Origin of the sequence: Exiguobacterium sp. H66, assembly GCF_018618705.1 — a bacterium.
Lineage (GTDB): Bacteria > Bacillota > Bacilli > Exiguobacteriales > Exiguobacteriaceae > Exiguobacterium_A > Exiguobacterium_A oxidotolerans.
This window is the reverse complement of record NZ_JACSMQ010000008.1, coordinates 57672-115342: the sequence shown is the minus strand read 5'-3', so window position 1 is coordinate 115342 and position 57671 is coordinate 57672. Positions and strand designations below refer to the sequence as shown.

Sequence of the window (57671 nt, the reverse complement as noted above, 5' to 3'; positions counted from 1 at the left end):
TTACTCGTCATCGGTGATACGGACCGTTTTTATGAAACGTCGGCACTCGAACGGTGCCGGGCCAGTCACTTAACGGTCGAGCTGATTCCTGGAGCGAATCATTCGTTAGATATCGGTTTTCAAGTCGATCAGTCGCTTTCGACGGTTGCGCATGTGACGAAACGGATTGAAGAAACACTCTTTCCCGTGACGGTAATTCGTTGAACGGTGTTGTCTATCGTTTCTAGGCGAAGTGAGTGACTGACAAACGTGTCTTCCTTCTCGTGCTTTCCTCGGGCGAGGCGCAAGCCGTTGCTACCTGGTTCTAACGAACCAAGTAGCAGGGTCTTGCCTGCCTCTGACAGCGCAAAAATCGTGCGCTTTTCCCCGTAGGAGTCACGAAAAGTGAAACGTTTGTCCGAAAGTTACTTCATTACAGTCAAAAAAGAACGTCCTCGAAAAAACGAGAACGTTCTTTTTTCTGTTCAATACGGACGTAATAACGCACGGACCGGACTGCCGTCACCATCGACGAGCGGGAGCGGGACCGCGTTCAGGTGATAGTCCCCAGGTGCAATTTTATCGAGGACAAGTCCTTCTAAAATATGCACACCATGTGTCGCAAGTGCATGGTGGGCAGCCATTTCCTTACTGTCGATCGCATCGACGGACGGAAGATCGAGACCGATCAGCTCGACGCCAAGAGCACCGAGTCGCTCGGCGAGACTGGGCGTCAGGACGGGAATCGACTCAGGGAAAACCGATTTATCGACCCAGCCGTCCGTCTTGATGATGAGACGGCGGACATCGGTCAAATCGAATCCGTCGAGGTCACTTGCGACGAGTTCTGTCCGACCGGGTAAGTAGATAACCCGTGCATGACCAATATATAGATCGGGGTCGAGTTCGATGACTTTTTTGCCTGCATCGTCAAAGTGGAACGGCGCATCGATATGTGTGCCGGTATGTAAGCTCATCGTGACCTTACCGACGTTGACGGATCCTGTGTCAGCCTTACTCCAACTGATCGTATAGTCGAACTTCGTATCTCCCGGCCATGTCGTCACGGACGAGGACAGCGGTTGTGAAACATCAATCCAGCGGTTCATCAGGAATTCCCCCTCATAATTTTGTACGGACGGACCAGAGTTCCGGGAAGAACCGGTGGTCAAGGACACGCCGGAGATAACTGACGCCGGACGAGCCGCCCGTACCCGGTTTTTGTCCGATGATCCGTTCGACCGTACTCATGTGATTAAAGCGCCACATTTGTTGTTGGCTGCCGATATCGAGTAACTTCTCACCGAGTTCGTACAGGTCCCAGTATTGTGCGACGTCACGGTAAATTTCCCCCCAGGCTGCTTCGACACTTGCGTCAGCTTCCCAGTCCTGTGTGACATCGCGTTCAAGGATTGCAGAATCAATCGCGAGACCGCGTCGTGCCATCGCGCGGACGGTCTCATCGTAGATGCTGGGTGTTTTTAAATCAGTGTTCAGCTGGGCGAATAATTCTGTTTCATGTTCGTAAACACGCAGCATCTGCGCGTTTTTAAAGCCGAGTGCAAATTCGATTTGCCGGTTTTGATAGGACTGGAAACCGGACGAGTGCCCGAGGGAATCCCGGAACTCGAGGTACTCTGCCGGTGTCAACGTCGAGAGGACGGACCAGGACTGAATCAATTGTTGCTGAATCTTTGAGACACGGGCGAGCATCTTGAATGAACGTTCAAGCTGATCGTCCGCAATTGCCTTTGTCGCAGCCGTCATCTCATGCAAAATCAACTTCATCCAAAGCTCGCTTGTCTGGTGGATGATGATGAACAGCATTTCATCATGATGATCCGATAAGCGGTGTTGGCTGCTGAGTAGTGGATCAAGCTGTAAATAATCCCCGTACGACATGTCTTTCTTGAAATCCGTTTGAATCGTCGACTCGATTCCATTGTGACCGGTCTGTTCCATTCCAATCGATCCCCTTTACGTTAAAGTGATTGTGAACGTTTCTGTTGATCTGCTTGCGGTGGATGATTTCGTTTCCAAAACGCGTAGGCAATCGTCAAGAAAATCAACCATGGGATTCCGAACTTCAGGACAATCTGGAAGTCCGTGAACCATGTCGTGATGACGAGCGCGACTAACAAGATCGCGCCGAGCGCCGTCAAATACGGATACCCCATCATCCGGACAGGTAGTTTCCGCCCTCCGTCCCGTTCCCAGGCTTTGCGGAAGTAGAGGTGGGAAATGAAAATCATGAACCAGGTGAAAATCGCACCGAACATCGAAATCCCCATCATGAACGGGTAGGAGACGCTCGATTGGCTGCTGATGACGGCAGCAAGGAAAATACCGAGTGTCGAGATTCCGAGTGCGAACAGCGGAACACCTTTTGCGTTCAGACGACTGAAAATCCGCGGGGCGTAGGTCGCTTTCGAGAGCGAGTACATCATCCGCGTCGAGGCGTACAGTTGACTGTTCATCGCTGACAAGGCAGCTGTCAGGATGATGAAGTTCATGATGCCGCCTGCATACGGAATCGACAGGAGCTCCATCACTTTGACGAATGGACTTTGATCAATCCCACCGGCCTGTTGCCACGGGACGATCATCAACATGACGGCGATCGTCAGAACATAAAACGTCGAGAGACGGAAGACCGTCGCTTTTAATGCTTTCGGCACGGCAACGTCCGGGTCCTTTGCTTCACCCGCCGTGACCGCGATTAATTCTGTTCCGATAAAACTAAAGAGCGAGATAAAGACGGCGACCCACAGACCGGAAATTCCGAACGGCATGAATCCGCCATCATTCGTGAAGTTTTGCGGGCCGATTTCCGGTGCCGGACTACCGATGATCAAGTACGCACCAAGAACGATGAACATGAGAATGGCACTGATCTTGATGACGGAGAACCAGTATTCAAACGTCGCAAACGTATGGACCGTCGTAGCATTGATATAAATGAGTGCACCGGCAAACAATAAAATCCATAAGTACCCGGGAACGTCCGGGAACCAGTACTTCATATAAATTGCAATCGCACTGACCTCGACCCCGATGGCGAGAACGTTCGCGACCCAGTACGAATAGCGGACGAGAAAGCCGGCATAGGGACTGATATAGCGTTCGGCAATCGTTCCGAACGCACCGGAAGTCGGATGGGCGACCGTCATTTCGGCGAGGCAGCCCATCAGTAATAAGACGATGAAGGCGCCGATCGCATAACTGATCAGCACGCTCGGTCCGGCGAGACTGATTGCGAGACCACTTCCGAGAAATAGTCCCGTCCCGATGGCAGACCCCATCGCAATCATCGTCAGTTGACGCGTTTTTAAGTCACGTCGTAGTTCAGTAGGGTGTTCTTTCATGATGACCTCCTTACGCGACGACTTCGCGTTCATTTGCGAATTGCGCGTATTCCTTCTCTTCCATAATGGTCTTCAGTGTCGCAACGACGTCGTAGACATCGCTAAACGTATTGTACAATGCGACCGGTGCGAGGCGAACGATGTTCGGTGCACGGAAGTCGGGAATGATGTGATGGGCTTTTAACGCTTTACAGATCCGCGCCGCTTCCGGATGTTCGAGGCTCAAGTGTGCACCCCGCTGCTTGTGATCGCGAGGACTTCCGATGAAGAAGCCGTAAGGCGCAAGTTCTTCATCGACCAGGCGCATCATATAATCCGTCAAGGCGAGCGATTTTTCCCGGACGGCACCGATTCCGACTTCTGCGAACAGTTCGAGGGCACCGATTTGCGGCGCAAGACTTAAGACATGTGGTGTTCCGATCTGGAAGGCACCCGCATCTTCTGCCGGTGTCAATGTGTGATCCATGTCGAATTGTTTGTCCTTGCGCGAACCGAACCACCCGGTTAGACCGGGGAGTGTCCCGAAGTGCCGCTCATGGACGAATAGACCACCGACGGTTCCCGGTCCACCATTTAAATGTTTATAGTTGCACCAGTACGCAAAGTCGACGCCCCAGTCGTGAAACGCATGGGGGACGGCACCGACGGAGTGACAGCCGTCAAAACCGATCAGGATTCCCCGGTCATGGGCGGCCTTCGTCAAGCGCTCCATGTCGAGGACTTGCCCGCTCCGGTATAAAACGGTCGGGAGGACGATCAAGGCGATGTCATCTGTCATTGCAGCAATTAAATCCTCTTCGTCAAGGAAACGTCCGTCACGACTCTCGACTTGGACAAGGTGCTCGGCTGGGTCGAGTCCACGTAAGCGAAGCTGGCTTTGCAGTCCATAAATGTCTGACGGGAACGTCAGACTGTCCGCTAAAATTTTCGTCCGTTGTCCGCTCGGCGCAAAGAACGTCGAGACGAGTTGATGCAGGTTGACGGTCGTCGAGCCGGTCACCATGACTTCGTTTGCCCGCCCGCCGACGAGGGGGGCGTTTAAGGCAGCGAGTTTTTCCGACAATTCGAACCAAGGATGGCGTCCTTGCATCCAGCCGTCAATCCCGAGTTCGCGCCAATCGGCAAGCGACTCAAGCAATGTCTGTTCGGCACGTTTGGATAAGAGACCAAGCGAGTTGCCATCCATATAAATCGACCCTTCACGGAGATAAAATTCATTACGGTACGGTGCAAGTTGGTCTTGCTGATCCATGCGGACTGCATCTTCACGGTTTGCGGTAAGTGTCATCTCGGTTCCTCCTCGAACTGAATCCTCAATCAATTTTGACAAAAGCGTAGCAAACAAATTGACACTGTGTCAATATTATCGAATAACGAATCAAAAGGAGTGGTGTGAGAATGAAGGAACCAGGACAGGCGAAAGTCGACAAACGTCATCTACGGACGGTGCGAACACGTGAAAAGCTGCTAGTAGCAGCACGTGACGTCTTTTTATCGCAAGACTTTCAAACGGCAACCATCTCACAAATCATCAAACAAGCAGGTGTCGGTTACGGAACGGCATACGTTCATTTTGAAGGGAAGGATGAATTGTTGATCGTCCTGATGGAAGACGTCATGGACCGGTTTTACAAAATTGCCGAGCAAGTGTTTGAGCCGCGTTCGCGTGCGGACGCAAAACAGCAGATTTTGGAACAGGCGACGGCCTTTCTTCGATTAGCGGATGAGGAGCGGGCGATGCTTCGGATCGTCGAGCAAGCGATTGGCGTATCGTACGTCGTCCGGACGAAGTGGAAACAAATTCGGGAACGGTTCATTGAACAAATCAGCCAAGACATTTTATATGCCCAGCAGCAAGGGCTTGCCCGGATGGATCTTGATCCGAAACTCGTCGCACGCGGATGGTTTTTCGCAAATGAAATGTATTTGTTTGAAGTCGTCCGGTCAGAAACGACGGCGACGATCGATGAGATTGCGCGGACGCTGACGGAAGTGTATGCACATGGATTGTATCGAGAAGATTAAGTGAAGGCATGGCGGGGAATTGTCCTGTAATTAACTAAAGGGATGTGGGAACCGTGGCATTTGATTATGAGATCGATTTCGAGACGACGGACTTTCGGAAGGAACCGGAAAAATACCGCGTCGGACGGGGGGAGCAAGGTGTCCTGCTTGTCGAACCGTATAAAGGTGAAATCCTGCCGCACTGGCGGTTCAAGACACCGGAGATTGCAAAGGAGTCCTCTGAAAAAATCTATGAAATGTACTTAGCCTATAAAGCGGCGGGTGATTTCGTCGGGATGGATATGGCACGGAAGTTCATTCAGATGGGACACACGCGTGCCCGCCGTTATGCGAATTATCCGGGAGGGCGGAAATATAAGGATAAAGAAAAAGGCGAGTTGAACGAACGGGACATTGACCCGGAAAAAGCAAAATCCGCTGAAATCTTTCAAGAGAAGTGGGACTTGATCCGGGCCGATGAAGACTACCTGAAGTTAAAAAAAGCCCATCAAAAGGCATATGGATAAAGGAAAAGAGCGACGAAGTATCGAGAAGCATCTCATTAAAAATTCAAGTAGGCTGTCAGTCTTTTTAGATATCGTACGATAAACAAAGAGTAGGACGGTCTCCGCTGTATATCCGGAGTCGTCCTACTCTTTTTTAGTGGGTGAAACTTAAGACGTACGTTCGATTTTTTCAATCAACCGGGACTGGCGGCGTTGCCATACGACAGAGCCGACTAACGTCACGGCGAGGAAGACAAGTCCCAGCATGAATGGATATAAGATATTGACGTCATACAGCAGACCGGCGAGTGTTGGTCCGAGGACGTTTCCGATGCTCATATAGGCATTGTTCATCCCCATCGCAAAGCCTTGTTCGTTCCCGGCGAGTTTTGAAATCATCGTGTTCAAGACAGGTCGTAAAATCGACGTCGCGAGGAAGATGACCAGCGTGACGGCAAAGAAGCCGCCGTAACTCGAGGCGAAGAGTGAGACGAGAAACCCGAGTGTCGCAATCAATAAAAAGATATTTAATACTTTACCTTCACCAAGACTCCGTGTGATCTTGTCGACGATAAAGATTTGAGCAATGACACTGATGATACCGGTCGATGTCACCATGACGGCGATATCTTTCGGTGAAGCACCGAATTGGTTATCAATGAAGAGACCGAGGACGGATTCGTACGCCATCAGACCAAAACTCATGACCAGTGTAATGACGAGCGGGACGAAGTATGGTTTTTGGAACGACGCACCGATTTTACTGAGCATCGATCCTTCGTCCGGTGCCATCGCTGTTGCATCATGGACATCACTTTCTTTGAGCAACAAGATGCTGAACAAGACGGCGAGTCCCGAGACGAGAGCTGAGACGAGTAGCGGCAACTTTAAGTCATATTCGGCGAGGAACCCACCGATTCCCGGTCCGATGACGATTCCAAGCGACATCGCGGCCGAGACATAACTGTTTCCTTTCGCCCGTTGATCCATCGTCGTGATATCGGCGACGTAAGCAAAGATTGCCGGAATCAGTAAGGCAGCACCGATACCACCGATTGCACGGGACAGATAAAGAATTGCGACCGAGTTCGAGAAGTAAAAGACGAACATCGACAGTGTCAGACCAATCAGTCCATAGATGATCATCTTGCGACGGCCGTATTGATCGGCCCATTTTCCGGCAACTGGAGACATGATGAGCTGGGCGCCGGCAAAGATGGCAATCATCAGCCCGGCAGCCGTTCCACCTTGTCCGATGGAGGCAAGATAAGCAGGCAGAATCGGAATGATGATCCCGAAGCTCCCGACGGCGATGAACATGTTGATCATCAAGACCGTTAATTTTTTACGTTGATCCGCTTGCAAGGGGACCCCTTCTTTCTGCGCGCTTATGTAAGCGATTATTGTGTCATCCTTATCATCTTAGTTTCAAGAGAAAGACTGTGTCAATTTAGAGTGCTGAAAAGACCGGATTGATTTTGAAATGGATACGGAAAAAGGGATTGCCATCTGAAAATCAATGGACAATCCCTTCAGCGTGTAAACAAACTCTTGTGAAGCATGAATATGCGATATCGAGATGCAATCAGTTCGCGCTTCCCTGTCTCGCCTCGTCTTCAAAGCGGCTCGAGACGGATTGCACTCTAAAGCGTCTGCATGTCCGGCTTTCCGTCACGGTGTTACCTAAAAAGCGTCACGTTTCGTTGACTCCTAGGGGGAAAAGTACGTTTTCAACGCACTTTCAGAGGCAGGCAAGACCCTGCTCGTTGTCCGTTAGGACCAAGGAGCAACGGCTTGCGCCTCGCCCGAGGAAAGCAACGAAAAAAGACGCTTGACCTCCCGATAGCACGTTGTCTACAGTCTGAAGGGATTGCCATCTGAAAATCGATGGACAATCCCTTTTTGGATGTTTTAGATGAAGTCACCTGCTTCTACACGTATCAGGTAAAGCATCAGCTTGTTTTCTTGAACAACCAATTCACATTCGGCGATAACAACGGTCGCAAAATCCGGACGATCGGGCGACTCGACAGGACAAAGACAAGAACTGTCGCGAGCAAAAGTCCTAAGCCGATTAACAGGAACGGTGATTCTGCGATAGCCGGTGGTAAGGAATCCCGGAAGAGACGGACGATGAACGAATGGAGTAAGTAAATCGCTAACGTCTGAATCCCGATTTCGTCAAACCGTTCACCGAAAGATCGTCTTGGGACAATCAGGAGGACGGAGAAAATCATGACCGTACTGACTGCATAAAGGAACAGTTGCGTCGCCGCTCCCTTAAGGAGAGATACTTCAAATTCACCGTACGTATCCCGGTAAAAGAGCCATGCCGTATCAAAACCGTTTTTTGTCCAGAGACCCATAAAAATCGCAATCGTCAGTGAAACGACGAGACCGACAAGTCGTCCGGCAGGCCCCGTCAACCGATCGCGGAAACCGTCATTCGCTAACCATCCGCGTTCTTTGACAAGATAGCCCATCAAGAAGAACGGATAAAAGCTAATCACCTTTTGGAGCGACAGGAAGTTTGTGATCGCACCCGGGTCTGCATTGATTAAAAGCGCAACAGCGACACTGATTAAGAGCGGGAACCGTAAAATCAGAAACCCGGGCGTGACGATTTGCCAGATGATGATGCCGAGCAAGTACCACAATGTCCAGCTTGGGACGAGCGGATGAAGTAATCCGTCAATCAGTCCTTCGAGCGTCTTATCGTTCGCATAAGCCAGGTAGACTTCATGAATCGACTGCCAAATGAAATACAAGACAACAAACGAAATGATTCGTTTTGGTCGGACTTGTTTGAAGAAGTATCCGCTCATGAAGATGAAGGCCGGCATGTGCAACAAGTAGATGACATTGTAAGCGATTTGGACCGAATCATTGCCGTCAAGATTACGGAACGTCTCGATCAAGTGACCGAAGACGACGGTGAAAATCAACAAGACTTTGTAATTCCCGAGCCAGTGATCGTAAGCCGGCACGGGAATCGGCTTTGGAGCAACCGTCATTTGTTCTCTCCAAGAATGATTTGATCGACGAACCGGGCACTTGATTTCCCATCCTGATGCTCGAAGAAGTACTCAGCGAACGCTTTGACGTTGTCCATTTCAAAGTCTTCATTTTTAATCCGTTCAATCAATTCATCCGAATTTTTGACGATTGGTCCGGGCACGAATTCTTCAAAGTCATAATAGAAATCGCGTTTAGAGATGTAGTCGTCTAAGTCATAAGCAAAGAACAACATTGGTCGGTTCAAGAGTGAAAATTCGAAACACGTCGAAGAATAATCCGTAATCAAAATGTCTGAGACGAACAACAACTCATTGATTTCACGGTGATCCGTCAAATCGATGAAGAAATCAGCGTACAGTTCTGGAATTTCCATCCGACGACGAACGAATGGGTGCATTTTTAAGACGAAGACATACTCTTCGTGGAACGCTTCGTACAAAGCATCTAAATCAAGTTGGTCGAAGTCGTAATAAGCACTTTTCGCACCATTACCGCGGAAGGTCGGCGCGAACATGATGACTTTTTTCGTTTTGAATGTTGGATATTCTTCATAAATCCGTTCTTTCGCAGCAGCGATGTAGTCTTGGTCGAAGAACATGTCCGTCCGTGGGATACCGGTCGCGACGACTTGATCTTCGCGGAGACCGAATCCTTCAGCGTAGTGGCGCGCGACATTATGTGAACTGACGATTGCTTTCGTATAGTTCCGGTGACTGAGCGAGTTGGCGCTTGGACCACCCGGTTTACCGAGACGGCTGTAACCGAACGTCTTGAATGCTCCGACAGCATGCCATACCTGGACAAGATCCGTTCCTTTACGGATTTTGAGTGGATAGATCATCGGATAGAAATCATCGACGAGAATCGTTTTGGCTGTCGCCAGGTGATACGGCAATGTGAATTTATCACGCCAGTCGCGTCGGGATTGAAGATTCGGTTTGAAGAATGTCTTAACGTCGAGGTTCAAATCGCGTCGCTCGATTTCGTCGAGAATGTAGGCGAAGTTTCCGCTGACATCACTCCGTGAGTCGGAAGCGAGCAAGACTTTGTCTTCCGCGATCGGCTGCGTCCATTTCGTGACGTTGTAGATGGCTTTAAACGTAAACCGACGGAATTTAAAGGCGCGTTTGCGGAAATCCTTTTTATATTTGTTGTACCGGTCAATCATCCGGATGAAACGTTTTGACTCCCCGCGTTTTAGGGAATGGAAGCTTAAGGTGTTGCTATACTCAGAATGTTGGACGACGAGTTCATATTCGAGTTTCAATAACAGATTGCTATGTTTCGTATCGACACGGTAAATGACCGGAATCAGTGCACGTGTGTCGCCGAATGGGGCTTCGTGTAAAATCGAGTTGCCCTGGACGATTGCGAAGAAGGCATCAAAATAGCCCATTGGTAAAGGACGTCCCGTCGGTGTGATGTGATTGAGGTTCAATGAGCCGGTAAAGGTCTCTTCTGTCCAGTCCCCTTCAAATGGGAAGCGGAGTATGAACGTCCGTTTATTCCGTTTATTGCGGAAGACGATGGCACGTTCAAGCGGAATGGGTGCTTCTGGTGCTTCCGATTGAATGTAGTCATCTTCTCGTTCTGTTTCCTGTCCTTCTTGTGCTGTCGGGTTTTCGAAAAGTAATTGTTCTGCTTGCAAGAATTCAGTTAATCCAAACAAGCGTGCCTCAAAGCGGAATGTCGTACCGGCAAGCTCTAAATAGTCGACTTTCGCTTGTAAAGTCGGCATCAGTGTTTCTTCTGTCAAAACAATCTCTCCTCACGTAAATGATTACAATGTATTTACACAAAAGTAATAGGTTTTTAAAATCACCAGGAACATAGTATAGTTGTATTAGAAATCACCAATCATTATATCGTGACAAAGCAAAAAAAATAGTGCTTTGTATATTTTTTTTGTTTTTTTCGTCAAGTGTGATCCGATTATCCGACTCTATTCGAAGATATACCCACATCGCTGGTAGGTGGAAACCAAAAAAGATTTTTGATAAGGGAGGGAAGCAGGTTGTTTCATGACAGCGCCGTCACGCGACGGATGAGACATCTGCGATACAAGATGATTTATGCAGCAATTTTAGCTGGGGGAAAAGGAACACGCATGGGGAACGTCGATCGTCCAAAACAATTTCTTTCAATTGGGGAACGTCCGATTCTCGTCCATACGGTCGAAAAATTCTTACTGAACGATGATTTTGACCGTGTCATCATCGTCACACCAACAGCGTGGATTAACTATACACGCGATATCTTAGAAAAATACATCGGACAAGATGAGCGCATCGTCATCACGGCTGGCGGAAATGACCGGAACGAATCCATCATGGCGGCGATCAACTGGATCGACGAAAAGAATGGCATCACAGATGAAGATATTATCGTAACGCACGATGCGGTCCGTCCATTCCTGACACACCGGATCATTAAAGAAAATATCTCGACAGCACTGGAGTATGGTGCATGTGATACTGTCATTTCAGCCATCGATACAATCGTTGCATCGACAGACGGAAAAACGATCACAGACATTCCGGTCCGTGACCAGATGTATCAAGGGCAAACACCACAAAGCTTCCAAATCACGAAGCTGAAATCACATTATGAAGCCTTGTCTGCTGAAGAGCGTGCCATTTTAACGGATGCGTGTAAGATTCTATTGCTCAAAGGTGAAGATGTCGCACTCGTCACAGGAGAACTCTTCAACATCAAAGTCACGACACCTTATGATTTACGTATTGCTAACGCAATCCTGAAGGAGCGGATTAACCAATGATTAACCAAGTCTATCAACTCGTTGCACCTCGTCAAATCGAGGTGACGTATGATGAGCGGTCGTTAAAATCTGATCGCGTCGTCGTCCGGCCGACTTACTTGTCAATCTGTCACGCGGATCAACGTTACTTTACAGGAAGCCGTAGTGCAGAAGTACTCGCGAAAAAATTACCGATGGCGATGATTCACGAAGGAATCGGAAAAGTCGTTCATGACCCGTCAGGAACATTCGCAAAAGGGACGCTCGTTGCGATGGTACCGAATACGCCGTCTGAGACGGATGACATCATCGGCGAAAACTACTTGCGGACAAGTCGTTTCCGTTCAAGCGGTTATGATGGCTACATGCAAGATTATGTTTTCATTCAAGCCGATCGTCTCGTCGAAGTACCGGCAGATCTTAACCCGGAAGTCGCAGCCTTTACAGAACTCGTCAGTGTCGCTGTACACGCCGTGACACGTTTCGACCAAATCGCACATGCGCGTCGGGAAACGTTCGGAATTTGGGGTGACGGAAACCTTGGTTTCATCACAGCACTGTTGTTACGTAAACTGTATCCGGAAGCGAAATTACTCGTCTTCGGAAAAACACAATCGAAGCTCGATTACTTCTCGTTCGCGGATGAGACGTATCATATCGACCAAATTCCAGAAGGCGTTGCCTTCAATCACGGGTTTGAGTGTGTAGGCGGCATCGGCAGTCAATATGCAATCAATCAAATGATTGACTATATCATTCCAGAAGGGACGATGGCATTGCTCGGTGTATCTGAGGAGCCTGTTTCTGTCAATACACGGATGATTCTCGAAAAAGGATTACGTGTCTATGGTTCGAGTCGCAGTACACCAACGGACTTCGCTCGGACGATGGAACTGTATCAAACGTACCCGGATATTCCAGAATACTTGTCGAACTTAGTCGCAGGTGTATTCCAAATTCGTCAAATCGAGGACATCCATCAAGCGTTCGAAAGCGATTTAACGAACCGTTTCGGAAAAACCGTCATGGAATGGTGCATGTAAAAATTAGTAGGTGCAACAGAAGGGATCACTCATGAAACAAAAAATACGTTTAATTCAGCGGCGGACGGTTCATTATTTACTGGTCATGACGTATTGGCTTGCGAGACGCTTGCCGATTGACAAGCAAAAAGTCGTGTTTGCGACATATCGTTCAGACAAGCTCGTTGATAACTTCCGTGCCGTTTATGACGAACTTGAGAGCCGCGATCTTGGATTCAGCTATGTGTTCCTGTTAAAGCGGTTCCCACAAGGTCTTTTCGGTCAGATTAAATACGTCTTCCACATGATGCGGGCGACGTATGAACTCGCGACTGCCCGCTATTTCATCATCGATGACTACTATTATCCGGTCTATGTCTCGTCACTGCGTCAAGGGACTGAGGTCATTCAACTGTGGCATGCATGTGGCGCCTTTAAAAAGTTCGGTTACAGTGTGCTCGATAAATCCTATTCACCGGACGATGATTACTTGAAGATGGTTCAAATTCACCGAAACTACTCGAAAGTCTATGTCTCGGGAACAGCCTGTATCGAACCGTATGCTGAAGCATTCGGGATGGACGCGGCCCGTGTTCATCCACTCGGTGTCCCACGAACGGATCAACTCTTGAATCCGGCGCGACAAGCACATGTCGAACAAAAACTGTATGCTGACCATCCGGAGTGGCGTTCGAAGAAAATCATTCTTCTTGCTCCGACTTTCCGGGGCAACGGTCAGACGACGGCACATTATGATGAGGAACTCGATTTCGAACAGTTCCGCCAAGAACTCGGGAGCGAGTATATTTTATTGTTACGGATGCATCCGTTCGTGCTTAATCGTCCTGTCGTCCCGGCTGAATTTTCGGACCAAATCATTGATATGACGGATTATCCGGATATCAATGATTTGATGCAGATTTCAGACATTTTGGTCACGGATTATTCGTCCGTCATCTTTGAGTTCGCTTTACTCAAAAAACCAATCATCTTCCTCGTGAATGATTTGACATCCTATAAGGAAGAACGTGATTTTTACTTCCCGTATGAATCGTTTGTCCCGGGGCCGATTGTTTCCTCGTTCAACGAAGTCATCGCTTGGGTGAAACAAGGGCAGTTCGAATCAGAGAAGATTGAGGAATTCGCCCGTCAATTCTTCACGTATCAAGATGGGCAAGCGACAAAACGCATCGTGGATCATCTGTTAGATCATGTGCAGTCGCCTGCAGTGTCACCTGAAAAAACGACAATCGTGTAAATACGATCATCTTGAAGGACATCACACAGTATATAGAGAAACCCGGACGATTCTGCTTTTAAAAAAAAGTGAGAATCATCCGGGTTTTTTTGATTGGTTTCCTGACAGGAATGAGGGAAACGTGCAGAAGAAAAAGCGATTATTTGATCAACTTCGTTTGGGGAGGAAGTTGCAAAATAATCGCTTATGACTGTATAAATGGGGCTTGATTGGCGCGAGCAGGGGTAGCTCGCAGGATGCGCACTCCTTAAAAGTGCGTTAACTTTTCGCGGGCAGGTGTCCGTTTTTTTAGTGGTGGAATCATCGCAGGCCAACCGAGTTGGATGACACCGGCGACACGTTCTTCATCATGGGCACCGACGAGTGTCGCATATTCGTCTGTAAACCAATGTTTCCCGCTTTTCCAGCAGCTTCCTAAACCAAGTTCCGATGCCAGCAGTTGGATGTTTTGAATCATCGCAGCAGTCGCAAGTAAATCTTCTGTCTGTTGATCGTCTGTTCCTTGAACGTGATAAAGGACCGTCAAGAACACCGGGACTTCACTTATTTTTTCTTTAAATGATAGGCGTTGCTCATCCGTTTTTTGATCGAATTGACCACGTGCTTCAAGGAGCTCCATCAATTGTTCGACATACCGGACTTGTCCTTCACCAATCGCGAGAACAAAACGCCATGGTTCGCGTAACTTATGATTCGGTGCATAAATTGCTGCTTCTAAGATTTCTTCAATCATTTCGGATGGAACAGGTTGATCGGTGTAGGAACGAACCGAACGTCGTTCTAAAATGAGTTGTCGTGCATTCATCACTATCATCTCCTGACCTAAGTACTCTTAAAATATAAATGATAACGATTATCATTGTCAATGGTAATCCGAAAAATAAAACGAACGGTGACTAGAATTCAATGGAAGTCATCGTTCGTTTCATGTGGTTATTGTTTTTTGCTTGCTGTCGTAGCGAGTTTCTTTTTGACTTGGCGTAATCGCAGTAATGCCATTAAATAATGTGCAAAATAAATTGTGAAACCAAAGAAAATCGGGATCGCAAGTCCGAGTTCGACACCCGGAACAGCCGTCAAGTTAATGTAAAGCAAGACCGTCATGGACAACGTATAAAAAGTTGCTTCAAGCAACTGCGGCATGATGCGTTTACGCTTCAAGAAAAACGAGCGGATAAGCGGTAAGATGACGAGGCTGACGAGCCGATCAATTAGACCAATAACGAGCACGCTGATGACGATTGCGAGACCACCTTCGAACTGTAAGAGGTTCGGAAAGACATAGTACGAGACAAGCACTAACGGACCGACGAGTAAGAAAATCGAGACCGAAGCACGGAAAAAGACGAAGAGACTGTTGATACTCGTTAAAAACGCACGCGAGATTTTTTGCGACCAGGAAAGAGATGGTCGTCCGACCTGCCACGCGAAGCAACAGGCGAAAATGAACGCGTAAAATTGAAGGAAGGCAACCATAAAGCATCTCCTTTTGATATGAACTCAATGAACCTAGTGTAGCGATATTAGAGAAGAAGTGCAAAGGTGAACGATTAAAAAGCCAGCTGACGATGTGCCGTCAACTGGCTGGATAAGACGCGTTAATCTAAATTCGGTTCTTTTTTTCCATGAAGGAAGAATGACAATACGAGTGCGAGAGCAGACAAGACAGTCGCCACCCAAAAGGCATCTGTAATTCCACTGATCGTCGCTTGTTTCGTCAATTGCGTCAACCAGCTAACGGATGCGGCTTGTGGACTACCAAGCTGTTGTCCGAGCTCACCAAGGTGTTGCGAGAGCGTTGGGTCAAGTGTCGTAAACTGGTTGGCATCGTCCGCGAGATGAGCTGTCGTTTGACGGGTCATGACCGTGACGAGGATGGCCGTCCCGATTGATCCAGCGACTTGGCGTAATGTATTTTGTGTCGCGTTTCCGTGAGGAATCATCTTCATCGGCAGAGCGTTCATGCCAGCTGTCATAATCGGCATCATGATGAACGCCATCCCGAAGGACCGGAGCATATAGATGCCCATGATGGAATAGTAAGACGTGTTCAAATCAAGTTGCGTCAATTCCCATGTTCCGTACGTCATCAACGTCAGACCGAAGATGGCAAGCGGTCGAATGCCGAACCGGTCGAACAGTCGACCGGCGAAAGGACCGGTGATTCCCATGATCAATGAACCAGGCAGTAATAAGAGACCTGAGTCGACGGGTGAAAAACCACGGATGCTCTGCAAGTAAATCGGCAGCAGCAACATCCCGCCGAACAAGGCCATCGTGACGATGACGTTAATGAAGAGGGTGAATGAAAATTCCGGTACTTTTAGGACACGGATGTTCAGCATCGGGTCGTCCATCGCAAGCTCACGCAAAGCGAAGGCGGCAATACCAAGTAACCCGATGACGATCGTACTGATGACGACAGGGCTGTCCCAACCGTCGTTTCCGGCTTCACTGAATCCGTATAAGAGACTACCAAACCCGATCGTACTAAAGACAACACCGAGGGCATCGAACTTTGGTTTTGATAACGGTTGGACGAGTTTGAACCAGGCAAATCCAAGCAAAAGTGTTAAGAGACCAAAGAAGGCCATTGCATAGAACATGACGTGCCAATCGTAGTTTTGAATGACATATCCTGTGATCGTTGGTCCGATCGCCGGTGCAAGAATCATCGCAATCCCGAGCATGCCCATCGCAGCTCCCCGTTTATGGGGTGGGAACAATGTCATGAAGACGTTCGTACCGAGCGGCATCAAGACCCCGGCCCCGGCTGCTTGGACCACACGTCCGATCATCATGACCGGGAAGTTCATCGCCATCGAACAAATGATCGATCCGAAGAAGAACAACGTCATCGAGACGAGAAACAAGCGGCGAAACGTATAGCTTCGCATGAGGAACGCACTGATTGGGATCAAGATTCCGTTGACGAGCATGAATCCGGTCGTCAACCACTGTGCTGTCGACGTCGTGACGTTGAAGTCGTTGATCAAGACAGGAAGAGCGACGTTGATTAATGTCTGATTCAAAATCGCGATGAACATTCCAATTAACAGGACAGTGATGACTTTCGGGATACTGATGTTTTCCGTTGAAATCGTCGCTTGCGCTTGCGGAGCAGGGGCGGCTGGAATCGCGCCAACCGCTTCTGCTTCAATCAATGTTTCATCAAGCGCCGGACCTCCTGCGCCAGCTACCCGCGGTTGCCGTGCCCGGCGTGCAATCAAATTGACTGCAAGGAACGTGACAAGCATGAACACAATGTATCCAAAGAGGAAGGTCGTAGACATAAGCGTCCCTCCTTAATCCTTATGAATGCGGACGGTCACATTCATACCAGGGCGAATGTCGAGTGATTTTTCTTGTGAGAGCGACACCTTCACGGGAATCACTTGCGCGACTTTTGTATAGTTTGCGTTTCCATTCGATGACGGCATCATCGAGAACGTGCCTGCTGTTGTCATCCCGATTTGTTCGACTTCACCCGAAAGTGTTGTATCGGGATAACTATCGACATAGACATCGACGGCTTGACCGACTTTGACTTCATCGATTTCTGTTTCTTCGACGTTTGCTGTGACCCATAATTCATTTAAGTTAAATCCGTAAGCGAGCGGCGTACCGGCACCAACAAAACCGTTCTCTGTCGCCATCGACTGAACGACGGTTGCTTTTGCTGGCATTTCGATTGACGCATCAACCGGTTTTTGACCAGTTTGTGCCATCATGACGTGACCAAGTGTCGCCCCGTTATCGAGTGTCTGTCCTGTTTTTGCCGTCCAGTCAGTGAGTTTTCCAGCGCCAGGACTAGCAATTGTAATCATCTTACCGTCGATTTTGGCATTTTCTGTTTTGACGTAACTTGTTGCTTGATCGTAGTAATAATAACCGATTGCGCCACCACCAATTAAAACGACGAGCGTTAAAATATTGATGATTAATAATTTCTTCATGTTCATGAGTAAGTTGCATCCTTTCTGTTACTAGCTGATCGCCCCAGTGCGGTCTCATAAAAAAGACTCCTCTGGGGAGGAGTAGTTAATACAGTTAATTATATGGGTGCATAACAAACAAACAACCAACAATTTCCGACAAAATGTTGGAAAAGTCTTTGTTAACGGATACAATACGTAAAAAGGAGCTGAATTTTAAATGAATCAGTCGTGCGATCCGCGTCCTAAACGTTCACGTGAACGTATTACGACAGAGCTATTTCATTTACTTGAACACCATTCCTTTTCGACGATCACCGTCAAAATGTTGACGGATGGTGCTGAGGTCAATCGTTCGACCTTCTATGCGCACTATAAAGATAAATACGATTTGCTGGATCAAATCGTTGAGGAGCACATGACGTTGCTCGCAGAAGCGATTCGGATTACAGGAAAACAATCGGCCGAGCCTCCGACAGTCGAACGCGTCAGTCGTTACTTTGCACGTTTGTTCATCCACATTGAGCAAAACGAGCGCTTTTACCGGACGATGCTGCTCCAAGGAACAGTCAAGACGTTCATCTCCCGTTTCTTGGATACGTTAAAAGAAAACTACCGTCTTGCTTTCCGGGAGACGACAAGTGTCTCTGTTCCGGTGGATCGGGATTTATTACTGAACTACGTCATTGGTGGTCAACTCGGGCTCTTGATGTCGTGGTTACGAAATGATCGTCCGTATTCCTCCGAGTATATGGCAAATCAGCTCAGTCAGATGATCGTCTTCGGAACAGTTGAAAGTATTGGTTTCCCTTAGACACGCCCAGGGACTGTCTAAAAAATGAACTAAAAAGCGTCATTCCGATGTGAGGGAATGGCGCTTTTGGTGCTAGTCGGATATAACGTTAGATTACGCTTGACGGAATTCCAGCTGTTTCGTATAAATCGTACTTTGGTTACGTCCGTGCTCTTTTGAAGCATAGAGTGCTTTATCCGCTTGTTGCAATGCTTCGAGTGATGTATGGGATCCACCCGAATGGGCAATTCCTAACGAAATCGTAATCTTCAAATCAGGTACATTTGCAGTCGGGAACAGGTTACGGGCGACTGTCGTCCGCGCTAATTCAGAGATTTTTTTCGCATCCTTCAATGATGTGTTCGGTAAAATGATCAAAAATTCTTCTCCGCCGTACCGACCGACTAAATCATCCGGACGTACAATAGAGGCAAGTGTCGTTCCGAGTTGCCGCAACACATCGTCGCCCACATCATGACCATATGTATCGTTAACGTGTTTGAAGAAATCGATATCGATCAGGATAAGTGAATATCCGTCGTCATCCGATCCGACGAGTGATAGGGAGTCGTCCAGACGTCGGCGATTGGCGAGACCCGTCAAGGCGTCGGTCATCGCAAGTTTTTGCTGGTACTGGATATTTTCAAAATGTCGTCTCAGTTCGGCTAATAAGCGATAGGTGACGAGTCCGGCTAATAAGTTAAAGAAAATGTACGTAACCGATACTTTGAAAAACGTTTCCCAACTGTTTGTCAGTGCATAGATGGCTGGTAACGAATAGAGAATACCGATTCCGATCATTAATTCAAAGGTCAGCAATGTATTACGTAAAAATCTGCGTGCTATGCCAATTGTCAAAATGAATAAAACCATGATGACGGAAGCGAGAATCGCTCCTTCGATTTGATCAGCAGGTGTAATTAAAAAACGCGTTCCGATAATCATGACTCCCGTGATGAGGGCACTAGGCAATCCGCCAAATAATGTGGCAATTGCGACAGGAATGATGCGTAAGTCAATCCGGGCAATATCAATTTGAATGCTGTTGAACATGAGGAGTACAGCAATTGCACCAGCTACACAACCTAAAATAAGGCGTGATTCAAGCTTTGATTTTGGTGTAATTCTTGGTTGATTTCGAAAAGGTAAAAATAAAAGCGTGATTGTCGTGAATAAGAGACAAAAATTTATGATGAAGTTATTCATAATAGACAACAAATCCTCCCAACTCCTCCTGCAGTATACTTCCAATTATATACTTTGAGTATACTCGTTCTACTAACGGTATAGGAGGTCTGAATGTTTAGAATAAAAAAAGAAAAACAGAACAAAACCTCTGTTTTTCTCTTGATTTTTAATTTATTAATTGGATGAGACGACTTCTTCATCCATTGTCGCAAGGATTTTATCAAATACATGAATCATCACGTTCAGTTCTTCTTCAGATAAAGTGCCGAATCGCTCCTGAAGATATGTGCGACGGACGACTTCGAGATTCCGAAAAGCGGCCTCTCCCTCGTCAGTCAAGGCGAGGACGATTGAACGACGATCTTCCGTCGAGCGTGTCCGTGTCACAAAACCGGTCTTATAAAGTTTATCTGTCAAAGCGGTGACCTGACTTGTCGCGAGTTCGAACTGTTCCGCGAGTAATGTCGGACGCTGGGGGCCGTTTTCAGATAAGCTGCGTAAGATGAAGAATTCACTTCGCGTGGCAGTACCTTCAAACAGTTGATTCAACTCACGGCGCAACGTCCGGAGAATCACGCGCATTTGTTCTTCTAATCGATATGTCAATTGGTCATGTTGTTCTTGTCCCATCTGAGCAACATCCTTTCTGTACTACCTTCTACCATTTAGTGTACTAAAAATATCGGAATTTTACTATGAGCACGGTAGGATTCAAAAATATAAATTGACAAACAAGAAACATATTATGTACTATGTCGAAGTAATGAATTAGTAAATCAACTTAATTAGTTCTCACTCAACCAGTGGGATGGAGGTTGCGATTCTTATGAGTCGGGTTACGGATGTCGTCAAGCGGCAGATGAAATAGCTCAAAAGGAAGAATTGCCGAAATCGTAGACTACTTTGAAAGTCAGCGATTGGGATTAGATCAAACAGGTCTAATACTGTCATGAACCGTTTGCGGTTTATGGGGAGCTATCTTTCACGACGGTAGAATGAGACGCATCATCGATATGTTGCGTTCTCATCTTCCTCTTGGAAGGTGAGGGCGCTTTTTTGCGCCCTCTCAAAAATTATAAAAAGAGAGAAGCGACAGACATGAACAATTTACAACAGCAACAACACCCCCTTGATTCCACAGCAGAAGGGCTACAACGAGGGCTTCAAGCCCGGCATATGTCGATGATTGCAATTGGCGGAGCGATTGGGACCGGTTTATTCATCGCGTCAGGTGCCTCTGTTGCAGCGGCAGGACCGGGCGGTGCGTTACTTTCTTATACAATCGTCGGATTGATGGTCTACTTCTTGATGACGAGCCTTGGGGAGATGGCCGCCTATATGCCGGTCGCAGGATCGTTCTCGACGTACGGGACGAAGTTCGTCGACCCTTCATTCGGATTCGCCTTAGGATGGAACTATTGGTACAACTGGGCCGTCACGATTGCCGTCGAGCTCGTCGCAGCACAAATCGTCATGCATTACTGGTTCCCGAACATTCCGGGCGTCTATTTTAGCGCGCTGTTTTTACTTTTAATGATTGGATTAAATTATTTTTCGGTCAAAGGATTCGGTGAAGCCGAGTACTGGTTTGCGATGATTAAAGTCGTCACGGTCATCGTGTTTCTTGGTGTAGGAGTCGCGATGATTTTTGGTATCTTTACTTCGGAGCCACCAGCAGGCTTCAAAAACTTTGGCTTAGGTGATGCACCGTTTGTCGGAGGGATTCCAGCTGTCATCGGTATCATTCTTGTCGCAGGTTTTAGCTTTCAAGGGACGGAGCTCGTCGGAATCGCAGCAGGCGAGTCGGAAGATCCGGAAAAAAATGTCCCGAAAGCAGTTAAACAGGTGTTTTGGCGGATTTTATTATTTTATGTATTTGCGATCTTCGTCATCGGAATGTTGATTCCATACACAAGTCCGAGCCTTGTCTCAAATGATATTACGGATGTTGCCGTCAGTCCGTTCACACTCGTCTTCGAAAAAGCAGGACTCGTGTTTGCAGCAGCATTGATGAATGCGGTCATCTTGACGTCCGTCTTGTCTGCCGGGAACTCCGGGATGTATGCTTCAACCCGGATGCTCTACACACTGGCACGACAAGGTGATGCACCGAAACTATTTGCGAAAGTCTCAAAAAACGGTGTGCCGCGGAATGCGTTACTCGCGACAGGGGCGATTGGTGCGCTTTGTTTCTTGACGTCGATGTTCGGTGGACAAGTTTATCTTTGGTTACTGAATGCTTCCGGAATGACAGGATTTATCGCGTGGCTCGGGATCGCGATCAGTCATTACCGTTTCCGAAAAGGTTTCGTCGCCCAAGGGTATGCGTTACGTGACTTACCGTACGTTGCACCGGCATTCCCGTTTGGTCCGCTATTCGCATTTGGCCTATGTTTCCTCGTTATCGTTGGGCAAAACTATGCCGCGTTCCTCGCTGATCAAATCGACTGGGTTGGGATTGCAGCAACGTATATCGGAATTCCGTTATTCTTGGTCTTCTGGCTCGGACATAAAGTCAAACACCGGACATCGGTTGTCCGGTATGATGAGATGGAGTTTCCGAAACATCCGAAAAAATAATAGTATAAGCTAAAGGACCCTCTCGCTTACGAGAGGTCAGACTATAAGCAAAGTGTTATCGGGAATCGGGAGATCAAGCGTCTTTTTTCGTTGCTTTCCTCGGGCGAGGCGCAAGCCGTTGCTCCTTGATCCTAACGGACAATGAGCAGGGTCTTGCCTGCCTCTGGCAAGTCGCGTTGAAAACGCACTTTTCCCTTAGGAGTCAACGAAATATGACGCTTTTTAGGTAGTATCGTGACGGATTGTCTCTTGTTATCGCATGTTTACGCTTCTTAATAGTTTGTCTACACACAAAAACCCTCTCACTTGCGAGAGGGTTTTTTGTGTATAAAAGAACCGAGTGGTTTTCCGAAAGATTTTTTTAGTTTCTTTCCATGATATGTCCCTGCAAGTATGTCAATCCGTAATTGGATTATTTCTTTTTAATAATTTTATTTTTATCTAAAAATATTGTTTCAATAAAGTAAGAATAAGGAATAAATTCTTTACAGTAAATCTACTAAAACAATCGGGATGGAGGAAGTGTGAAATGAGTACATATGAATTGATTTTGACACTGGGTTCGGCCGCGTTCTTCATGGCGCTCGTTGCTTATGTGTCCTATCGCATGACACGAGGAAAGGAACAGGGAGTTGACGAATATTTTTTGGCAGGACGTGGACTAAGCGGAATCTTTATTGCCGGTTCCTTGCTTCTGACCAACCTTTCGGCAGAACAACTGATTGGTTTGAACGGTCAGTCGTTCATGGGGAATATGTCGAGCATGGCGTGGGAAGTCACGGCAGGGTTTGCTGCCATCATCATGGCGATCTACCTGTTGCCTAAGTTTTTGGGGATGGGGATTTCGACGTTACCTGAATTTTTAAGTCAGCGCTATGATGAAACGGTCCGGCGGATGACGGTGCTCTTATTCTTACTTGGCTACATGTGCGTGACGATTCCATCGATGCTTTACTCCGGCGGGATTGCCGTCTTACAGCTGTTTAACGTACCGGAGTTATTTGGATTGAGTTATACGCAGTCGCTGTGGCTCGTCATTTGGGTTGTCGGGATCATCGGGGCCCTCTATGCAATTTTCGGAGGACTACGTGCGGTCGCCGTCTCCGATACATTAAATGGAGTCGGCCTTGTCATCATCGGTTTCCTCGTTCCGATTCTTGGTTTTTTTGCACTTGGGGACGGAAACATGGTCGACGGGATGAAGCGTCTCGCAACGACACACCCTGAAAAATTGAATGCGATTGGGTCGTCAACCGACGCCGTTCCGTTCTTTTCGATTTTTACAGGGATTTTGTTTGCGAATCTCTTCTATTGGTCACTCAATCAATATGTGATTCAGCGCGTGCTTGGAGCAAAGGACTTAAAAGAGGGACAAAAGGGTGTCTTGATGACAGGCTTCCTGAAACTACTCGTCCCGGTATTTATGTTGATTCCGGGTGTGATTGCGTACCATTTGTATGGAGATAATCTAGCGAGTGGAGATTTGGCCTATCCGAAATTAATCACGGAGTTGCTCCCTGTCTCATTGATGGGATTTTTCTTGGCCGTCTTGCTGGGAGCAGTCTTTAGTTCATTCAACTCACTCTTAAATAGTATCGCGACGTTGTTCGTACTCGACATCTATCGCCCGGTCTTTGCGAAAGAAGCGACCGATCGGCAGCTGATCCGTGTCAGTAAAATCTTCGGAACGATCGTTGCCTTGATTTCATTTGTCGTCGCTCCATTCTTAATGTATGCACCAGACGGTCTTTGGACGTTGATTCGTCAATTCACAGGATTTTTCAACATTCCGATTCTCGTCATCGTCATGATGGGAATGCTCGTGCGGACGATTCCACCGATTGCTGCCAAAATCGTCATCGTTTTTCATGTCATTGCCTATTACTTCTTTGTTTTCGGACTCAGACAGTTGTTCGGAATCGATCACGGCATCAGCTTTATCCATGGCTACGGTATTTTATTGGTGATCGAAGTGCTGTTCATGTGGTTCATGGGGAAATATCGTCCTGTTATGCAGGTGAATCGTCGTCGACCGGTACGTACGACGGGGATGACACCATGGAAATATGCGATGCCTGTCTCGGTCTTACTCGTGTCGAGTATCATCTTGATGTATGTCCTCTTCTCGAAAATAGGACTCGCCTATCCGGATGGTATCGTTTCAGGCTGGTTCTGGCCAATCACGCTTGTCTTGCTTGTCGGGACGGTCCTCCTCTGGCGCTTTGCCTTGAAGTCGTGGCATGCGCGGTATACGACTTATCTCGAGAAAGAGTACAAACGAGCGGAATAAGTTCACAGTTGACGGCTCAAATCGATTAAGATTAAAGAAAAACGGAGGCGAGCATCGTGAACTACTGGTACCACTTTAAACGGGCATTTATCCCGATTGCGATTTTATTGATTACATTAGCGATTTATCAAATGATTTATCGTATGAACAACATTTGGTATTCGCTCGGCGGATTGATTTTAGTTTTTGCAGCGATTTATTTTGTCATGCGACGCCTGAAGGCAAATCCAGAAGATTGAGTGAGCAAGATAGTAGGGGCATGCTTTAAAAAGCAGTAGACTAGAGAGATAGAAAGAGGAGGGGAAGATAGATGGCAAAAGCAATATTTGCAGGTGGTTGTTTCTGGTGTATGGTCAAACCGTTTCATAAGTATGATGGTGTCGACCAGGTGATTTCCGGCTACACCGGTGGTCATACAGAAAACCCGACCTATAAAGAAGTTTGTTCTGAGACGACGGGACATCTCGAAGCAGTCGAGGTGACGTATGATCCGTCTGTCATCACATATGAAGAATTACTTGAAGTATTTTGGCGTCAAATTGATCCAACGGACGGTGGCGGTCAGTTTAATGATCGAGGTCAATCGTACGAACCCGCTATTTTTTATGTTGATGAAGCGCAAAAGCAAGCGGCGGAACAATCAAAGGCAGCGCTTGATGCTTCTGGTCGTTTTTCAAAACCGGTTGCCGTCGACATCCGTCCGGCAGCACCATTTTGGCCGGCGGAAGAATATCATCAGGACTACTACAAAAAAAATCCGTTCCGCTATCAAATGTATAGTGTCGGATCGGGTCGTGCCAAGTTCGTCAAAGAAGCTTGGAAAGATCACGGTAAGGAACAGGAATTGAAACAACGCTTAACACCCATCCAGTATAAAGTGACACAGGAGAGCGGGACAGAACCGGCCTTCCGAAATGAATACTGGGATGAAGAACGTCCGGGGTTGTATGTCGATATCGTCGATGGAACGCCACTCTTCACGTCAAAAGACAAGTTCAACTCAAGTTGCGGATGGCCGAGTTTCGCGAAGCCGATCGCAGAAGACAAGATGGAAGTAAATCTTGATACGACGCACGGCATGACGCGGACAGAAGTTCGTTCAGCTGATGCCGATAGTCACCTCGGTCATATCTTTGATGATGGTCCAAAAGAGCTCGGTGGTCTGCGTTACTGCATCAATTCCGCTGCTCTTCGATTTATTCCGGTAGAAGAGCTTGACTCTGCCGGATATGGGGAATATAAAAAACACTTCGAGTAAGTCAAATCGTAAGGCAGCAAAACGAATTCGTTTTGGCTGCCTTTTTTAGAATCGAAAGGAGGTCATGTTTTGTTTACAGCAGTTTATGATGACATTCGACAGATGACGATTGCCAAAGTATTGGATTTTTATGATGATAAAGTGCGAGGACTCGATGAAACGGCTCGACGGAAAAAGTATGACAAGATGAGCCAAAGTCCGTTTCTGTTTTTCCGCGGCAGTTCCCATCTGTTTTACTATGATTTGACCCGTATTCCATTAGGGTTCGACACACCGGTTGAGACACCGACATGGATTCAAGGCGATCTCCACTTTGAGAACTTCGGTGTTCATGGAAATGCGAAGGGTGAAATCATTTACGACGTTAATGACTTTGATGAAGGGTATCTCGGATCCTATCTTTACGATGTCATCCGGATGGCCGTTTCGGTCCGTCTATTTGCAGACGAGGTCGCTTATGATCCGGAACCGGCGATTAAGGCCTACATTGAAAACTACTTACACGACCTTCATGAATACGCGAATGGTAAAAATCCGAGTGACATCTGTTTTACGGTCAAGAATACGAAAGGACCGATTCGAAAATTAATTAAAAAAGCTGAAAAGAAGAAAGCAGACTTGCTTGGTGAACGAACTACTGTGATTGATGGACACCGGAAGTTTCTTGATCTACCGGATATGAAGCGTGTCGAAAAAGAGACGTACGCAGCAATCGAAGCAATCTGGCCGGATTACATTGCATCAGTCGATGAGAACGATCGAAGAGACGACGCGTTTTATACGATCAAGGACATCGTCCACAAACTGGATAGCGGAACCGCCTCGATTGGTCTGGAACGCTATTACATTTTGATCAATGGGGAAGGGAAGGAAGAGCCGGACGTCATCCTTGAGATGAAACAAGCACAAACGGCTGTGCCGTCCTTATTCGTTCCTGTTTACCGCGAAGATGTCGAGACCGTCCATCAAGGATTACGGGTCATCGCGTCTCAAAAAGCGATGCAAGCGCATGAAGATCCTCACCTTGGATACGTGACGATGCACCAAAAGGAGTATTACATTCGAGAGCGCTCTCCGTACAAAAAGAAATTAAAAGCAAAGCATATTAAAAGCCAGGATGATCTTGAAAATGTATTAGCTCTTCAAGGTCGGATTACGGCGAAAATCCATGCGCGAGCCGATATGGATGCAGGAATTAAGGCGACGGTTCTCACTCATCATGCGGATATCGCGATTATCGAAGCAATCGGACAGTCAGAGCAAGTTTTCCTTCAGCAAATTCAACGCTGGTCAAACGCCTATGCGGAAAGAACGAAGCTAGACTTCCACGTGTTTTTGAACTGGATGACGAATCGATAAGAAAATGGTCTTTTGGGAATCAGAAAAAGGCAGGAAACACCGAATTGAACTTCGGCGTCTCCTGCCTTTTTTAGGCTAATTTCTTAATTTAAGAAGGAACTGAACTTTTTACACGAACAGCGTCAAACTCACGTTTGATGCTTTCATTGGCTTTTGCTTCTTCTTCAGCCGACCAACCGAGTTCGCTACGCATGAGAGCGAGTACGCCGTCCGCATATTTCTCGGCATTTGGATAATCGAAGAATACGGCGGACGCACGGCGATTCAAGAAATCACCGGGTTGCATGACGAGCTCGGCTTCGAGTCCGTAAAGCAGCGCACCGAACCAGTGAAGTGGTAACTGGTAACGTTCCGCTTCACTGCCACGTGAACGAATGAGTTCATATACCCGTTCGACGTTCGTTCCGTAGCGTTGGATGAGCCATGTCGTCTCGTCTGGCGAGAGACCGAGGGCTTCTCCTTTCGGTTGTTGCTCTTTCAAGTAGCGGGCGAATCCTTTACTACCATCTTTATGTCCGCCGCCAAGTAAGATATGACGCGTCCGTGATTCAAGATAGATCCGGTCTTCTTCTTTTTTGAATTGTTCGGCGACCATATTGATGATGCGTTCCGCCATTTTCCGGTAACCGGTTAGTTTACCACCAGCAATCGACATCAAGCCGGATTTCGAGACGAAGATTTCATCCTTACGAGACAGTTCACTCGGATCTTTGCCATCTTCATGAATCAATGGACGGAGACCAGACCAAGTCGACTCGACGTGCTCCGGACGAAGCTCGATATTGAACATATCATTTGTCGCTTTTAAGATATAGTCGCGGTCTTCTTCCGTGACACCAGGCTCGAGAATGTCACCTTTATAGTTCGTGTCGGTTGTTCCGACGTAGGTTTTCCCTTCGCGTGGGATTGCGAAAATCATCCGTCCGTCTGAGACATCAAAATAAACGGCTTGACGGAGCGGGAAATCAGCTTGATCGATGACAAGGTGAATCCCTTTTGTCAGGTGGAGCGACTTACCAGATTTTGAACCATCTTGTTCACGTAATTCATCAACCCATGGACCCGTCGCATTGATGATTTTTTTCGCCCGAATCGTATACGTCCGGTCTGTTAAGAGGTCACGGACTTCGACGCCGACAGCTTTCCCGTTATGATAGACGAGTGATTCTGCTTTCGTATAGTTGACGGGACGCCCTCCATAACTGATAGCGGATTTTAGGACCTCCATCGTCAAGCGAGCATCATCCGTTTTGTATTCCACGTAGCGCCCGCCACCGACGAGGTGTTCTGAGCGCAGGAGTGGTTCATAACCGAGTGTTTCTTCTTTTGATAACATCGTTCTGCGTTCATTGCGTCGTACACCAGCGAGTTGGTCGTAGACACGTAAACCGATAGAAGTTGAAAAACTTCCGAATGTTCCCCCTTCGACGAGCGGTAACATCATCCATTCCGGTGTCGTGACGTGGGGCGCATTCTCATAGACGATTTCCCGCTCTTTTCCGACTTCTGCGACGAGCTTGATTTCGAATTGTTTGAGGTAACGCAGTCCCCCGTGAACGAGTTTCGTTGAGCGACTTGATGTGCCTTCAGCAAAGTCTTGCATTTCGATTAAACCGGTACGCATACCGCGGCTTTGTGCGTCGAGCAAAATCCCGGCGCCCGTGATTCCGCCCCCGATGACTAATACATCGAGCAGTTCTTGTCCCATCTCTTCTAACCATGCCGTGCGTTCTGTACTTGAAAACATGAATAGTTCCCCCTGTTCGTTATGAATTGGATTGAATTACTCTACTGATATCCATGTACCCTCTTTTGCACTCTTTTGAGCATAATCAATGATTTTCATGACAAATAACGCTTGTTCTGTCGTCACGACGAGCGGAATTTCGTTTCGGATTGCCCGTGCAAGATCCGTGTAATACGTAGAAGCCGGTTTTAAGAAAGGGCGTTCTTCAGGTGGTTGTTCCGGAAGGCCGAATGTATAGGTCGCATTCTCCGTATCGACCATGTCAACGAAATAACTTGCTTTCGTTCCGTGCACGCTCAAAGAACGTCCAGACATCGGAACGAGCGAACCGATGTGAAGAATCGCACGCCGTGTTCCGAAGGCGAGAATGAGGTGCGTATAATCGTCAACCGGACCGTCGATCCGCTGAATCGTTTGGTCACAAAAGACACGATCCGGTCGTTCTCCGAATAAAGTCAGAGCCTGATCGATTAAATGCGATCCTAAATCGTACAAGAGACCGGCACCGGGCACGTCCTGTTCCCGCCAGCGTTCACGGACGGTCGGACGGTAGCGGTCATAATGGGCTTCGAACGTCTGAACGTCGCCGAGCTGATCGGTCCGGACGAGTTCCAGTAGCGTTTCGAAGTCTTTTTTGTAGCGACGATTATGATAGACTGTCAGTAAGCGATTTTGTTGACGAGACAGTTCAGTTAATCGTTCTGCTTCAGCGAGCGTCACGGTAAACGGTTTTTCGACGAGAACATGGCAGTCTGCCTCTAACGCAAGGCGTGCGAGAGGATAATGCTCAGAATTCGGTGTCGCGATGACGACGAGATCGATCGTTTCCTCGGCGAGTAATGTTTCGAGCGATGGATATACAGGCACGTTTGGGTAGCTTTTTGCAACTGCATCCGGACGACTCGACTGAACAGCAATGAGCTGATAATCAGGCGATGTAATATAGGGGGCATGCAGGTGTTCTCCGGCAAGACCAAATCCAACTAAAGCAGTACGAATCATAAGGACACTTCCTTTTCGGTTAGTCCCTTCAATTTAGCACAAGTGAGGTGAAGAAGATGATTACAGAACAACATGTCATTGAAAAAATGCGGCAGACGATGGCAAAAATCGAGCAGACGAGCGGTACGGCGCAAGTCGAGCAACTGGCGACAATGAAAGCATACTGTGAGCTGTTGCTTGAGCAACCGGGCATACCGGCAGCAAACGTCTTGCGTTCACAGACAGCTCCGGCAGCAAAACCGGACGTCGATCCGATGCTCGCACGCTTCATGGGCGTTGCACAAGAAGATGAACAAAAAGGTCCGTCATTGCTCGATTTTTGACTAGATACGTAACTTTTTGGGAATAGAAAAGACAGACAAGCCAGAGGGGGAAACAGTATGAAAACAGCAATCATCATTGGAGCAGGTCCAGGAAATGGTGTCGAAATCAGTAAACGATTCGGGAAAGAAGGCTTCCAAATCGTTTGTGCAGCGCGAACGCAAGACACACTTGCTGCTGTCGTCACGGAATTGAAAGAGCATGGGGTCGAAGCAGTCGGTGTCGAGTGTGACGCATCACGCCGAACGGATATCGCATCACTTGTCGAATGGACGAAGGAACAATACGGACAAGTCGACGTCCTTGTCTACAATGCATCGATTCTGCATCAGTCATCGGTTCTCGACGTCTCAGCAGAACAAATCACGAAAGAATTTGAAATCGACGTCCTCGGGGCACTCGATGCTGCGCAGCTCGTCGCACCGGACATGGTGGAACGAAAAGACGGCGCCATCTTAATCACAGGTGGCGGGGCTGGAATTCATGCGATTAAATCATTACCCGGATTATCGATTGGAAAAGCGGGTGTCCGTCAATTGACACACATGCTGCATGACACGCTAAAAGAAAATAACGTTTACGTCGGGACGGTCACGATTGCAGGAGAAGTGAAGCGGGGGACGGCGCTCGATCCGGCGAATGTCGCTGAAGCCTTCTACACACTGTATTCGAACCGGACGGATGTCGAAAAAGTCTTGTCTGCAGAATGAAACAGTTAATCGTCTACTACGATGGTCTCTGTCCACTCTGTCAAAAATCGAAACGGCTGCTTGAACGGATTGATTGTTTTCAGCAGTTGACGTTTTCCGATGCGCGACGGATGCCGGTGGAACAACAACCGCGATTGCTCGAACGGATGCATGTCGAAACCGAGCGAGGGGTCCGGTACCCGGGAATTGAAGGAATTCGTCTGTTGACGAAAACCTTGCCAGTCCTTTTACCTGCCTCTCCAGTGGTCTCGTTAGCGATTGTTTTACGAATCGGAGCACCGCTCTATGACCAAGTCGCGAAAAATCGCGTCATTCCGATGAGCTGTACGACGGAGTGTTCCATCAACTAATACATGTAGCGAAGCGCCGACGCAAGCAAGGTCGGCGTTTTTGAATGGACGGGCTCACTAACAAAAAGGAGGAGCATGATGAAGTTTTGGATGAAGGCATTGATGCTAGTCGGACTCGTATTCAGTACAGGGTGTGCCTTAGAGGCAGATCCGGAAACAGAAACGAAGTTCGGTATCGCACAACCGGATGATACAAAAGCCACACAAGTGACCGTCGAGCGGGTCGTCGACGAGGATACAATTAAAGTCCGGTTACCGGATGGGAAGATTGAAGACGTCCGTTTTTTGTTAATCGATACGCCAGAAACGGTAAACCCGGAAAAACCGGTTCAACCGTTCGGACCGGAAGCTTCAAGCTTTACGAAAGACCTCTTACCGAAAGGGAGCGAGATCGTCATCGAGCGAGATCACTCAAAGGCGGATCGTTACGGTCGTCTCCTAGCGTACGTCTGGATTGATGGCAAGATGGTTAATCAAGAGCTGTTACGTCAAGGGCTTGCGCGTGTCGCCTATGTGTACGAACCGGATACGCGGTATGTCAAAACGTTCGAAGACATTGAACTAGAAGCAAAAGCAGCGAAAAAAGGCATTTGGGAAACGGAAGGCTATGCGACGAATCGTGGATTTGACGAAACGGTCTTGACGAAGGAATCGACTTCTTCGGCAAAAGGTCAGTGTGAAGACATCAAAGGAAATATCAACCGGCAAGGGAACAAGATTTATCATGTCAAAGGCGGTCGTTCGTACGAGGACGTCAAGCCAGAGGAAATGTTCTGTAGCGAACAGGAAGCGAAACAAGCGGGCTTTCGACGCGCTGCGAATTAATGATGCACGCCCCATGAGAGTTTGTCCTTTATTGCCTGAAGGGGCCGATGTTAAAGGCGCTTCAAACTCAAACTTTATGACGGACGGTTCCGTCCTGTACGCACGAAACGCCGATGATCCCATTTTTCATGGAATCATCGGCGTTTTTTAAACGGTCTGCATGTCCGCCTCGCCCGAGGGAAGCAACGAGTAAAGACGCGTATCTCCCGATAGCACGTTGTCCACAGTCTGAGACACCCTAACAGGTGCCTGCTGTTTGTGGTTACTCCCTTTTATTCTGAAGGCGGGGAGGGTTTATAATGCGGAATTTGATCATCCTCATCAAAGGCAATCGTGACGTCGGTCACGCCTTTTAAAATCCGGATTTGCAGTTCGAGACGGTCTTTGATGTCATCGGCTTGCGCGATTGTCATGCCACGGTCGACTTCGATTTCAAGATCAACGTGGAAATGATCGCCCTCTTTGATGACTTCAAGTTTTTCGATATCACGGACATCTTTATCACGGAGTAAAATCTCTGCGATTTTTGCCGTCAAGACTTCATCACTTTCACCGAGCGCACCGGCTGCATTTTGGATGAAGACGTTATAGACGACGTAAAACATCATCAATCCGATTAAAACAGAAGCAATCCCTTCTGCTTGATAAAACGATGTATAGTGCGAAATGAGAACAGCGATAATGGCGATGAGACCACCCAGTGTCGCAACTAAGTCTTCCATAAAGACGAGGCGCGTCGCTGGTTTTGCTTGTCCAAGCTTCGAAAAACTTTCGCGAACGAGCGTGAATCCACGCGATTTCAGACCGGTTTCATGAGCGATTTCAATCATGGCTTTATAAAAGACACCCATTTCAAGGAAAACGCCGATTCCGAGCGCTGTTAAAATGATCCACAGTCCGCTTGTTTCTTCTCCTGGAGCATGTAGAATATGCAACACGCCCTCACGGATCGTCTCATACGCTAAAATGGCGACGACGATAATTGCTGCGAGCAGGACGAGATTGACGAGTCGGCCGAATCCATTCGGGAATCGTTTTGTTGGTGCTTTTTTACTTAACGCAGATCCGACATAAACGAACATTTGATTGGCAGCATCACCGATCGTATGCATCATTTCTGCGAACATGGCGATGTTACCGGTTAAGATATAAGCGATGAATTTAATAATGGCAATAATCGTATTGACGATAGCGGCAGCTAAAGCAGATTTATTACCACGCCTCATTAGTGAGAAAAAGTTGGCCATAGTGTGATCCTCTCCTTTTAAAAAAGCAGGAAAGCGGAATTAACCGCGTCCTGCTTGGAATGATGGATAAAGTGACATACCGCCGTCTGCAAATAGTGTGATGCCGGTCACGTAACTGGATTCGTCAGAAGCAAGCCATGCAGCGACAGCGGAGATTTCTTCCGGTTTACCAATGTTGCCCATTGGAATCATGCTTTCGACTTCTTTACGTTGTTCCGGGTCTTCAAATTTCTCTGCATTGATTGGTGTGTTGATCGCTCCCGGCCCAATCGCATTGATTCGAATTCCTTTTGGTGCATATTCCATTGCGAGCGTCTGCGTCATCAGTTTGACGCCACCTTTACTTGCCGCATAGTGAACAAATGTTGGCCATGGAATGATTTCGTGAACGCTCGACATATTAATGATGTTTCCCTTAATGTCGTTCTCGACAAAGTATTTCAAGGCTTCACGTGCTCCGAGGAATGAACCGGTTAAGTTGACATCGATGACTTTTTGCCAGTCTTCGAGGGACATTTCGTGCGATGGTGATGGCATTTCGACACCGGCATTGTTGACGAAGATATCGAGTCGACCAAAGTGGTCAACTGTTTCTTTAACAAGACGAATCATATCGTCCTCTTTTGATACATCTGCTTGAATCGTAATGGCTTCTCCACCGGCTTGCTTGATTTCTTCTGCAATCTGATCTGCTTCTTCCGGATGGCTCCGATAGTTGATGACGACCTTTGTGCCTTCTTCCGCGTAACGACGGACGACGGCTTCACCAATCCCCATTGAACCGCCTGTGACGATAGCTACTTTTCCAGTTAAACTGTTATACATGAAAATCGACTCCTTTAAAAGTTATTGTTTCGTAAATCCGATCATGATACCGCCCGCTACGACGAGGATACAGCCGATGATAACGAACGTCATTTCTTTTTTCGTTTTTGCTTCTTTCAAGAACAGGACGCCACCGATTGTCGAGATGACGACACCGGTTTGCGATAACGAAAAGCTTGTTGCGACGCCGACACGTGCCGTTGCGAAGAGCAGGGCGATGTTACCGACAGCCCACATGATACCGGCAAGGCCATTTGTGAACGTCTGTTTCGCAAACAAATTCCCTTTGCGTAATGAAAGTAAAATGGCGCTGACGACCATCCCGATTGCTTGTGGTAAAACGGCTTCCCAACCATTGATGTTGAACCAACGGGCGATGACGACATAGCCGACATAACCAATCGTCGAGATGACGAGTAGAAGCAATCCTTTTCCGATGTTTTCATCCTTCTTGCTCTTATCTTCTTTATACGATGTAAAAGCAGCACCGGCGACAATCAGTACTAAAGCGCTAATTCCAAGAATAAGTGCGGATGTATTTGACCATTCACCAAAAGCGAGGACGCCAAACAATGATGTTCCGACGAGTTGCATCCCGGTCGAAATCGGCATCGTTTTCGAAACACCCATTTGTTTAAAAGCAGCAAATTGGTTCATTTGACCAAGTGCCCAAAAAGCACCGGAGAAAAGACCGGCAATCCAGGCTGTCATTGACAGTTCTGGACTGATGAATAAGAACGTCACGAGGGCGAATGCTAACGCACCGAGTGTTGTCCCGATAATTTGTTGTTCTGTTGAACCGCCGATTTTTGAAACGACGAGAGGCAACGTCCCCCACATCAATGCAGGAACGATGGCAATTAAAATATCAATCAAGTGATTCACCTCTTCCATTTGTTCTATCTACTTGAAGATGTACCCCGGGAATCCCGACGAAAAACCTCTAATGGGTAACGAATATTATCTTAAAATAAAAAACGCCCCACGAATGGGACGTGAAAATTATTATTTAAAGGGTTCATCAGCGATGCGGACGATGTGTCGTCCGATTCGTCGAGCGTTCCAGAGGGCGACGACAGCAATCGTTAAAGAAATTCCCATCAAGTCATACTGGCTTAAAAAATAGCCACCATAACTGACAGGTAAGCTGACGATTCCGACGAGCGAACTGGTCCACTGACGAATTTTAAGCGATTCCATGTTCGCGACGCGTGAGAATTTTTGCTGTTCGAATAACCGCCAGCGTGTTGGTTCACTGAGGGCATCATTGACTAGGCGAGGAAAGGCGAGAAGTCGTGCGCCGTAAGACCCTGCAATCTGTAAGTAACGATTCTGGTTTTTCCCTTCTTCGTCCAGCCAACGGCGGACCATCGGTTTCGCGAGTTCAAGCAAGTTTATTTTTGGTGAGAGGATTTGCAGGATACCAAGGATCGTCGAAGCGGCACGACCGAAAAAGGCAAACTCGGCCGGTAATTGAATCGGTTCATTCCGAACGAGTAATTCAATATCAGACAGTACTTTTTCAATTAATTTCGTATCGACGTTCTCCATATCGCTTTCAAGGTAAAAGTTGACGGCTTTTTCAATCGCCTGGCGGATATTTTGTTTGTTGGCGTTCGGTAATAAGAAACGTAAGTCTTCCAAACCGTCGACGATTGCATCGTAATCGAGTGTGACGAACGACTGTAAGATTCCTTGAATCGCCCGCATATCGTCCGGGGTCGTCGCACCGATCATCCCGAAGTCGAGCAGGACGATTTTTCCGTCTGCCTGGACGAGGACGTTGCCGGGGTGGGGATCGGCATGGAACTTCCCACCGAACAGCAACTGTTCGCCCGCATTCAGGAAGAGGTTACGCGCGAGTTCGTCACGATCGATTTGATGTTCTGCTAAAAACTCGAGGTCCGTGATCCGTGTACCGTCAATCCACTCCATCATCAAGACGCGATTCGTACAGTGTTCTTCATAATAGTCTGGAATGTAGATGACAGGGTTCGTTTCATACATCTTTTTAAAGTAGAGACCATTTTTTAATTCGGTCCGATAATTCAGTTCATCTCCGATGACGAAGACCATTTGGCGATAAAGACTTTGGAGGTCAGTCGATTTATTGAGTGACGTCCGCCGAAGCATCGCGATGACGAGACGCATCGCGCGGAAATCCGTTTTAATGATTCGTTCGATGTTAGGACGCTGGACTTTGATTGCGACTTTTCGCCCGTTCGATTTGAGTGTCGCACTATATACTTCTCCGATCGAAGCAGATGCGATGGGGCGAGGACTGATATTATCGACGACGTCTTCGATCGGCATGCCCCAGTCTTCCTCGATGATTTTTCGAGATTCCCCGAGTTTGCTCGATGGGACCTTATCGACGAGTTCAGTTAACTCCATTAAAACGGTTGGTGGGAATAAGTCGGCACGAATCGATAAAAACTGCCCGAGTTTAATCAGGAGTCCTTCGAGACGCAGTGCTTTCTTCTTATAATCACGCGCAATCGTGATCATGATGCGCTCGAATTCTTCAGTATTCGTTCCTGGTCGGTTTTTCCGGGTGAATCGATAGATAGTCCAAATATAACGAGCGAACATCGTCACGATGACGAAAATCCGGTAGAGCGCCCAACGTTTCATACGGTCACCTAGCTTCCTGTACAGTTTGTTTCAGTATAGGTTACTTTACCTAAAAACGTCACTTACAAACGGCTGAAAAAAGAATCGTAAAAATAAGGTGGACGCGACGCAAAAAGAGAGTATAGTAAGTAATGGAATTTCAATGTGGAAAGGTGAAATGTGTGCATGTCCTGGGACTTATTAAATATCATCGGAACGGTCGCATTTGCGATGAGTGGCGCGATCGTCGCGATGGAAGAAAAATATGATTTGTTTGGGGTTTGGTTATTGGCATTGATTACGGCGTTCGGAGGCGGTGCAATCCGGAACTTGTTGATTGGTGTACCCGTCTCGGCACTTTGGTCGCAAGGCGGATTGTTCTTGATCGCGATTTTAGTCGCATTATTAATCTTTGTTTTACCACAATTATTTTTACCACATTGGTCACGGTGGGGCGTACTCGCCGATGCACTCGGTTTATCCGCATTTGCGATCCAGGGTGCACTCATGGCATCTGCAAAAGGCTTACCTCTTTCAGCAACGATTTCAGCAGCTGTTTTAACGGGTGTCGGCGGTGGTGTCATCCGGGATTTACTTGCCGGACGCAAACCGCTTGTCCTGCATAAGGAAATCTATGCGATGTGGGCCGTCATGGCCGCGCTCGTCATCGATCGGTTCCAACTGACGAATCCTCTGCATTTGTTCACATTACTGGGACTCATTACGATTTTACGTATGCTATCTTATTATTATGAATGGAATTTACCGGCACGACGTTTAGGGGGAGAATGACATGAAAGTATTGATTATGATTGGTTCTTTATCGATGATGGTAGCGGTCGCACTCGGTGCGTTCGGAGCGCATGCGCTAAAAGATATGTTATCTGAGCGGATGCTTGCGAACTGGCAGACGGGTGTCCTCTATCAGATGGTGCACTCACTTGGGATTTTGGCACTCGGTGGCATGTTACTGAAAGTTTCGATTTCACAATTTTCGCTTGCAGGTTGGTTGATGCTCGCCGGAATCGTCTTCTTCTCCGGCAGCTTATATGTCATGGCGCTGACAGGGATTACAAAACTCGGTGCAATCACACCGATTGGCGGCGTTCTGTTCATCGCAGCATGGATTTTTGTCGCGATTGGTGCGTATAAGGGATTATGATCCATCGACTGACTTGAAAGTTGGTCTTTAAACGAAAATATGGGAGTGGATTTTATATCCACTCTCTTAGAATGTAGACAACGTGATAGCGGGAGTTAAAAGCGTCTTTTTTCGTTGCTTTCCTCGGGCGAGACGCAAGCCGTTGCTCCTTGATCCTAGCGGACAACGAGCAGGGTCTTGCCTGCCTCTGAAAATGCGTTGAACACGCACTTTTTCCCGTAGGAGTCAACGAAACGTGACGCTTTTTATAGGAATACCTTGAGGGAAATCCAGGCATGCAGACAGTTTAGAGCGCAGTCCGTCTCGAATCGCTTTGAAGACGAAGCAAGACAGGGAAGCACGAACGAATTGCCTCCCGATATCGCATGTTCAAAGTTTGTCTACACACTGGGAGTGGATGTATATCCCCTCTCTTTTTTTTGTCTTTTTACGACGATTACGCCATCGAAATAAAAAAATCGGTCAAGAGACATCACTGCCTCTTGACCGATTACGATTGAAGCAACTGCCTCAATGCTTTATTGGTTGTGTTTTATTTAGCTTCGATAATGCTTGCTCATAGCGATCCAGTACACGTTGTGCGACTGGCTTTAGCTCTTTTGAAAGCACAGCGAATTGCAACTCACGCGATCGCGTTGACCGGTTCATAGCATTCCCCATGATCATTCCTCCTTAACGTATAAAACGTACATCTTTTATGGCCGCAAAGAGTATATTCCCATAGGGTTTTTCTATGAAACGTCTTTTAGCATATTAAAGCGCGAAATGTGTTTCGAGCTCGCTTGACTCAAGACGGTTGCCGATGAAGAACTCACCGAATTCACCGTATTTTGCACTCACTTCGTCAAAACGCATTTCATAGACGATTTTTTTGAACTGGAGGATATCATTCGCGAACAAGGTGACGCCCCATTCCCAATCGTCAAAGCCAGTTGATCCACCGATAATCTGTTGAATCTTCCCAGCGTAGCTCCGTCCGATCATACCATGACGGTACATGAGCTCTTTCCGTTTCTCCATCGAAAGCGTGTACCAGTTATCGCCATCGCGACGAGATTTACTCATCGGATAGAAACAGATGTGCTTCGATTTTGGCAAGATTGGATAGAGACGGTCGCGTACATACGGGTTCTCATACGGGTTCCCTTCGCCAGATCCACGGTATGTGCCGAGTTCGACGACGGAGACATATGAATACGTCGGGATGAGATAGTCATATAAGTCGAGTTTTTGCATCTTCACTTCGACGGCTTGGATGTCTTCCATTGTCGGACGAAGGACCATCAAAACGAGATCTGCTTTTTGACCGATGATCGTATAGAGGGCATGACTGCCTTCTTTTTGTTCTTCGACTTGTCCGAGCTCAGCTAAGAACGTTTGGAACTCGTTGATCATTTTCGTCCGGACAGTTGTTTCGACTTGTTTTAAGCGCGACCAGTCAATCCGGCGGAAATCATGTAATGTATACCAACCGTCGAGTGTTTCGGCGGCTTGCTGTGTAGCAGTTGGTTCTGATGTTTGATGTTCCATGAAAAAACCTCCTGAAATCTATAATGAAAAGTACATTCTCCATTGCTAATCTTATCATAGATCGGACAGTTCATCGCAACAAAACAACCGTCTCTCATTAGGGGTAGAGACATGAAGTAACACGAATCGGGGTATGAAGTAAAAGGGTGTGATGAAACGCGTTAAGCGCCTTCTGTACTATTCCTAGAAATAACTGTAATAGTGATGAAATTCCGCTCCGTGTAATGGGTAAAAGAAGTTTTTTGCAAATTGTTTTAATAACGAAACAGAACTGTGTATAATGAACGATGGAATGTATAAGGAATAGAAACCGACACTTGATTGACATAAAAGGAGAGAAAATCATGCAATTATTCGAAATGCTTGAGACAAAAGTAAAAGCACACCAACCATCAATCGTTTTCCCAGAAGGAATCGACGCACGTGTTCTTGGTGCTGCTGTCCGCCTGAAAAAAGATGGTCTCGTCACACCAGTCGTTATCGGACCACGCGTGAAGATTGAAGAGACGGCGTCGGCGAACGGAATCGACGTAACGGATCTTGAAACAATCGACCCGGCTTCGTACGATGCGATGGAAGAACTTGTTGCTTCATTCGTCGAGCGCCGTAAAGGAAAAGCGACAGAAGAACAAGCACGTGAAGTCATCTTAAAGGACGTCAACACATTCGGAACGATGCTCGTGCATACAGGTAAAGCAGAAGGTCTCGTCTCGGGTGCGATGCACGCGACTGGCGATACAGTCCGCCCGGCACTTCAAATCATCAAAATGCAAGAAGGCTATAAGAAAACATCGGGTGTCTTCATCATGGTTCGTGATGATGAGCAGTATGTCTTCGCTGACTGCGCAATCAATATCGCACCTGACGCAAACGACTTAGCAGAAAATGCGATTGCATCAGCTAAAACAGCAAAAACATTCGGCATCGAGCCGAAAGTGGCATTGCTCAGCTTCTCGACAAAAGGTTCAGCAAAATCACCTGAAACAGAACGCGTCGTCGAAGCAACACGTCTCGCAAAAGAACGTGCGCCTGAACTTGCAATCGATGGAGAGTTACAGTTTGATGCAGCGTTCGTCCCGAGCGTCGCAAAATCAAAAGCACCAGAATCAGATGTTGCAGGTCAAGCCAACGTCTTCATCTTCCCAAGCCTTGAGTCAGGAAACATCGGCTACAAAATCGCACAACGTCTTGGTGGATTCGAAGCGATCGGACCGATTCTCCAAGGTCTCAACAAACCGGTCAACGATCTTTCACGTGGATGTAACGAAGAAGATGTCTACAAACTTGCGATCATCACGGCAGCTCAAGCAGTTGAAGCAAACGCATAAAACGGAAAAGTCTTTACTTTTTCAGAGAACATCGTAAAATGAAACACATCATGCACGAATCATAAACGTATAGCAACGCTCGTATAATAGTGGGAATTGGCCCACGAGTCTCTACCGGATCGCCGTAACGATCCGACTACGGGTGGTGAGTTACTGCTCTCTTTTTTGGCGTACAGTGGCTGCCCCCGGGGGTAGCGCTGTACGTTTTTTTTCGTCAATAAAGGAGAACTCAGCTATGAAACGTTTAGAAGAAATGATTAACAAAGAAGGAATCGTCCTGTCCGATCAAGTCTTGAAAGTCGATGCATTCCTTAACCATCAAGTCGATCCGACATTGATGTGGGAAATTGCTTATGAATTCATGAATCAGTTTCAAGACGCAGGCATTACGCGGATTTTAACGATTGAAGCAGGTGGAATCGCACCGGCGATGATGACGGCGCTTCGTCTCGGTGTACCGATGGTCTATGCACGAAAAACGAAGTCGCTGACGTTAAACGAAGGAACGATTTCAGCAGAAGTCTACTCGTTTACGAAACAGCAGACGAGTACGATCACAGTCGCTGAAAAGTACTTACAGCAAGGTGAACGTGTGCTGATCATCGATGACTTTTTAGCGAACGGGGAAGCGGCGTTCGGTCTTGCTAAATTAGTCGAGCAGGCAGGAGCAGAAGTCGTCGGTATCGGAATCGTGATCGAAAAATCATTCCAACCGGGGCGAGAGAAGTTACTTGATGCAGGATTCCGTGTTGAATCGCTCGCGCGAATTGAAAAATTAGAGAACGGGAAAGCGACGTTCGTCCGCTCGGTGAACGTATGAAATCCTTATCGAATTTTAAAGCGGCAGGGCTCGGACTCCAACATGTCCTCGCCATGTATACAGGAGCAGCCATCGTTCCGTTGATCGTCGGCAGTGCAATCGGACTATCCGGAGAAGGCCTCGCGTATCTTGTCGCGATTGACCTATTCATGTGTGGAATCGCGACGTTACTCCAAGTGTTCGTCACGAAGTATACCGGTGTCGGACTGCCGGTCGTGCTCGGATGTACGTTCACGGCAGTCGGACCGATGATTGCGATCGGTAGCATGCAGGGCATCACGGCGATTTACGGCGCATTAATCGCAAGCGGCATCATCATTTTATTGATTTCCGGACTCTTTAGCCGGATTGCGATTTTATTTCCACCGGTCGTGCTCGGATCCGTCGTGACGATCATCGGAATATCACTCATTCCGGCAGCCATCAATGATATCGGTGGTGGACAAGGCGTTCAAGATTTTGGTGACTTCCGATACCTCGGTCTCGCCGGATTAACGATTACTTTAATCTTGATTTTGAATCGTTACGGCACCGTTTTTTCGAAGGCAGCGGCTGTCTTGATTGCGGTACTCATCGGAACACTTGTCGCGTTCGGCATGGGGATGATTGATTTTAGTCCAGTCTCTGACGCCTCGTGGTTCCAAATGATTACACCGTTTTACTTTGGTGCACCGACGTTTAATATCACGGCGATTTTGACGATGACGCTCGTTGGTCTCGTCTCAATGGTTGAATCGACAGGCGTCTTCTTGACGCTTGGTGAAATCACGGATAAAAAACTCTCGAAGCAAGACTTAGCACGCGGTTACCGGGCAGAGGGTGCTGCGACAATCATCGGCGGGATTTTCAACAGTTTTCCATACACGACCTACAGTCAAAATGTAGGGCTTGTTCAACTAACGGGCGTTAAAACAAGAAAAGTCATCATCTTTGCCGGGTTGTTTTTAATCATCCTCGGTTTCTTGCCGAAAGTCGCCACCTTTACGACACTGATTCCGAAACCAGTCCTTGGTGGGGCAATGCTCATCATGTTTGGGACGGTCGCAGCAAGCGGAATTCGAATTCTGTCTCGCGTCGACTTCGCAAAAAACGACCACGTCTTGACAGTCGCCTTATCGCTTGGCGTCGGACTCGGCATCAGTATGAACCCAGCGATCGTATCCGGTTTACCGGAACAAATCCGCGTCTTGACGGATAGCCCGATTGTCGCCGGTTCGTTGACGGCATTGCTTCTCAATGGTTTGTTCCGTTTGGCTGATCGCAAGCAGCGTACAGAAGACGAACAATTCGCAAAAGCTGAGTAAATAGTAGAACGATTGTGTTACGAGCAGACCTGCATCTTCGGATGGAGGTCTCTTTTTTGTATGAGACGACGTTACACAAATCAGAATATTTCGAGTATGGGAAGAAAGTGGTAAATCTCACTTGAAAACGTTTACAAATCAGACACCTCTTCTTTATACTGACAACGTAGCAGTTTGGGGAACTGCTAAGAACGATAGAGAGACAGGAAGGACGTCGTACAAATGAAGCAACAGACAGAGCTAAATCGGGGACTGGAAGAGCGTCATATTACGTTGATGTCGCTGGGGGCGGCAATCGGTGTTGGACTTTTCCTAGGCTCGGCAAAAGCCATTCAGTTGGCAGGACCAGGGATTCTGATTGGTTATTTAATCGGCGGTATCATCATCTTCATCATCATGCGGGCACTTGGGGAGCTCGCGGTACGTGAACCGGTGGCGGGAAGCTTTGCTGAATACGCCCGGAAATATGTCAGTCCACTCGCTGGATTTTTGACCGGGTGGAATTATTGGCTTCTGTGGATTTTTACATGCATGGCAGAAATCACAGCAGTCGGAATTTATATGCAGGAATGGTTCCCGCAGTCGGAACGCTGGATTTGGGCGCTTGCAGCATTACTACTTATGACGAGCATTAATTTCATTGCCGTCAAATTTTATGGCGAATTCGAATTTTGGTTCGCCTTGATTAAGATCGTCGCGATTGTCGCGATGATTATTCTTGGGACATTGACGATTGTCGTCGGACTTGGCAACGGAGGCACACCGGTCGGGATTTCTAATCTTTGGTCGCATGGTGGATTCCTGCCAAACGGATTCGGGGGCGTCCTGCTGGCGATGCAAATGGTCATGTTTGCGTTTTTAGGCATTGAAGTGATTGGGGTCACAGCTGGGGAAGCTAAAAATCCGAAGAAAACGATTCGGAAGGCGGTCAACAACGTCTTTTTACGCATCTTGATTTTCTACATTGGTGCGCTGTTCGTCATCTTGTCGATTTATCCATGGGATCAAGTCGGACAAAACAACAGTAGTCCGTTCGTCTTATTGTTTCAGCAACTGGGTATTCCGGCAGCTGCCGGAATCATCAACTTCGTTGTACTGACAGCAGCTTTATCGTCATGTAACTCGGGGATTTTCTCGACGGCACGGATGATGATGAACCTGGCACAGAACGAAGAAGCACCAAAACGATTCGCAAAGATTTCCAAAAACGGTGTTCCGGCAATCGCAACGATTCTTTCAGGAATCGCGCTGCTCGTCGGCGTCGCCTTAAACTACTTCTTACCGGAAAACGTTTTTGCGATCGTGACGAGTATCGCGACGTTCGGAGCCGTCTGGACATGGGCGATGATTTTGATTTCGCAAATGCGGGCTCGGAAAGTCTATGGTACGGCAGAATTCGGCGTTCCATTTTTCCCGGTCGCGAACTACATCGCCTTGCTCGCACTGGCTGGCGTCATCGTCTTGATGGCGTTTGATGCCAGTACGCGCATTGCGCTCATCGTCGGACCACTTTGGTATGTGATTTTGATTGCGGTCTACTATGCGCGGGGGATGCATAAGCAGACACGACGCTCGTTCGACCGGGCATCAGGGGAATGAATCAGGGAGACCGGCTTCGGCCGGTCTCTTTTGTTCTGTTTCGACGTCAGTTTTGCTACACTGAACAAAGATGAAACAAGAGGAGGAACTTACGATGAAAACAATCCATGTCGATGAGTTACAAGAAAAGCTTGAAGCCGGTGAAGCACTTCACGTCGTGGACGTGCGCGAGCAGGATGAATACGACGCGGGTCATATCCCGAACGTCCGTTTTTTACCGATGTCTGAAATCGGTGAACGCTATACGGAGCTGCAAGAAGGTGAAACGTACTACCTGATCTGTAAAGCAGGTGGACGCAGTGAAAACGTCGGACGTTTCCTCGAACAGTATGGCTATGACATCGTCAACGTCGAAGGCGGGATGATGAACTGGAAGGGCGATCAAGAAGCGTAAAGCGATAGTGTTCTTTTCTCAAACGTTCTGTTCGCGAAGTTATTCCGCATCACTTTATAGGTAGTTCGAGAAGGTAATCCATGAAAATGGATTACCTTCTCAGGCTGTGGACAACGTGCTATCGGGAGATACAGTGTCTTTTTTCGTTGATTTTCTCTGGCGAGGCGCAAGCCGCTGCTCCTTGATCCTAGCGGACAACGAGCAGGGTCTTGCCTGCCTCTGAAAAGTGCGCTAAACATGCACTTTTCCCCGCAGGAGTCAACGAAACGTGACACTTTTTAGGGAATACTGTGACGGAAAGCTGGGCATGCAGGCGGTTTAGAGCGCCGCGATTCGTCTCGTTATCGCATGTTCACGCTTCATAAGAGTTTGTCTGCACGCTGAGAAGGTTATCCATGAAAATGGATTACCTTCTTTTTTATTTAGTTGTGAAAAATGACACGTTCTGACCGATATATAGATTAGAACAACGAGTTTACATATCGGGAAGAGGAGTCGTGTATGGAACAGACAAAAAAACGAACGATTAGCATCAAGCAGAAACTAATTATCACATCTTTGCTCTTATTATTGATTCCATCGTTATTGATTGGTTTTGTTGCATACAATCAAGCGAAACAGAAAATCACAGATCAAATCCTGCAATCTGCGCATGCCGGTGTTGACCGGATGAACGATGAAATCATGAATATCGTCGATCCGATGCGGCGCGATGTTGCTTTCTTTGCAGACCGGATTGATGGAATGCTCTATCAAAAAGGGAAACAGAATTTAGCATTGAAAGAAAAGATGACAGAATATCTCGATACACACCCGCAAGCGGCAAATCTTTATTACGCGACGACAGCAGGGGAGATGGTAATTTACCCAGAACAATCCTTACCGGATGACTACGATCCACGGGAACGGCCGTGGTATCAGGCAGCGGAAGAAGCCGGTGGGAAAGTCGTCATTACTGATCCATACGTCGACGCAGCTTCAGGGAAGATGATGGTCACCCTTTCACAAACGGGTGGTGATGGACGTGGTGTCATTGCTGTCGATGTGGATGTCGATCGAATTTCTGAAATCGCTAAAAAAATTAAAATCGGTCAAGAAGGTTATGTCACGATTCTCGATTCCAATAAGAATTTCGTCACACATCCGACAAAGAAGGCTGGAGAAAAGGCATCAGGAGACTGGGTCACGTCCCTTTATGCCGGGAAAAATGGTCAGTTTTCTTATGAGTTTGAGAATCAAGGAAAGAAAATGGACTATATGACGAACAGTTTGACGGGATGGAAAGTCGCCGGAACACTGTACGATAAAGAAATTACAAATGAAACATCGGGCATTCTTTGGACGACGCTTGCCGTCATCGCTGGAACGTTCTTGTTAGCAGCTGTCTTACTCTACTTTATTCTCCGTTCGATCCTCCGTCCGTTAAGTCGTTTGACGGAAAGTGCCGATCGGATTAAAGAAGGTGATTTGACGGAGCAAGTCATCGTCGAATCCAATGACGAAATCGGTCAGGTGGCCCAAAGTTTTAATGTCATGGTCACATCACTCCGGTCGATCGTGACGAACCTCGATCAATCGATTGGGCAAGTTGCGGCGTCTTCAGAAGAATTGATGGCGAACGCAGCGCAAACGACAGCAGCTTCCGAGCAAATCGCAGGTTCCGTCCAACAGATGGCAGCAGGTGCTGACCACTCGAAACGTCAACTCGAAGGAAACGCTGTATCACTCCAAGCGATTACGTCAGGTGTCATGCGAATCGCAGAGAGTTCGACGAACGTCTCCGAGCTATCACGGGCAACAGCACTCGAAGCAGAAGACGGAACGATTGCGGTCGGGAAAAATGTGACACAGATGAAAGCGATTGATGCATCGGTCGAAAACTTCGGTGAAGTCATTCAATCCTTGGCTCATCGCTCAAACGAAATCGGAAAGATTGTCGATGTCATCAACGGGATTGCAGCCCAAACGAACTTGCTTGCCTTGAATGCAGCAATCGAAGCAGCACGGGCCGGCGAAAATGGCAAAGGATTTGCGGTCGTCGCGAGTGAAGTTCGGAAGCTAGCCGAACAGTCACAAGAGTCGACAAAACAAATTTCGGGCCTGATTACAAACATCAAGCAGGAAACAGAACGGTCGGTTTCCTTGATGAAAGAAGTATCGCATCATACGAAAGCCGGACTTGAGACGACAGAAGATTCAGCGGAACGTTTCAAGAAAATTATGTTACGGACACAAGAGATGACGCCACGAATCGAAGATGTCACAGCGACGGTCGAAGAAATCGCGGCGAACGTCCAAGAAGTGTCGGCTTCGGCAACGGAAATCGCTCATATTGCGGATGAGAATTCGACAGCATCCGAACATGTTGCGACGACGACGGAAGAACAGCTCGGTTCGATGGAAGAAATTTCGCAATCCGCGAAAGCATTGTCGGATATGGCAGAAGAACTACAAGAAATGGTGACGCAATTCCGCGTTTAAACCAGAAGAAGGCGACTACGTCAGCGAAACTGAGCTGGACGTAGTCGCTTTTTTTATTGTGAATTTGCTTGAAGCGATAGGAAAACGGGAAAAATATAAGTGTAGTGTTGAGTCCTAGGAGGTGGAAAGATGGCGCGATTGACAAAGTTGAAAGAATGGCAGGAAGCAGGATTGCTTGATGCAGAAACCGTCGATCGGATTGAAGCGTACGAACACAAACACCAAGTCAAAAAGCGGACGCCCTTACTGTTGATTGTCGGCTTGACGTTTGTCGGCTTGGCCTTACTCAGTTTTTTAGCGGCCAATTGGCAAGTCATTCCGGCATTGGTCAAAATCGGACTCGTTCTTGTCATCATGATCAGTTGTTATGTGCTAGCTGATATTTCCGAACGCCGGACGATTTGGAATCCGGTGGCGTTCCGGATACTCGGGATTCTCGCGTTCCTTGGTGCATTGATTGTCACGGTCCAAAGTTTTCATATGTCGCTTGAAAGCTCATTCATTGCCTGGGTAATCTTTCTTATGGCACTCGGTCATTTTTTCGTTTGGCGTCACGCTGCCTACGCTGTCGTCGCTTTTTTGGCGGGATTGAATATTTTTACGGGAATCGGCAGCTTCGGGAGCGAGTACGCTACGTTTCTCGACTGGACATCATTTGTTTGTTTGATTCTGATATCCGTAGCCTGGTTCTATTTCAGTCAAACGTTTCCATCACTGATTTTTAGCTGGTTGCTCCTCTACTTCGCAGGGTTGGAATTGTTTTTCCTCGTTTCCTACGAAGGTATTCTTTGGCCGATTTGGACTTTATTTTTCCTCGTTCCATTACTGTTACTTGTTCGGGAAGAGCAAAAGCGCCCGCTCCTCTACGCGCTCTATTTAGTCACGGCAGCCATTAACTCACTGGTCTATCTATCTGTCCGCGCAGAAACGACAACTGCTCCGATTTCGCTCGTCGAAACGATTTTACTTGTACTTGCCGCAGCGGCGGTCGGAAGTTTGATTTATGTACGTTACCGTCCGCTCCTTTTCATCGTCCCACTCGGTTTGGTCGGACTCTTATGGTTCGAGGAACAAGCGATCTTGATGGCGATTGTAGTTGAAGTGATGGCATTCGTTTATTTGATTGAGCGAGAACGAACCGGTCATCGTTTACTGATTCCGTTCGTTTATTTCATTGCCGTTCAACTGACGGTTTACTTCATTTATGCTTGGAATCGTCTGAATATGTCACTCTTTTTCCTAGGCGGGGCCTTACTCGTGTTCTTGATTGCCGGTGTGCTCTGGTGGATGCAACGACGTCGTGAAGGAGGTCAGTCGGCATGAAAAAGTACGGGTTTGCGTTTATTCAGACACTGATTGTTTTGCTTGTCGTGCTCAGTTTTTATGCGATTTCGTGGTTCGGAGAGAGTTACCGCTTCCGGGCAGAGCCGTTTGATCCATTTGATCCGATTTACGGGGAGTACGTCATGTTGCAGTATCCAGATTTAAAACCGGATGCTTCTGTCAAACAAGGACTTGTCTACGTTACGTTTATAACGGGGGAAGATGGATATGCAAGAATTGATAAAATCTCGAATGACCGCTTTTTCGGTTCGGTTGCTGGTGAGTATTACGATGAATACGTGACGATTTCTCAGCTGACTCAATATTATGTCGAACAAGGTACAGGGAAAGGGTATGAGGATGCAGAAAAATTAGAAGTCAAAGCCGATGTTTCGCCATGGGGAACCGTTCGGGCGACGGACTTGACAGTACGAAGCGAATAACAATAAACGAGAGGGTGGACCCGCTAGGGGACCATCCTCTCGTTATTGATTTCGTATTCAGTTAAGCAGATTTCTTCGCGTTCTCCCAACGCGGTGAGTTCAGCAATTCAATCCACTTCCGAACGGCCGAGATTGTAATGACGACAGCTAAGATGCCCATCGTGACGGAAAGAATCGTATTGAGGATGCTGAAGCCAGCTGATGCAGGATTCGCGTAGACATTTGCGACCATCCAGATATCAGCGAATGTCACGGTCACAAGCAAGTAGACGAGTGGGATGAACGTCGTTAAGGCATACACTTTTTTATCGGCAATCTTCAAAATGATTGTCGTTCCAATGATTAGTCCGATTGATGCCATCAATTGGTTCGAGACACCGAACAGTGCCCAGATGGAGCCGATGTCACCAGAGAATAAGAGGTAACCCCAGAAGAACGTCCCGAGTGCGCTCGCGAAGATGGCACCTGGAATCCAGTCAATCCGTTTGAGGGGTTTGTAAAATTCTCCGAAGAAATCTTGAATCAAGTATCGGGCGACGCGTGTTCCGGCGTCAATCGCTGTCAAGATGAAGACGGCTTCGAATAAAATGACGAACTGGAAGAAGTAGCTCGCGATTTCCTTGAACCAGGGAATCGCCCGGAAGATGAAGGTCATCCCGACTGCAAGCGATACGGCACCACCTGTTCGACCAGCAAGATCGAGTCCGATTTCACGTGACAATTCATCGAGGTAGACGGTACTCATACCAAGTGTCGCAAACACTTCGGGTGTCGAGTTAATCGCAAAATAATCACCGACTTCGAGTGATGTCGCAGCAATCAATGCCATGACAGCAACCAGACATTCGACGAGCATCGCTCCGAAGGCCACCGGTTTGATATCGCTCCAGCGGTTGATCATCTTTGGGGTCGTCCCGGATCCGACGAAGGCATGGAAACCGGAAATCGCGCCGCAAGCAATCGTAATCGAGATGAACGGCCAGACTGGTCCGGCGATGATGGGACCACCGCCATTGACGAACTTCGTAAAGGCAGGGAAACGAATATCCGGGTTGATGATGAAGACACCGACGATCAATGCGAAAAAGACACCGATTTTCATGAAGCTCGACAGGTAATCACGAGGCGCGAGCAACAACCAAACCGGAAGTGCTGCCGCGAAGAACGCGTAAATCGGCAGAGCAATCGCCAGCTGGCGAGAAGATAAGTCGAACCACGTGCCGATGAACGTATCAGTCAATTGTGGACCAAAGCCGATTGCAGCAAGAATTAACAAGAATCCGACGATGGAAGCAAAGGCGAGGTTGCCGCCTTTTCGTAAGTAAATCCCGACAGCCATCGCAATCGGAATTGTCGAGAAGACGGCGAATGTGCCCCACGGATTATGTTCAAGGGCGTGTAAGACGACCATCGACAGTCCGGCCATCGTAATTGTGATAATGAAGAGCATGGCCAGTCCGGCGCAAAAACCAGCGACTGGACCGAGTTCTTTTTTGGCGACTTCCGATAACGATTGACCATCTTGACGCATCGAAGCGAACAAGACGACCATGTCGTGCACGGCTCCTCCGATGACAGCTCCAATCAATAGCCAGAGCAGACCCGGCAAGTATCCGAATTGTGCTGCGAGAACAGGTCCGACGAGTGGACCGGCAGCAGCGATGGCCGCGAAGTGGTGACCAAACGAAACCCACTTATTTGTCGGGACATAATCTTTCCCGTCCGCTAACTTATGGGCCGGTGTTTCCCGGTCATCCTTGATTTTTAGAACTTTTGCGGCCATGAATGTGCCGTAGAGACGATACGCAATCAATAAAATACAAATGACAGCAATCACAATTGGGGTAGCGCTCACGTGTAGTTCCTCCTTCTCCATAGTGGTATGGAAGAAGTGTAACTTATATGAAAGCGCTTTCTTTATTTTACGAGATGAACGGTCGTTATTTTAGGATGAAGTGTCGGAAATCGGCGATAAACTGAAAAAAGGAAGCACTCAAATTCCGAGTGCCGCCTTTAAAACTTTGACATAGGTCCGACTGACAGGAACATCAATCGTATGAATTTTAATGTTGTAAGCACCGTTGAACCAAGGCTCGATGGCATCAATTGAGGAGAGGTTGACGAGGTAGGACCGGTGGACACGAAGGAATCGATGTTCAACTAATTTTCGCTCGAGTTCTTGTAACGTGTCATTCGATTGATAGGTTTGTTGGCGCGTGACGATGTTCGTTTTTCCACCCTCTGCGACGATGTAATCGATGGCATCTGGAGATAACAACTTTAATTGTTCACCAGACTCGACGGCGAGTCGTTCGATTCGGGGTGACTTTTTTAGCGGTTGTCGAATGACCTTTTCAAGCGCTCTTGTAATCCGGACGGGGTCGTAAGGTTTTAAAATGTAGTCATAGGCATTGAGCTCAAATGCTTCAAGCGCATGTACATCGTAAGCCGTTACGAAGAGAATCGCCGGGGGACGCGGCATCGACTGAAGTCGTTTAGCGAGGTCAAGGCCACTCCCGTCCGCGAGTTCGATGTCGAGGAAGACGATATCTGGTTGCAGTGTTCGGATGAGTTGTTCGGCTTCTAGTATACTCGCACTTTCTGCAATGACTTCGAGACCGGCGCGCGTGACGTGGTAGCGTAATTCGTCACGTGCAAGCGGCTCATCCTCAATTAGAATCGTACGCATAAGGCAACTCCTTTCCGGTTTCGATGGGCAGATGCATCGTGATTTTTGTTCCGTCCTCTAAGGGACTCTCAATCAAAAATGTACCTTGTTGACCGTATAGGCTACGGATTCGTTCAGCTGTATTGAATAGCGCAGTTCCTGTACCGGTCGACGGAACGACTTCACGTCCGAGCAGTGCGAGCCGCTCCTTCTCAATTCCTTGACCGTTATCAACGATTTCAAGTAGCAGTTGTTCCCCTATAATCGACGCCGTCACACCGACGTAACCGGTCTGATTTGGAAGGAAGGCATGTAAAAAGGCATTCTCAATCAAGGGCTGGAGGATGAAAGGGGGAACGAGAAGGTGTTCTGTCCCTTCAGCTAAATCAATATCGACAAAGGGGCGGTTCGGAAACCGCGCTGCTTCAAGTGAGATATAGGCTTCGATATGTTCCAGCTCTTTTTGTAGCGGGATTTTTGCAGACCGTGCACCTTGTAAATTGCTCCGAAAGAATGTCGACAGTTCGAGTAAAAGCACCCGTGCCCGCTCGACGTCCGTCCGGCAAAGTGCATAGATTGTATTGATTGCGTTAAAGAGGAAATGTGGATGTACTTGTGCTTCAAGGGCACGGATTTCGGCATCTTTGAGTAATCCTGCCTGCCGTTCAGCATTTCCAAGTGCCAGTTGGGTCGAAAATAGCTTTGCCAATCCCTCAATTAATTCGACTTCGACGGCATCGAGTGACTCCGGGTGCGGGTAGTAGACTTTTAACGTTCCGACCGTCGCAGCTCCAATCGTCAACGGGGCAATGATTCCGGCATGGAGAGGACAATCGTGCTTCGGACACCCAATCTCATTTCGATCAGTGACTAGACGTAATGCACCATCCGTCAAGACATGTTCCGTCGGACGCGTCGTCCAATGGGCACCGGCACGATGATGGTCACTTCCGACACCGACGTGCGCTAAAATGACGGAGCGATCTGTTAAAGAGACAGCATTGGCCAGAGTCTGTTCGAGTAAAACGGTTGCGACCGCTTCAGCAGTCTTACTATTCAATCCACGAGTCAACTGCGGTAACGTCAAATCAGCGATATGGAGCGACCGTTCTGCTTCCCGTGCCCGAACAGATTCTTCTTCCCGTGCCGCGAGACGAATGATTGACAAAAACAACCAAACACCTAACACATTGATTAATGTCATCGGGAGGAAGATGAATTGTACCAGTTCAAAAGCAGCTTCAAACGGTTTAGATAATAACAAAATGAGTGACATTTCGAGCACCATCAAAAATCCAGCTAGACAAATGGGCAGTAGCGCCTGACTCCCGAGACGATCGCGCCAGTAGGGACGTAACATTCCACTGATACCACCTGCGATAGCGGTTGAGAGAGCACAGGCGAACGCCGTGAAACCACCGAGCGAATAGCGGTGGAGACCAACGAGAATCCCGGTGATCGTTCCGCCGACTGGTCCCGCAAGTAGACCACTGATGACGACAATCATCGTACGTGTATTTGCAATCGCAGACGTTCCTTCGACTTCTTCGAGCCATGTATGGGATGAAAATTCGGCTAAGTTCACTTTGACGCCGGTATAGTTACTTAAAATGCCATATGTCGCAAAAAATAAGACGAGTACACTGAATTGCCAGCCGGCTTCCGGTTGTTTTAATAAACGACGTGTCGGACCCCACTGGGCGAGGATGAATGCCAAAATGATCATGATGCCCAGGCGTTCCAGTAAAAACGGTATCAATTCGAGCATGAAACCCCTCCATTCGTTTTTAGTGTAAACGCTACCGAAAACAAGAACAACGAAAAAAACGCCCTAGACAACGAGAGGTCATCTAGGGCGAGGGTGGTATAGGACTTATTGTGCGTCTTTATCGAACGTGATTCGAGCGATGGCATCATGTTGGTGAATCGTTTCTTCGTTTCGGCATTCGACGAAGAACGTTGCGATCGCATCCATTTCGTAGAGATCAGCCGCGATTAAGCGGACCATATCTTCGACGAAGCGTGGGTTTTCGTAAGCCATCTCCGTAACACGTTTTTCATCCGGACGTTTGAGGACCGGGTGAAGTGGTGCTGATGCATTTGATTCAGCCGCATCCAGTAATTCTTGTTTCCAGTCAAAGTCATCTGCCTCGTCACGAAGCGATGCTTCCATCGTGACGTAACCACGTTGGTTATGGGCACTGTACTCACTGATTTCTTTTGAACATGGGCAGAGTGTCGTGACATTGATCGTTAACCCGACCGTCAACGTTGCTTCATTCGTTTCCGTATCGACACTGACCGTTTGCCAGACTTCGGCATTCATCAGACCGCTGAGTCCAGTTACCGGTGCTTTACGCGTGAAGAACCATGGGTAGCGAATCGTTAATTGACCTTCAGACTGCTCCATCCGCTCGGCTAAATCGCGCGCGAACTGAATCAGTGATTCGTTCGTGACGACCCATCCTTCTTGATGGTACTGATCGAGTTGCTCCGTTAAGCGACTCATGTTGATGCCTTTACGGTCTTGAACGAGTGATGTCGAAAGCTCGAACGTCGCGACAGTGGCCTGCGTTTTGTCACCATCTTGGATGACGACAGGATGTTTGACGTTTGAAATACCGACTGCATCAAGTGCAAACAAGAAATTCTTTGGTGTATTTTGAAGATCAACCATTTTATCTTTTTCAGTAGGTTTTGTTCCTTTAACAGGGGGAACAGAACCGAAAAGCTTATGACGCTCTTCTTTTGTTGGTAGTGTAATCGGGTAGGTAGACATTTCAATTGGCCCCTTTGTCCTTTTGTATTTTATCAATAGTAATAACATGACAGGAATGCTAGAGACGAGCAACTCTGATGATTCCGCAAATGTGTTTGCACTATGTTGAACTGTTGATATGAATTTTATCATGAACTGCTAGCAAAACGAAACTAGCAAGGCTCAGAATCAACAGTTTGCTAAACTCATCATAAGGGACACTTGCAAGTCTGTACTGAATCGGATAGTATATGTTCATATGAACGCGTAAATCTTTTTTTAGTTAATGCCTTTGTGAAACTTATAAGATAGGAAGGAATGAAGTAGATGGATTGGCAGTTAGTACTACAATATGCCTGGGTAGTCGTCGTTTTAATCGCACTCGAAGGACTACTTTCAGCAGATAATGCGCTCGTCCTCGCCGTCATGGTAAAACACTTACCAGGCGAACAACAGAAAAAGGCTTTATTTTATGGTTTGGCAGGAGCGTTCGTCCTCCGCTTCGCGGCATTGTTCGCGATTTCGTTCCTCGTTGATATATGGCAGATTCAAGCACTTGGTGCGGCATACCTGCTTATCATGGGGTTACGGCATATTTATAAAACGGTCAAGGCACGACGGCTCGGTGAAAACCATGGGGCAGACAGTGAGCTCGATCAAGAACCGAAATCGGATGAGCCCGTCTCAAAAGCGGAGTTTTGGAAAACAGTCGCTAAAATTGAATTCGCCGATCTTGCATTCGCCGTCGATTCGATTCTTGCGGCGGTCGCACTCGCCGTCGCATTACCTGACTGGGGGACAAATGAAATTGGTGGATTGAATGCCGGACATTTCGTCGTCATCCTGACAGGTGGTTTGATGGGTGTCGTCTTGATGCGTTTCGCAGCGCGCGTCTTCGTCAGACTACTCGCAGAACGTCCTGGACTTGAAACAGCGGCATTCGCAATCGTCGCTTGGGTCGGAGTCAAGCTCGCCGTTCTTGCCCTTGAGCATCCGAAATATCACGCATCGATTGAAGGAACAATCTTCGAAGCGATGAAGTTACCGGAAGGCTTTGCTCACAGTACGCCATGGCAAGCGTTCTTCTGGACGGTCATGGTCGGTCTCGCAGTTTGGGGTTGGTTCTCTTCACCGAAAACAAAACCAAATCCAGATGCTGAGAAAAAAGTGGATCAACATCTTTAAGCGAAAGGCTCTCCGACTGGAGGGCCTTTTTTAGTGTGAACTCTGAAAAAAGGGGGAACATAGAAACACAAGGTTCAAGCTTCCGTCTTTTTCTTTTACAGGTACAAAGATTATAATGAACCTAGTGAACAAAAAGGGGATTCGTTTTTATGGATATTGGATTAATTACGCAGTATGCGACGGTCGGGCTCGTCCTGATCATCTTACAAGGATTGCTGTCGGCTGATAATGCGATGGTCATGGCGGTACTCGTTCGTCCTTTACCGGACGATCAACGAAAAAAAGCGTTGTTTTACGGACTAATCGGGGCACTCGTCCTTCGTTTTATCGCGATTTTCTTTGCGTCGTACTTAGCGACTGTTTGGGAGTTACAGGCACTTGGTGCAGCGTACCTCTTTTATGTCGCCTTTAAAGGAATCGTCGAGGCACGATCAAACAAACATCAAATACCGGATGCGATGGCATCCAAAAAAGAATCGCCGAATTTTTGGTGGACGGTCGTCAAGGTCGAATTATCTGATTTAGCGTTTGCCGTCGATTCGACACTCGCGGCCGTTGCCATGGCGACGACATTACCGATGGTCGGCGGGATGATTGGTGGACTGAACACGGGACAATTTTGGGTCGTCTTCTTCAGTGGGATCATCGGACTTGTCATCATGCGATACTTCGCAAGCTGGTTCGTTGTTTTACTCCAAAAACGACCAGGGATTGAAGAAGCAGCGTTTTGGCTCGTCGCTTGGGTCGGGGTTAAGCTCGTCATCATGACGCTTGCACACCCGACCATTCATGTCTTACCGCACGAGTTTCCGGAAAGCACGCTCTGGCAGACGATTTTCTGGGTCGTTCTCGGACTGATTCTTGTCATCGGCTGGTTTAGAAGTGGTGTCAAAGAAGAAAACTAATACAAAAATTGGACAGGGTCACAACTCCTCTGTCCTTTTTGATTTTGGGGGAGATTTCATGCAAAACGGTAACTTTATTCGGATGCTGACACGGATGCAGAACGTACCACGTTGGGATGAGTATGCTCCGCGTTTTCAAGACAACGCCGCAAGTCATAGTTTTCGCGTCGCTCTATTTAGTTTAATGGCGAGCTATATCGAACAAGAGCAGCAACCGGTTGAAATCGATCGCCTCCGCTTATTAGGAAAGGCACTGTTTCACGATATGAACGAAGTGATCACCGGTCCAATCAAACACCGGACGAAAAAAGAGCCGACACTTCATGATCACATTCAGGCGATGGAGCAACAGGCGAGTGAGAAACTCGTCGCCTTATTGTCGAAATCGCTTCAAACAGAATTTACGGACTATCTCGTCCATGCCGAAGATGACACGATTGAAGGGCAAATCGTTAAAGCGATCGATACGTTCGACGCGATGTTGTTTGCGAGAAGAGAAGCACGGATGACGGCGTCACCGTTCTTTGAAGCAAAAACGCTTGAACTGAAAAACTATTTACTCGAACACCCGTTACATGCCATCCGTCGCTTGACGACATCCGTCTTTGCCGAAGACGAGATGGCACATTTCATTGACAATGCATTGATGATGGATACGATTCGACGCTGGAAAGGGCGCTTCAATACGATTGATGACAATGACGCGACACATGCGTTTCGGGCGGCTTCCCTCGGCTTGTTCAACGGTCTGATCGAGTCGAAAAAGTACGGGGTTACGATCGATACGGCTGAAGTCGTTTCGCGTTTGCTCTGTCACG

54 protein-coding genes and 2 riboswitches (2 of these 56 cut by a window edge) are annotated in these 57671 nt (G+C 47.6%); of the genes, 29 read left to right on the top strand and 25 right to left on the bottom strand.

The features are described from left to right. Positions 1-204: the 3' portion of a cyclase gene (locus KNP88_RS13010; protein WP_214894107.1), read on the top strand. 444 nt of this gene lie to the left of the window's left edge; only the last 204 of its 648 coding nucleotides appear in the window; its start codon lies off the left edge, out of view; its stop codon occupies positions 202-204. Between the two features lie 260 nt (positions 205-464). Here the strand turns inward: KNP88_RS13010 and kynB are convergent, their stop codons facing one another. Genes kynB through kynU form a run of 4 tightly spaced genes read right to left on the bottom strand, consistent with a single transcriptional unit; the run spans position 465 to position 4632 of the window. Next, positions 465-1088, bottom strand: a complete 624-nt coding sequence (gene kynB / locus KNP88_RS13005) for an arylformamidase (protein ID WP_214894105.1) — start codon at positions 1086-1088, stop codon at positions 465-467. A 13-nt stretch (positions 1089-1101) separates the two neighbouring features. Further along, on the bottom strand, positions 1102-1941 hold the full coding sequence (kynA, locus tag KNP88_RS13000) for a tryptophan 2,3-dioxygenase (RefSeq protein ID WP_214802771.1): 840 nt from the start codon (positions 1939-1941) through the stop codon (positions 1102-1104). Positions 1942-1961: 20 nt separating this feature from the next. Then, on the bottom strand, positions 1962-3344 hold the full coding sequence (locus KNP88_RS12995; protein ID WP_214770570.1) for an amino acid permease: 1383 nt from the start codon (positions 3342-3344) through the stop codon (positions 1962-1964). Between the two features lie 10 nt (positions 3345-3354). Continuing rightward, complete coding sequence (gene kynU, locus KNP88_RS12990) at positions 3355-4632, bottom strand: kynureninase (protein WP_214894103.1); 1278 nt, start codon at positions 4630-4632, stop codon at positions 3355-3357. A 110-nt stretch (positions 4633-4742) separates the two neighbouring features. Between kynU and KNP88_RS12985 the strand changes: the two genes are divergently transcribed. Together KNP88_RS12985 and KNP88_RS12980 are read left to right on the top strand one after the other, a co-directional pair. Next, complete coding sequence (locus KNP88_RS12985; RefSeq protein WP_088836052.1) at positions 4743-5369, top strand: TetR/AcrR family transcriptional regulator; 627 nt, start codon at positions 4743-4745, stop codon at positions 5367-5369. 53 nt (positions 5370-5422) lie between these two features. Next, positions 5423-5875, top strand: coding sequence for a DUF4385 domain-containing protein (locus KNP88_RS12980; protein ID WP_088836053.1), 453 nt, complete (start codon positions 5423-5425; stop codon positions 5873-5875). Between the two features lie 147 nt (positions 5876-6022). Here KNP88_RS12980 and KNP88_RS12975 read toward each other — a convergent pair whose 3' ends face one another. The 3 genes from KNP88_RS12975 to KNP88_RS12965 form a co-directional block, all read right to left on the bottom strand. Then, positions 6023-7219, bottom strand: coding sequence for an MFS transporter (locus tag KNP88_RS12975; RefSeq protein ID WP_214894101.1), 1197 nt, complete (start codon positions 7217-7219; stop codon positions 6023-6025). Between the two features lie 587 nt (positions 7220-7806). Then, positions 7807-8868, bottom strand: coding sequence for an acyltransferase family protein (locus tag KNP88_RS12970; protein WP_214894099.1), 1062 nt, complete (start codon positions 8866-8868; stop codon positions 7807-7809). Continuing rightward, a complete protein-coding gene (locus tag KNP88_RS12965; RefSeq protein WP_251137231.1) occupies positions 8865-10628 on the bottom strand; it encodes a CDP-glycerol glycerophosphotransferase family protein in 1764 nt (587 codons plus the stop codon). The genes KNP88_RS12970 and KNP88_RS12965 overlap by 4 nt, the downstream gene beginning before the upstream one ends. Before the next feature lie 309 nt (positions 10629-10937). On the opposite strand from KNP88_RS12965, the gene KNP88_RS12960 reads away from it, so the two are divergent. The 3 genes from KNP88_RS12960 to KNP88_RS12950 are packed head-to-tail and all read left to right on the top strand — an operon-like array spanning position 10938 to position 13910. Then, positions 10938-11651: an IspD/TarI family cytidylyltransferase gene (locus tag KNP88_RS12960; protein WP_029332336.1), complete on the top strand. Its 714-nt coding sequence runs from the start codon at positions 10938-10940 to the stop codon at positions 11649-11651. Further along, on the top strand, positions 11648-12673 hold the full coding sequence (locus KNP88_RS12955; RefSeq protein ID WP_029332337.1) for a ribitol-5-phosphate dehydrogenase: 1026 nt from the start codon (positions 11648-11650) through the stop codon (positions 12671-12673). Before KNP88_RS12960 ends, KNP88_RS12955 begins: the two co-directional genes overlap by 4 nt. Positions 12674-12704: 31 nt before the next feature. Beyond that, positions 12705-13910: a CDP-glycerol glycerophosphotransferase family protein gene (locus KNP88_RS12950; RefSeq protein WP_214805681.1), complete on the top strand. Its 1206-nt coding sequence runs from the start codon at positions 12705-12707 to the stop codon at positions 13908-13910. A 247-nt stretch (positions 13911-14157) separates the two neighbouring features. On the opposite strand, the gene KNP88_RS12945 is transcribed toward KNP88_RS12950, so the two are convergent. The 4 genes from KNP88_RS12945 to KNP88_RS12930 form a co-directional block, all read right to left on the bottom strand. Continuing rightward, the gene (locus KNP88_RS12945) at positions 14158-14715 is read right to left on the bottom strand and encodes a nitroreductase family protein (protein WP_088836057.1); all 558 of its coding nucleotides are present in this window, start codon (positions 14713-14715) and stop codon (positions 14158-14160) included. Between the two features lie 128 nt (positions 14716-14843). After that, a complete protein-coding gene (locus KNP88_RS12940; protein WP_159174009.1) occupies positions 14844-15386 on the bottom strand; it encodes a hypothetical protein in 543 nt (180 codons plus the stop codon). Between the two features lie 122 nt (positions 15387-15508). Next, on the bottom strand, positions 15509-17203 hold the full coding sequence (locus KNP88_RS12935; RefSeq protein ID WP_214767657.1) for a DHA2 family efflux MFS transporter permease subunit: 1695 nt from the start codon (positions 17201-17203) through the stop codon (positions 15509-15511). 12 nt (positions 17204-17215) lie between these two features. Beyond that, the gene (locus KNP88_RS12930; protein WP_159174007.1) at positions 17216-17872 is read right to left on the bottom strand and encodes an HlyD family secretion protein; all 657 of its coding nucleotides are present in this window, start codon (positions 17870-17872) and stop codon (positions 17216-17218) included. Positions 17873-18065: 193 nt separating this feature from the next. On the opposite strand from KNP88_RS12930, the gene KNP88_RS12925 reads away from it, so the two are divergent. Next, positions 18066-18659 carry a TetR/AcrR family transcriptional regulator gene (locus tag KNP88_RS12925; RefSeq protein WP_214894097.1) on the top strand — a complete coding sequence of 198 codons (594 nt, stop codon included), beginning with the start codon at positions 18066-18068 and terminating at the stop codon, positions 18657-18659. A 93-nt stretch (positions 18660-18752) separates the two neighbouring features. On the opposite strand, the gene KNP88_RS12920 is transcribed toward KNP88_RS12925, so the two are convergent. Beyond that, on the bottom strand, positions 18753-19844 hold the full coding sequence (locus KNP88_RS12920; RefSeq protein WP_251137230.1) for a GGDEF domain-containing protein: 1092 nt from the start codon (positions 19842-19844) through the stop codon (positions 18753-18755). A gap of 156 nt (positions 19845-20000) precedes the next feature. Then, on the bottom strand, positions 20001-20456 hold the full coding sequence (locus KNP88_RS12915) for a MarR family winged helix-turn-helix transcriptional regulator (protein WP_029332345.1): 456 nt from the start codon (positions 20454-20456) through the stop codon (positions 20001-20003). Positions 20457-20627: 171 nt separating this feature from the next. Then, a riboswitch (Lysine riboswitch) is annotated at positions 20628-20812 on the top strand. A 112-nt stretch (positions 20813-20924) separates the two neighbouring features. Between KNP88_RS12915 and KNP88_RS12910 the strand changes: the two genes are divergently transcribed. The 5 genes from KNP88_RS12910 to KNP88_RS12890 all read left to right on the top strand — a co-directional run bounded on the left by KNP88_RS12910 (position 20925) and on the right by KNP88_RS12890 (position 27313). Next, positions 20925-22406, top strand: coding sequence for an amino acid permease (locus KNP88_RS12910; protein ID WP_214894093.1), 1482 nt, complete (start codon positions 20925-20927; stop codon positions 22404-22406). A gap of 529 nt (positions 22407-22935) precedes the next feature. Further along, the gene (locus tag KNP88_RS12905; RefSeq protein ID WP_214894092.1) at positions 22936-24696 is read left to right on the top strand and encodes a solute:sodium symporter family transporter; all 1761 of its coding nucleotides are present in this window, start codon (positions 22936-22938) and stop codon (positions 24694-24696) included. A 56-nt stretch (positions 24697-24752) separates the two neighbouring features. Next, positions 24753-24935: a hypothetical protein gene (locus KNP88_RS12900; RefSeq protein WP_029332347.1), complete on the top strand. Its 183-nt coding sequence runs from the start codon at positions 24753-24755 to the stop codon at positions 24933-24935. A 71-nt stretch (positions 24936-25006) separates the two neighbouring features. Further along, positions 25007-25954, top strand: a complete 948-nt coding sequence (msrA, locus tag KNP88_RS12895; protein WP_029332348.1) for a peptide-methionine (S)-S-oxide reductase MsrA — start codon at positions 25007-25009, stop codon at positions 25952-25954. A 69-nt stretch (positions 25955-26023) separates the two neighbouring features. Beyond that, positions 26024-27313 (top strand): DUF2252 domain-containing protein, encoded by a 1290-nt coding sequence (locus tag KNP88_RS12890; protein ID WP_214894091.1) that lies wholly within the window; start codon positions 26024-26026, stop codon positions 27311-27313. A gap of 88 nt (positions 27314-27401) precedes the next feature. Here the strand turns inward: KNP88_RS12890 and KNP88_RS12885 are convergent, their stop codons facing one another. Both KNP88_RS12885 and KNP88_RS12880 read right to left on the bottom strand, forming a co-directional pair. Further along, positions 27402-29060, bottom strand: coding sequence for a glycerol-3-phosphate dehydrogenase/oxidase (locus tag KNP88_RS12885; RefSeq protein ID WP_029332350.1), 1659 nt, complete (start codon positions 29058-29060; stop codon positions 27402-27404). A gap of 36 nt (positions 29061-29096) precedes the next feature. Further along, the gene (locus tag KNP88_RS12880) at positions 29097-30062 is read right to left on the bottom strand and encodes a Gfo/Idh/MocA family oxidoreductase (protein ID WP_088836067.1); all 966 of its coding nucleotides are present in this window, start codon (positions 30060-30062) and stop codon (positions 29097-29099) included. 56 nt (positions 30063-30118) lie between these two features. Here KNP88_RS12880 and KNP88_RS12875 point away from each other — a divergent pair, with 56 nt between their 5' ends. The 4 genes from KNP88_RS12875 (at position 30119) to KNP88_RS12860 (ending at position 32268) form a co-directional block, all read left to right on the top strand. Next, the gene (locus KNP88_RS12875; protein WP_214894090.1) at positions 30119-30385 is read left to right on the top strand and encodes a DUF5327 family protein; all 267 of its coding nucleotides are present in this window, start codon (positions 30119-30121) and stop codon (positions 30383-30385) included. Between the two features lie 57 nt (positions 30386-30442). After that, on the top strand, positions 30443-31093 hold the full coding sequence (locus tag KNP88_RS12870) for an SDR family NAD(P)-dependent oxidoreductase (protein WP_214767672.1): 651 nt from the start codon (positions 30443-30445) through the stop codon (positions 31091-31093). Then, complete coding sequence (locus tag KNP88_RS12865) at positions 31090-31443, top strand: thiol-disulfide oxidoreductase DCC family protein (RefSeq protein WP_214894089.1); 354 nt, start codon at positions 31090-31092, stop codon at positions 31441-31443. The genes KNP88_RS12870 and KNP88_RS12865 overlap by 4 nt, the downstream gene beginning before the upstream one ends. Before the next feature lie 78 nt (positions 31444-31521). Further along, positions 31522-32268, top strand: coding sequence for a thermonuclease family protein (locus tag KNP88_RS12860; protein ID WP_251137229.1), 747 nt, complete (start codon positions 31522-31524; stop codon positions 32266-32268). 272 nt (positions 32269-32540) lie between these two features. On the opposite strand, the gene KNP88_RS12855 is transcribed toward KNP88_RS12860, so the two are convergent. The 4 genes from KNP88_RS12855 to KNP88_RS12840 all read right to left on the bottom strand — a co-directional run bounded on the left by KNP88_RS12855 (position 32541) and on the right by KNP88_RS12840 (position 36974). Continuing rightward, complete coding sequence (locus KNP88_RS12855; RefSeq protein WP_214894086.1) at positions 32541-33515, bottom strand: cation diffusion facilitator family transporter; 975 nt, start codon at positions 33513-33515, stop codon at positions 32541-32543. A gap of 39 nt (positions 33516-33554) precedes the next feature. After that, positions 33555-34340: a glucose 1-dehydrogenase gene (locus KNP88_RS12850; protein ID WP_029332357.1), complete on the bottom strand. Its 786-nt coding sequence runs from the start codon at positions 34338-34340 to the stop codon at positions 33555-33557. Between the two features lie 21 nt (positions 34341-34361). Continuing rightward, a complete protein-coding gene (locus KNP88_RS12845; RefSeq protein WP_214894148.1) occupies positions 34362-35213 on the bottom strand; it encodes a GRP family sugar transporter in 852 nt (283 codons plus the stop codon). 132 nt (positions 35214-35345) lie between these two features. After that, a complete protein-coding gene (locus KNP88_RS12840) occupies positions 35346-36974 on the bottom strand; it encodes an ABC1 kinase family protein (RefSeq protein WP_214767680.1) in 1629 nt (542 codons plus the stop codon). A gap of 165 nt (positions 36975-37139) precedes the next feature. On the opposite strand from KNP88_RS12840, the gene KNP88_RS12835 reads away from it, so the two are divergent. Continuing rightward, complete coding sequence (locus KNP88_RS12835; protein WP_029332360.1) at positions 37140-37745, top strand: trimeric intracellular cation channel family protein; 606 nt, start codon at positions 37140-37142, stop codon at positions 37743-37745. Position 37746: 1 nt separating this feature from the next. Next, complete coding sequence (locus tag KNP88_RS12830; RefSeq protein WP_029332361.1) at positions 37747-38115, top strand: DUF423 domain-containing protein; 369 nt, start codon at positions 37747-37749, stop codon at positions 38113-38115. 510 nt (positions 38116-38625) lie between these two features. Here the strand turns inward: KNP88_RS12830 and KNP88_RS12825 are convergent. Continuing rightward, positions 38626-38775, bottom strand: a complete 150-nt coding sequence (locus tag KNP88_RS12825) for a hypothetical protein (protein ID WP_204251414.1) — start codon at positions 38773-38775, stop codon at positions 38626-38628. A 93-nt stretch (positions 38776-38868) separates the two neighbouring features. Then, a complete protein-coding gene (gene hemQ / locus KNP88_RS12820) occupies positions 38869-39645 on the bottom strand; it encodes a hydrogen peroxide-dependent heme synthase (protein ID WP_159173997.1) in 777 nt (258 codons plus the stop codon). Positions 39646-39989: 344 nt separating this feature from the next. On the opposite strand from hemQ, the gene pta reads away from it, so the two are divergent. The 8 genes from pta (at position 39990) to KNP88_RS12780 (ending at position 49337) form a co-directional block, all read left to right on the top strand. Continuing rightward, on the top strand, positions 39990-40973 hold the full coding sequence (pta, locus tag KNP88_RS12815) for a phosphate acetyltransferase (RefSeq protein ID WP_251137227.1): 984 nt from the start codon (positions 39990-39992) through the stop codon (positions 40971-40973). Between the two features lie 59 nt (positions 40974-41032). Continuing rightward, positions 41033-41132, top strand: a riboswitch (purine riboswitch). 76 nt (positions 41133-41208) lie between these two features. Next, positions 41209-41793 (top strand): xanthine phosphoribosyltransferase, encoded by a 585-nt coding sequence (locus KNP88_RS12810; protein WP_214894085.1) that lies wholly within the window; start codon positions 41209-41211, stop codon positions 41791-41793. Then, entirely contained in the window at positions 41790-43097 is a 1308-nt protein-coding gene (locus KNP88_RS12805) for a nucleobase:cation symporter-2 family protein (RefSeq protein WP_214894084.1), read from the top strand. The genes KNP88_RS12810 and KNP88_RS12805 overlap by 4 nt, the downstream gene beginning before the upstream one ends. Before the next feature lie 222 nt (positions 43098-43319). Then, positions 43320-44696, top strand: a complete 1377-nt coding sequence (locus tag KNP88_RS12800; protein ID WP_214894083.1) for an amino acid permease — start codon at positions 43320-43322, stop codon at positions 44694-44696. A gap of 94 nt (positions 44697-44790) precedes the next feature. Further along, positions 44791-45090 (top strand): rhodanese-like domain-containing protein, encoded by a 300-nt coding sequence (locus tag KNP88_RS12795; protein WP_114597167.1) that lies wholly within the window; start codon positions 44791-44793, stop codon positions 45088-45090. 501 nt (positions 45091-45591) lie between these two features. Beyond that, entirely contained in the window at positions 45592-47571 is a 1980-nt protein-coding gene (locus tag KNP88_RS12790; RefSeq protein WP_214894082.1) for a methyl-accepting chemotaxis protein, read from the top strand. Positions 47572-47700: 129 nt separating this feature from the next. Continuing rightward, positions 47701-48894 carry a DUF2157 domain-containing protein gene (locus KNP88_RS12785; RefSeq protein WP_214894081.1) on the top strand — a complete coding sequence of 398 codons (1194 nt, stop codon included), beginning with the start codon at positions 47701-47703 and terminating at the stop codon, positions 48892-48894. Continuing rightward, entirely contained in the window at positions 48891-49337 is a 447-nt protein-coding gene (locus KNP88_RS12780) for a GDYXXLXY domain-containing protein (RefSeq protein WP_214894079.1), read from the top strand. Before KNP88_RS12785 ends, KNP88_RS12780 begins: the two co-directional genes overlap by 4 nt. A 61-nt stretch (positions 49338-49398) precedes the next feature. Here the strand turns inward: KNP88_RS12780 and KNP88_RS12775 are convergent, their stop codons facing one another. The 4 genes from KNP88_RS12775 to folE2 all read right to left on the bottom strand — a co-directional run bounded on the left by KNP88_RS12775 (position 49399) and on the right by folE2 (position 54784). Further along, a complete protein-coding gene (locus KNP88_RS12775; protein ID WP_214894077.1) occupies positions 49399-51192 on the bottom strand; it encodes a carbon starvation CstA family protein in 1794 nt (597 codons plus the stop codon). Between the two features lie 138 nt (positions 51193-51330). Continuing rightward, on the bottom strand, positions 51331-52026 hold the full coding sequence (locus KNP88_RS12770) for a LytR/AlgR family response regulator transcription factor (RefSeq protein WP_214894075.1): 696 nt from the start codon (positions 52024-52026) through the stop codon (positions 51331-51333). Further along, positions 52007-53773: a LytS/YhcK type 5TM receptor domain-containing protein gene (locus KNP88_RS12765; protein ID WP_214894074.1), complete on the bottom strand. Its 1767-nt coding sequence runs from the start codon at positions 53771-53773 to the stop codon at positions 52007-52009. The genes KNP88_RS12770 and KNP88_RS12765 overlap by 20 nt, the downstream gene beginning before the upstream one ends. A gap of 105 nt (positions 53774-53878) precedes the next feature. After that, positions 53879-54784, bottom strand: coding sequence for a GTP cyclohydrolase FolE2 (folE2, locus tag KNP88_RS12760; RefSeq protein WP_214894072.1), 906 nt, complete (start codon positions 54782-54784; stop codon positions 53879-53881). Between the two features lie 306 nt (positions 54785-55090). On the opposite strand from folE2, the gene KNP88_RS12755 reads away from it, so the two are divergent. From KNP88_RS12755 to KNP88_RS12745, 3 genes are all read left to right on the top strand, one after another. Beyond that, a complete protein-coding gene (locus tag KNP88_RS12755) occupies positions 55091-55948 on the top strand; it encodes a TerC family protein (RefSeq protein WP_088836085.1) in 858 nt (285 codons plus the stop codon). Between the two features lie 149 nt (positions 55949-56097). Then, positions 56098-56853, top strand: coding sequence for a TerC family protein (locus KNP88_RS12750; RefSeq protein WP_214894070.1), 756 nt, complete (start codon positions 56098-56100; stop codon positions 56851-56853). 58 nt (positions 56854-56911) lie between these two features. Continuing rightward, positions 56912-57671 carry the 5' portion of a YfbR-like 5'-deoxynucleotidase gene (locus KNP88_RS12745; protein WP_214808810.1) on the top strand. Its footprint extends 374 nt past the window's final position, so 760 of the gene's 1134 nt are visible here — the first part of the coding sequence; the start codon lies at positions 56912-56914; its stop codon lies beyond the right edge, outside the window.

Excerpts from the sequence above, each read along its gene's own strand:
- hemQ (WP_159173997.1), bottom strand. The coding sequence starts at position 39,645 with ATGGAACATCAAACATCAGAACCAACTGCTACACAGCAAGCCGCCGAA.
- KNP88_RS12940 (WP_159174009.1), bottom strand. The coding sequence starts at position 15,386 with ATGGTTGCCTTCCTTCAATTTTACGCGTTCATTTTCGCCTGTTGCTTC.
- KNP88_RS12750 (WP_214894070.1), top strand. The coding sequence starts at position 56,098 with ATGGATATTGGATTAATTACGCAGTATGCGACGGTCGGGCTCGTCCTG.
- KNP88_RS12885 (WP_029332350.1), bottom strand. The coding sequence starts at position 29,060 with ATGTTTTCAAGTACAGAACGCACGGCATGGTTAGAAGAGATGGGACAA.
- folE2 (WP_214894072.1), bottom strand. The coding sequence starts at position 54,784 with ATGTCTACCTACCCGATTACACTACCAACAAAAGAAGAGCGTCATAAG.
- pta (WP_251137227.1), top strand. The coding sequence starts at position 39,990 with ATGCAATTATTCGAAATGCTTGAGACAAAAGTAAAAGCACACCAACCA.
- KNP88_RS12910 (WP_214894093.1), top strand. The coding sequence starts at position 20,925 with ATGAACAATTTACAACAGCAACAACACCCCCTTGATTCCACAGCAGAA.
- KNP88_RS12880 (WP_088836067.1), bottom strand. The coding sequence starts at position 30,062 with ATGATTCGTACTGCTTTAGTTGGATTTGGTCTTGCCGGAGAACACCTG.
- KNP88_RS12935 (WP_214767657.1), bottom strand. The coding sequence starts at position 17,203 with ATGTCTACGACCTTCCTCTTTGGATACATTGTGTTCATGCTTGTCACG.
- KNP88_RS12920 (WP_251137230.1), bottom strand. The coding sequence starts at position 19,844 with ATGAATAACTTCATCATAAATTTTTGTCTCTTATTCACGACAATCACG.
- KNP88_RS12805 (WP_214894084.1), top strand. The coding sequence starts at position 41,790 with ATGAAATCCTTATCGAATTTTAAAGCGGCAGGGCTCGGACTCCAACAT.
- KNP88_RS12830 (WP_029332361.1), top strand. The coding sequence starts at position 37,747 with ATGAAAGTATTGATTATGATTGGTTCTTTATCGATGATGGTAGCGGTC.
- KNP88_RS12810 (WP_214894085.1), top strand. The coding sequence starts at position 41,209 with ATGAAACGTTTAGAAGAAATGATTAACAAAGAAGGAATCGTCCTGTCC.
- kynB (WP_214894105.1), bottom strand. The coding sequence starts at position 1,088 with ATGAACCGCTGGATTGATGTTTCACAACCGCTGTCCTCGTCCGTGACG.
- KNP88_RS12795 (WP_114597167.1), top strand. The coding sequence starts at position 44,791 with ATGAAAACAATCCATGTCGATGAGTTACAAGAAAAGCTTGAAGCCGGT.
- kynU (WP_214894103.1), bottom strand. The coding sequence starts at position 4,632 with ATGACACTTACCGCAAACCGTGAAGATGCAGTCCGCATGGATCAGCAA.
- KNP88_RS12865 (WP_214894089.1), top strand. The coding sequence starts at position 31,090 with ATGAAACAGTTAATCGTCTACTACGATGGTCTCTGTCCACTCTGTCAA.
- KNP88_RS12925 (WP_214894097.1), top strand. The coding sequence starts at position 18,066 with ATGAATCAGTCGTGCGATCCGCGTCCTAAACGTTCACGTGAACGTATT.
- KNP88_RS12840 (WP_214767680.1), bottom strand. The coding sequence starts at position 36,974 with ATGAAACGTTGGGCGCTCTACCGGATTTTCGTCATCGTGACGATGTTC.
- KNP88_RS12875 (WP_214894090.1), top strand. The coding sequence starts at position 30,119 with ATGATTACAGAACAACATGTCATTGAAAAAATGCGGCAGACGATGGCA.
- KNP88_RS12755 (WP_088836085.1), top strand. The coding sequence starts at position 55,091 with ATGGATTGGCAGTTAGTACTACAATATGCCTGGGTAGTCGTCGTTTTA.
- KNP88_RS12785 (WP_214894081.1), top strand. The coding sequence starts at position 47,701 with ATGGCGCGATTGACAAAGTTGAAAGAATGGCAGGAAGCAGGATTGCTT.
- KNP88_RS12945 (WP_088836057.1), bottom strand. The coding sequence starts at position 14,715 with ATGAATGCACGACAACTCATTTTAGAACGACGTTCGGTTCGTTCCTAC.
- KNP88_RS12835 (WP_029332360.1), top strand. The coding sequence starts at position 37,140 with ATGTCCTGGGACTTATTAAATATCATCGGAACGGTCGCATTTGCGATG.
- KNP88_RS12960 (WP_029332336.1), top strand. The coding sequence starts at position 10,938 with ATGATTTATGCAGCAATTTTAGCTGGGGGAAAAGGAACACGCATGGGG.
- KNP88_RS12765 (WP_214894074.1), bottom strand. The coding sequence starts at position 53,773 with ATGCTCGAATTGATACCGTTTTTACTGGAACGCCTGGGCATCATGATC.
- KNP88_RS12855 (WP_214894086.1), bottom strand. The coding sequence starts at position 33,515 with ATGGCCAACTTTTTCTCACTAATGAGGCGTGGTAATAAATCTGCTTTA.
- KNP88_RS12790 (WP_214894082.1), top strand. The coding sequence starts at position 45,592 with ATGGAACAGACAAAAAAACGAACGATTAGCATCAAGCAGAAACTAATT.
- kynA (WP_214802771.1), bottom strand. The coding sequence starts at position 1,941 with ATGGAACAGACCGGTCACAATGGAATCGAGTCGACGATTCAAACGGAT.
- KNP88_RS12955 (WP_029332337.1), top strand. The coding sequence starts at position 11,648 with ATGATTAACCAAGTCTATCAACTCGTTGCACCTCGTCAAATCGAGGTG.
- KNP88_RS12995 (WP_214770570.1), bottom strand. The coding sequence starts at position 3,344 with ATGAAAGAACACCCTACTGAACTACGACGTGACTTAAAAACGCGTCAA.
- KNP88_RS12930 (WP_159174007.1), bottom strand. The coding sequence starts at position 17,872 with ATGAACATGAAGAAATTATTAATCATCAATATTTTAACGCTCGTCGTT.
- KNP88_RS12915 (WP_029332345.1), bottom strand. The coding sequence starts at position 20,456 with ATGGGACAAGAACAACATGACCAATTGACATATCGATTAGAAGAACAA.
- KNP88_RS12985 (WP_088836052.1), top strand. The coding sequence starts at position 4,743 with ATGAAGGAACCAGGACAGGCGAAAGTCGACAAACGTCATCTACGGACG.
- msrA (WP_029332348.1), top strand. The coding sequence starts at position 25,007 with ATGGCAAAAGCAATATTTGCAGGTGGTTGTTTCTGGTGTATGGTCAAA.
- KNP88_RS12770 (WP_214894075.1), bottom strand. The coding sequence starts at position 52,026 with ATGCGTACGATTCTAATTGAGGATGAGCCGCTTGCACGTGACGAATTA.
- KNP88_RS12970 (WP_214894099.1), bottom strand. The coding sequence starts at position 8,868 with ATGACGGTTGCTCCAAAGCCGATTCCCGTGCCGGCTTACGATCACTGG.
- KNP88_RS12950 (WP_214805681.1), top strand. The coding sequence starts at position 12,705 with ATGAAACAAAAAATACGTTTAATTCAGCGGCGGACGGTTCATTATTTA.
- KNP88_RS12825 (WP_204251414.1), bottom strand. The coding sequence starts at position 38,775 with ATGGGGAATGCTATGAACCGGTCAACGCGATCGCGTGAGTTGCAATTC.
- KNP88_RS12905 (WP_214894092.1), top strand. The coding sequence starts at position 22,936 with ATGAGTACATATGAATTGATTTTGACACTGGGTTCGGCCGCGTTCTTC.
- KNP88_RS12850 (WP_029332357.1), bottom strand. The coding sequence starts at position 34,340 with ATGTATAACAGTTTAACTGGAAAAGTAGCTATCGTCACAGGCGGTTCA.
- KNP88_RS12780 (WP_214894079.1), top strand. The coding sequence starts at position 48,891 with ATGAAAAAGTACGGGTTTGCGTTTATTCAGACACTGATTGTTTTGCTT.
- KNP88_RS12800 (WP_214894083.1), top strand. The coding sequence starts at position 43,320 with ATGAAGCAACAGACAGAGCTAAATCGGGGACTGGAAGAGCGTCATATT.
- KNP88_RS12860 (WP_251137229.1), top strand. The coding sequence starts at position 31,522 with ATGAAGTTTTGGATGAAGGCATTGATGCTAGTCGGACTCGTATTCAGT.
- KNP88_RS12870 (WP_214767672.1), top strand. The coding sequence starts at position 30,443 with ATGAAAACAGCAATCATCATTGGAGCAGGTCCAGGAAATGGTGTCGAA.